General features: G+C 71.5%; 50 protein-coding genes (2 of these 50 only partly in view). 35 read left to right on the top strand and 15 right to left on the bottom strand.

The window, feature by feature from the left end; translation table 11 throughout:
- On the top strand, positions 1-564 hold the 3' end of the coding sequence (locus tag ACZ58V_RS01240) for a cysteine desulfurase family protein (RefSeq protein ID WP_189727800.1). The gene continues 606 nt to the left of window position 1, outside the view; 564 of the gene's 1,170 nt are visible here — the last part of the coding sequence; its start codon lies beyond the left edge, outside the window; it ends in the stop codon at positions 562-564.
- Positions 565-570: 6 nt separating this feature from the next.
- On the opposite strand, the gene ACZ58V_RS01235 is transcribed toward ACZ58V_RS01240, so the two are convergent.
- Complete coding sequence (locus ACZ58V_RS01235) at positions 571-948, bottom strand: helix-turn-helix transcriptional regulator (protein ID WP_471287797.1); 378 nt, start codon at positions 946-948, stop codon at positions 571-573.
- Positions 949-1,343: 395 nt separating this feature from the next.
- Here ACZ58V_RS01235 and ACZ58V_RS01230 point away from each other — a divergent pair, with 395 nt between their 5' ends.
- Positions 1,344-1,826 (top strand): hypothetical protein, encoded by a 483-nt coding sequence (locus ACZ58V_RS01230; protein ID WP_471287795.1) that lies wholly within the window; start codon positions 1,344-1,346, stop codon positions 1,824-1,826.
- 13 nt (positions 1,827-1,839) lie between these two features.
- Here ACZ58V_RS01230 and ACZ58V_RS01225 read toward each other — a convergent pair whose 3' ends face one another.
- On the bottom strand, positions 1,840-2,505 hold the full coding sequence (locus ACZ58V_RS01225) for an N-acetylmuramoyl-L-alanine amidase (protein ID WP_468194815.1): 666 nt from the start codon (positions 2,503-2,505) through the stop codon (positions 1,840-1,842).
- A gap of 60 nt (positions 2,506-2,565) precedes the next feature.
- On the opposite strand from ACZ58V_RS01225, the gene mnmA reads away from it, so the two are divergent.
- Positions 2,566-3,696, top strand: a complete 1,131-nt coding sequence (mnmA, locus tag ACZ58V_RS01220; protein ID WP_471287792.1) for a tRNA 2-thiouridine(34) synthase MnmA — start codon at positions 2,566-2,568, stop codon at positions 3,694-3,696.
- Positions 3,697-3,707: 11 nt separating this feature from the next.
- Here the strand turns inward: mnmA and ACZ58V_RS01215 are convergent, their stop codons facing one another.
- A complete protein-coding gene (locus ACZ58V_RS01215; RefSeq protein WP_471287791.1) occupies positions 3,708-4,490 on the bottom strand; it encodes an alpha/beta fold hydrolase in 783 nt (260 codons plus the stop codon).
- 61 nt (positions 4,491-4,551) lie between these two features.
- On the bottom strand, positions 4,552-4,875 hold the full coding sequence (locus tag ACZ58V_RS01210; protein WP_468194824.1) for a DUF427 domain-containing protein: 324 nt from the start codon (positions 4,873-4,875) through the stop codon (positions 4,552-4,554).
- A gap of 80 nt (positions 4,876-4,955) precedes the next feature.
- Here ACZ58V_RS01210 and ACZ58V_RS01205 point away from each other — a divergent pair, with 80 nt between their 5' ends.
- The 10 genes from ACZ58V_RS01205 (at position 4,956) to gatB (ending at position 16,557) form a co-directional block, all read left to right on the top strand.
- The gene (locus ACZ58V_RS01205; RefSeq protein WP_468194827.1) at positions 4,956-5,759 is read left to right on the top strand and encodes a class I SAM-dependent methyltransferase; all 804 of its coding nucleotides are present in this window, start codon (positions 4,956-4,958) and stop codon (positions 5,757-5,759) included.
- The gene (locus tag ACZ58V_RS01200) at positions 5,756-6,295 is read left to right on the top strand and encodes an LOG family protein (protein ID WP_468194830.1); all 540 of its coding nucleotides are present in this window, start codon (positions 5,756-5,758) and stop codon (positions 6,293-6,295) included. The genes ACZ58V_RS01205 and ACZ58V_RS01200 overlap by 4 nt, the downstream gene beginning before the upstream one ends.
- A 26-nt stretch (positions 6,296-6,321) precedes the next feature.
- The gene (locus ACZ58V_RS01195) at positions 6,322-7,020 is read left to right on the top strand and encodes an SDR family oxidoreductase (RefSeq protein ID WP_468194833.1); all 699 of its coding nucleotides are present in this window, start codon (positions 6,322-6,324) and stop codon (positions 7,018-7,020) included.
- A gap of 76 nt (positions 7,021-7,096) precedes the next feature.
- A complete protein-coding gene (locus ACZ58V_RS01190) occupies positions 7,097-8,101 on the top strand; it encodes a methionine synthase (protein ID WP_468194835.1) in 1,005 nt (334 codons plus the stop codon).
- 15 nt (positions 8,102-8,116) lie between these two features.
- The gene (ligA, locus tag ACZ58V_RS01185) at positions 8,117-10,312 is read left to right on the top strand and encodes an NAD-dependent DNA ligase LigA (RefSeq protein WP_468194838.1); all 2,196 of its coding nucleotides are present in this window, start codon (positions 8,117-8,119) and stop codon (positions 10,310-10,312) included.
- Between the two features lie 257 nt (positions 10,313-10,569).
- Positions 10,570-12,867 carry a putative bifunctional diguanylate cyclase/phosphodiesterase gene (locus ACZ58V_RS01180; protein WP_471287787.1) on the top strand — a complete coding sequence of 766 codons (2,298 nt, stop codon included), beginning with the start codon at positions 10,570-10,572 and terminating at the stop codon, positions 12,865-12,867.
- Positions 12,868-12,995: 128 nt separating this feature from the next.
- The gene (gatC, locus tag ACZ58V_RS01175) at positions 12,996-13,292 is read left to right on the top strand and encodes an Asp-tRNA(Asn)/Glu-tRNA(Gln) amidotransferase subunit GatC (protein WP_095936815.1); all 297 of its coding nucleotides are present in this window, start codon (positions 12,996-12,998) and stop codon (positions 13,290-13,292) included.
- Between the two features lie 5 nt (positions 13,293-13,297).
- Positions 13,298-14,791: an Asp-tRNA(Asn)/Glu-tRNA(Gln) amidotransferase subunit GatA gene (gene gatA / locus ACZ58V_RS01170; RefSeq protein WP_471287786.1), complete on the top strand. Its 1,494-nt coding sequence runs from the start codon at positions 13,298-13,300 to the stop codon at positions 14,789-14,791.
- Entirely contained in the window at positions 14,788-15,027 is a 240-nt protein-coding gene (locus ACZ58V_RS01165) for a hypothetical protein (protein WP_184598645.1), read from the top strand. The genes gatA and ACZ58V_RS01165 overlap by 4 nt, the downstream gene beginning before the upstream one ends.
- A 15-nt stretch (positions 15,028-15,042) precedes the next feature.
- Entirely contained in the window at positions 15,043-16,557 is a 1,515-nt protein-coding gene (gene gatB / locus ACZ58V_RS01160) for an Asp-tRNA(Asn)/Glu-tRNA(Gln) amidotransferase subunit GatB (RefSeq protein ID WP_471287784.1), read from the top strand.
- A gap of 61 nt (positions 16,558-16,618) precedes the next feature.
- On the opposite strand, the gene ACZ58V_RS01155 is transcribed toward gatB, so the two are convergent.
- Positions 16,619-17,422: an SAM-dependent methyltransferase gene (locus ACZ58V_RS01155; protein WP_471287782.1), complete on the bottom strand. Its 804-nt coding sequence runs from the start codon at positions 17,420-17,422 to the stop codon at positions 16,619-16,621.
- A gap of 227 nt (positions 17,423-17,649) precedes the next feature.
- Here ACZ58V_RS01155 and ACZ58V_RS01150 point away from each other — a divergent pair, with 227 nt between their 5' ends.
- The 7 genes from ACZ58V_RS01150 to ACZ58V_RS01120 all read left to right on the top strand — a co-directional run bounded on the left by ACZ58V_RS01150 (position 17,650) and on the right by ACZ58V_RS01120 (position 25,393).
- Positions 17,650-18,096, top strand: a complete 447-nt coding sequence (locus ACZ58V_RS01150) for a hypothetical protein (RefSeq protein WP_471288719.1) — start codon at positions 17,650-17,652, stop codon at positions 18,094-18,096.
- 158 nt (positions 18,097-18,254) lie between these two features.
- Complete coding sequence (locus ACZ58V_RS01145) at positions 18,255-20,501, top strand: MMPL family transporter (protein ID WP_471287779.1); 2,247 nt, start codon at positions 18,255-18,257, stop codon at positions 20,499-20,501.
- Positions 20,479-21,051 (top strand): GNAT family N-acetyltransferase, encoded by a 573-nt coding sequence (locus ACZ58V_RS01140; RefSeq protein ID WP_468194855.1) that lies wholly within the window; start codon positions 20,479-20,481, stop codon positions 21,049-21,051. The genes ACZ58V_RS01145 and ACZ58V_RS01140 overlap by 23 nt, the downstream gene beginning before the upstream one ends.
- A gap of 35 nt (positions 21,052-21,086) precedes the next feature.
- The gene (locus tag ACZ58V_RS01135; protein ID WP_468194858.1) at positions 21,087-21,650 is read left to right on the top strand and encodes a hypothetical protein; all 564 of its coding nucleotides are present in this window, start codon (positions 21,087-21,089) and stop codon (positions 21,648-21,650) included.
- A gap of 194 nt (positions 21,651-21,844) precedes the next feature.
- Positions 21,845-22,030: a hypothetical protein gene (locus ACZ58V_RS01130; RefSeq protein WP_468194861.1), complete on the top strand. Its 186-nt coding sequence runs from the start codon at positions 21,845-21,847 to the stop codon at positions 22,028-22,030.
- A gap of 89 nt (positions 22,031-22,119) precedes the next feature.
- Positions 22,120-25,161: a helix-turn-helix transcriptional regulator gene (locus ACZ58V_RS01125; protein WP_468194864.1), complete on the top strand. Its 3,042-nt coding sequence runs from the start codon at positions 22,120-22,122 to the stop codon at positions 25,159-25,161.
- A 49-nt stretch (positions 25,162-25,210) separates the two neighbouring features.
- A complete protein-coding gene (locus ACZ58V_RS01120) occupies positions 25,211-25,393 on the top strand; it encodes a DUF6191 domain-containing protein (RefSeq protein WP_471287777.1) in 183 nt (60 codons plus the stop codon).
- Positions 25,394-25,397: 4 nt separating this feature from the next.
- On the opposite strand, the gene ACZ58V_RS01115 is transcribed toward ACZ58V_RS01120, so the two are convergent.
- Entirely contained in the window at positions 25,398-26,603 is a 1,206-nt protein-coding gene (locus tag ACZ58V_RS01115; protein ID WP_468194868.1) for a PQQ-dependent sugar dehydrogenase, read from the bottom strand.
- 101 nt (positions 26,604-26,704) lie between these two features.
- Positions 26,705-27,703, bottom strand: a complete 999-nt coding sequence (locus tag ACZ58V_RS01110) for an aldo/keto reductase (RefSeq protein WP_468194871.1) — start codon at positions 27,701-27,703, stop codon at positions 26,705-26,707.
- 77 nt (positions 27,704-27,780) lie between these two features.
- Here ACZ58V_RS01110 and ACZ58V_RS01105 point away from each other — a divergent pair, with 77 nt between their 5' ends.
- The 6 genes from ACZ58V_RS01105 (at position 27,781) to serA (ending at position 37,640) form a co-directional block, all read left to right on the top strand.
- Positions 27,781-28,731 carry a 2-hydroxyacid dehydrogenase gene (locus ACZ58V_RS01105; protein WP_468194872.1) on the top strand — a complete coding sequence of 317 codons (951 nt, stop codon included), beginning with the start codon at positions 27,781-27,783 and terminating at the stop codon, positions 28,729-28,731.
- A gap of 342 nt (positions 28,732-29,073) precedes the next feature.
- The gene (locus tag ACZ58V_RS01100; RefSeq protein WP_471287774.1) at positions 29,074-32,088 is read left to right on the top strand and encodes a putative bifunctional diguanylate cyclase/phosphodiesterase; all 3,015 of its coding nucleotides are present in this window, start codon (positions 29,074-29,076) and stop codon (positions 32,086-32,088) included.
- 225 nt (positions 32,089-32,313) lie between these two features.
- Positions 32,314-34,164, top strand: coding sequence for an acetolactate synthase large subunit (locus ACZ58V_RS01095; protein WP_468194878.1), 1,851 nt, complete (start codon positions 32,314-32,316; stop codon positions 34,162-34,164).
- 21 nt (positions 34,165-34,185) lie between these two features.
- Entirely contained in the window at positions 34,186-34,710 is a 525-nt protein-coding gene (gene ilvN / locus ACZ58V_RS01090) for an acetolactate synthase small subunit (RefSeq protein WP_010048631.1), read from the top strand.
- A gap of 121 nt (positions 34,711-34,831) precedes the next feature.
- Positions 34,832-35,830: a ketol-acid reductoisomerase gene (gene ilvC / locus ACZ58V_RS01085; protein ID WP_468194882.1), complete on the top strand. Its 999-nt coding sequence runs from the start codon at positions 34,832-34,834 to the stop codon at positions 35,828-35,830.
- Positions 35,831-36,050: 220 nt separating this feature from the next.
- Complete coding sequence (gene serA, locus ACZ58V_RS01080) at positions 36,051-37,640, top strand: phosphoglycerate dehydrogenase (RefSeq protein ID WP_468194885.1); 1,590 nt, start codon at positions 36,051-36,053, stop codon at positions 37,638-37,640.
- Positions 37,641-37,647: 7 nt separating this feature from the next.
- Here serA and ACZ58V_RS01075 read toward each other — a convergent pair whose 3' ends face one another.
- Positions 37,648-39,189 carry an MFS transporter gene (locus tag ACZ58V_RS01075; protein WP_471287771.1) on the bottom strand — a complete coding sequence of 514 codons (1,542 nt, stop codon included), beginning with the start codon at positions 39,187-39,189 and terminating at the stop codon, positions 37,648-37,650.
- A gap of 99 nt (positions 39,190-39,288) precedes the next feature.
- On the opposite strand from ACZ58V_RS01075, the gene ACZ58V_RS01070 reads away from it, so the two are divergent.
- A complete protein-coding gene (locus ACZ58V_RS01070) occupies positions 39,289-39,873 on the top strand; it encodes a TetR/AcrR family transcriptional regulator (RefSeq protein ID WP_471287769.1) in 585 nt (194 codons plus the stop codon).
- On the opposite strand, the gene ACZ58V_RS01065 is transcribed toward ACZ58V_RS01070, so the two are convergent.
- The 6 genes from ACZ58V_RS01065 to ACZ58V_RS01040 all read right to left on the bottom strand — a co-directional run bounded on the left by ACZ58V_RS01065 (position 39,854) and on the right by ACZ58V_RS01040 (position 47,639).
- Complete coding sequence (locus ACZ58V_RS01065) at positions 39,854-40,540, bottom strand: ATP-binding cassette domain-containing protein (RefSeq protein ID WP_471287768.1); 687 nt, start codon at positions 40,538-40,540, stop codon at positions 39,854-39,856. The genes ACZ58V_RS01070 and ACZ58V_RS01065 overlap by 20 nt on opposite strands.
- Positions 40,537-41,505 (bottom strand): ABC transporter ATP-binding protein, encoded by a 969-nt coding sequence (locus ACZ58V_RS01060; protein WP_471287766.1) that lies wholly within the window; start codon positions 41,503-41,505, stop codon positions 40,537-40,539. The genes ACZ58V_RS01065 and ACZ58V_RS01060 overlap by 4 nt, the downstream gene beginning before the upstream one ends.
- The gene (locus tag ACZ58V_RS01055) at positions 41,495-43,264 is read right to left on the bottom strand and encodes an ABC transporter permease subunit (protein WP_468194897.1); all 1,770 of its coding nucleotides are present in this window, start codon (positions 43,262-43,264) and stop codon (positions 41,495-41,497) included. The genes ACZ58V_RS01060 and ACZ58V_RS01055 overlap by 11 nt, the downstream gene beginning before the upstream one ends.
- Entirely contained in the window at positions 43,261-44,754 is a 1,494-nt protein-coding gene (locus ACZ58V_RS01050) for an ABC transporter substrate-binding protein (RefSeq protein WP_468194899.1), read from the bottom strand. The genes ACZ58V_RS01055 and ACZ58V_RS01050 overlap by 4 nt, the downstream gene beginning before the upstream one ends.
- 86 nt (positions 44,755-44,840) lie before the next feature.
- Positions 44,841-46,151, bottom strand: a complete 1,311-nt coding sequence (locus tag ACZ58V_RS01045; RefSeq protein ID WP_468194902.1) for a vanadium-dependent haloperoxidase — start codon at positions 46,149-46,151, stop codon at positions 44,841-44,843.
- Positions 46,152-46,253: 102 nt separating this feature from the next.
- On the bottom strand, positions 46,254-47,639 hold the full coding sequence (locus ACZ58V_RS01040; protein WP_471287763.1) for a PucR family transcriptional regulator: 1,386 nt from the start codon (positions 47,637-47,639) through the stop codon (positions 46,254-46,256).
- A 190-nt stretch (positions 47,640-47,829) separates the two neighbouring features.
- Between ACZ58V_RS01040 and ACZ58V_RS01035 the strand changes: the two genes are divergently transcribed.
- The 4 genes from ACZ58V_RS01035 (at position 47,830) to ACZ58V_RS01020 (ending at position 51,448) form a co-directional block, all read left to right on the top strand.
- Positions 47,830-48,756, top strand: coding sequence for a proline dehydrogenase family protein (locus tag ACZ58V_RS01035; RefSeq protein WP_468194908.1), 927 nt, complete (start codon positions 47,830-47,832; stop codon positions 48,754-48,756).
- Positions 48,757-48,790: 34 nt separating this feature from the next.
- Positions 48,791-50,422, top strand: a complete 1,632-nt coding sequence (gene pruA / locus ACZ58V_RS01030; RefSeq protein WP_468194910.1) for an L-glutamate gamma-semialdehyde dehydrogenase — start codon at positions 48,791-48,793, stop codon at positions 50,420-50,422.
- Between the two features lie 107 nt (positions 50,423-50,529).
- On the top strand, positions 50,530-51,072 hold the full coding sequence (locus tag ACZ58V_RS01025; protein ID WP_471287760.1) for a GNAT family N-acetyltransferase: 543 nt from the start codon (positions 50,530-50,532) through the stop codon (positions 51,070-51,072).
- A 244-nt stretch (positions 51,073-51,316) separates the two neighbouring features.
- Positions 51,317-51,448, top strand: a complete 132-nt coding sequence (locus ACZ58V_RS01020) for a hypothetical protein (protein ID WP_005479955.1) — start codon at positions 51,317-51,319, stop codon at positions 51,446-51,448.
- A 46-nt stretch (positions 51,449-51,494) separates the two neighbouring features.
- Here the strand turns inward: ACZ58V_RS01020 and ACZ58V_RS01015 are convergent, their stop codons facing one another.
- Entirely contained in the window at positions 51,495-53,063 is a 1,569-nt protein-coding gene (locus tag ACZ58V_RS01015) for a purple acid phosphatase family protein (protein WP_471287758.1), read from the bottom strand.
- A gap of 118 nt (positions 53,064-53,181) precedes the next feature.
- Between ACZ58V_RS01015 and ACZ58V_RS01010 the strand changes: the two genes are divergently transcribed.
- The 4 genes from ACZ58V_RS01010 to cimA form a co-directional block, all read left to right on the top strand.
- Complete coding sequence (locus tag ACZ58V_RS01010) at positions 53,182-54,225, top strand: 3-isopropylmalate dehydrogenase (protein ID WP_468194918.1); 1,044 nt, start codon at positions 53,182-53,184, stop codon at positions 54,223-54,225.
- 244 nt (positions 54,226-54,469) lie between these two features.
- A complete protein-coding gene (locus ACZ58V_RS01005) occupies positions 54,470-55,558 on the top strand; it encodes a branched-chain amino acid aminotransferase (RefSeq protein WP_471287757.1) in 1,089 nt (362 codons plus the stop codon).
- A gap of 347 nt (positions 55,559-55,905) precedes the next feature.
- The gene (locus ACZ58V_RS01000) at positions 55,906-56,847 is read left to right on the top strand and encodes a TolB family protein (RefSeq protein WP_471287756.1); all 942 of its coding nucleotides are present in this window, start codon (positions 55,906-55,908) and stop codon (positions 56,845-56,847) included.
- 301 nt (positions 56,848-57,148) lie between these two features.
- Positions 57,149-57,671, top strand: partial view of a citramalate synthase gene (gene cimA / locus ACZ58V_RS00995; RefSeq protein ID WP_471287755.1) — the 5' portion only. Its footprint extends 1,082 nt past the window's final position; 523 of the gene's 1,605 nt are visible here — the first part of the coding sequence; it begins with the start codon at positions 57,149-57,151; the stop codon falls past the right edge of the window.

The raw sequence follows: 57,671 nt of genomic DNA, 5'->3' as shown, positions 1-57,671 counted from the left end.
TCCGGCCACAAGATCGGCGGTCCCTACGGCATCGGCGCGCTGATCCTCGGCCGCGAGCACGCTCCCGTACCGGTCCTGCACGGCGGCGGCCAGGAACGCCATGTGCGCTCCGGCACCCTCGACGTGCCCGCCATCGCCTCCTTCGCAGTCGCCGGGCGGCTGGCCGCCGAGCAGCGCGAGTGGTTCGCCCGCGAGGTCGGCGCCCTGCGCGACGCCCTGGTCACCGCGGTCCGCTCGGCCGTGCCGGACGCCATCCTCGGCGGCGACCCCGCGCCGGAGGGCCGCCTCCCCGCCAACGCGCACTTCACCTTCCCCGGCTGCGAGGGCGACTCCCTCCTCCTCCTGCTCGACGCCCAGGGCATCGAATGCTCCACCGGCTCCGCCTGCACCGCCGGCGTCGCCCAGCCCAGCCACGTCCTCCTCGCCACCGGCACCGACCCCGACCTCGCCCGCGGCACCCTCCGCTTCTCCCTCGGCCACACCTCCACCGAGTCCGACATCAAGGCCCTCGCGAAGGCCATCGGCCCGGCGGTGGAACGGGCGCGGGCGGCGGGGCTGACGTAGGGCGGGTCAGTCGGACGCGGTCCGCGGCGGCTTGTGCGCGCTCCCCGGCGCCGAGGGGGCGGTGGGGGCCGGAGCCGTGATGGCGCGGAGCACGGACTGCTGGGGCGCGATGCTCTGCGGCGGCGGAAACTTGGCCGCGAGGCCTTTCAACAGCCGGATGTACGCGGCCCGTTGAGGCGGACGGGGATCTGAGCGGCCCGCTTCCCACGCGCTCACGGCCTCCCTGCGGACCCCCAGCGCGTCGGCCACGCGCTCCTGACTGAGACTGCCGGCCTCACGCAGACGCTTGCGCTCGGCGGGCTCGGGCAGCCCGTCCGACGGCGAAGCCTCTGCCAGCAGGGCGTCGACCGCGTCGAACAACGCGTTCCCCTGATCCTTGGACACGCCGGTCACCTCCTGTTTCGTTCCTGGAGCGTATCGAAGCGCACTCTGGAACGCTTGGCGAAACGCTCAAATGAAACGCATGTGCTCCGCACGTGAAGCGCGCGCGGAACGCTCATCCCCGCTTCTCGGGGACGGGGTCTCGAATGAGGGGCCATGAACGTCGCTGACCTGTGCTTCTGCGCGTCGAGTCCGATCTGCGCCCCCTCACCGGCTCCTGCGCTCCCGCCGGATGGTTATGTGCAACAGGGATAGTTTTCCGGGTCGCACATTGTCGCCTTCTGCCGACGAGCTCTCGGGGCGCACAGCGTTAACGTGAGCGTTGCGCGCACGTTCCTCACAGGTCGCGCACGCTCCCCGTATGCGGGAATCGCCTGCCTTTGGGAACGGAACACGCCATGCCTTCGCACGCGCTGACCGAAGCCGCTGCCGCTGCCACGCCCGTGTACCTCACGGCCGCTGTCACGGCGGGCCTCGGGCTTCTCGCTCTGGCGGTCAAGCTCGTCCTGCGCAAGCTCAAGCAGCGCCGTCAGGACCTCGCCGGCCCGCTGGCGGCGCTGACCGCACTCTTCACCCGGCTCCGTCAGCTGGACACCAGGCCCACGACCGCCAAGGACCTGGAGTTCGTCCGGGAGAAGGTCGATGATTTTGAAGCCGCGGTACTCAGGCGGAAGAGGCTGGGCAAGGTTCTCGGCGACGTCATCCGACTCGCCGGCGAGTACCGGGCCATCGAGTTACCCGAGGTCGGCGACCGCCTCCCGGCCGGTTTGAGCGCCAGCGCCCTGTACGAGCGCTCGCGCAGGCAGGGGGCTGTGGCGCGGGAACTCCAGGCCGCCGTCGTCGCCGCCACGGAGCGGCTCGAACGGATGCACAGCCGCTGACGCCGCTCGCCCGTCAAGCCCGCCCCGTACGAGCCTCCCGCACCAGCCGCATGTACTTGTCCCAGTCCCAGTGCGGCCCCGGGTCCGTGTGGTCCGTGCCCGGGACCTCCACATGGCCGATGATGTGCTCGCGGTCGACGGGTATGTCGTAGCGCGCGCAGATGCGGGCCGTGAGGCGGGCCGAGGCTTCGTACATCTTGTCCGTGAGGTCCTGCGGGCGGTCCACGAAGCCCTCGTGCTCGATGCCGACACTGCGTTCGTTGTAGTCGCGGTTGCCCGCGTGGTAGGCCACGTCCAGCTCGCGGATCATCTGCGTGACGTGCCCGTCCTGGCGGACGATGTAGTGGGTGGCCGCCTTGTGCCCCGGGTCCTGGAAGGCCTTCACCGCGCTGTCGAAGCTGCCTTGGGTGACATGGACGATCACCGTGTCTATGCCGAAGTCGTCGGGGCGGTCCGCCCGGCGCCAGTTCGCCTCCGACGCCGCCACCCAGCGAGCACCCGCGTAGTCGACCTCGCCCGCCTTGCGCGGCTTCTCGACGCCGGGAGTCCGCCACCACAGGCGCGCGAGCTCGTCCCTGGCCAGCACGGCCGTGCCCGCCGCTGCCGCCGCCCCGCCGATCAGCAGCGCGCGACGCCCGACCTTCCGGTCGCCGTCCTTCGAAGCCTTCCGCTGTCCCATGTGATCGTCAACGGATACTCGTGAGCCCTGGTTCCCGCGCCCCCTTACCCTGGAGGGGCTATGACTGAAACCCCGCAGCGCTCCCGTCCCCTCCGCGTCCTGGCCGCCATGTCCGGCGGAGTCGACTCCGCCGTCGCCGCCGCCCGCGCGGCCGAGGCGGGCCACGACGTGACCGGCGTCCACCTCGCGCTCTCCGCCAACCCCCAATCCTTCCGGACGGGCGCGCGCGGCTGCTGCACCATCGAGGACTCGCGCGACGCCCGCCGCGCCGCGGACGTCATCGGGATCCCCTTCTACGTGTGGGACCTCGCCGACCGCTTCCGCGAGGACGTGGTCGAGGACTTCGTCGCCGAGTACGAGGCCGGCCGCACCCCCAACCCCTGCCTGCGCTGCAACGAGAAGATCAAGTTCGCCGCCCTCCTCGACAAGGCCCTCGCGCTGGGCTTCGACGCGGTGTGCACCGGCCACTACGCCAAGGTCGTCACGCTCGCCGACGGCACCCGTGAGCTGCACCGCGCCTCCGACATGGCCAAGGACCAGTCGTACGTCCTGGGCGTGCTGGACGACCGGCAGCTCGCCCACGCCCTCTTCCCGCTCGGCGACACGGTCACCACGAAGGACGAGATCCGCGCGGAGGCCGAGCGCCGGGACCTGGCGGTGGCCAAGAAGCCCGACTCCCACGACATCTGCTTCATCGCCGACGGCGACACCCAGGGCTTCCTGGCGGACCGGCTCGGCAGGTCCGAGGGCGACATCGTCGACGAGTCCGGCACACGGATCGGCACGCACGAGGGCGCGTACGGCTTCACCATCGGCCAGCGCAAGGGCCTGCGCATCGGCACCCCGGCCCCCGACGGCAAGCCGCGCTACGTCCTCGACATCTCCCCGGTGGACAACACCGTCACGGTCGGCCCGGCCGCCGCGCTGGACGTCAGCGCCCTGACCGCGATCAAGCCGCGCTGGTGCGGTGCCGCCCCCGCGGGCCCGGGCACCTACACGGCCCAGCTCCGCGCCCACGGCGGCGAGACCGAGGTCACCGCCGAACTCGTCGACGGCTCCCTGGAGGTCACCTTCACCGAGCCGGTCCGCGGCGTCGCCCCCGGCCAGGCGATCGTGCTGTACGACGGCACGCGCGTGGTGGGCTCGGCGACGATCGCCTCGACGACCCGGGCGACGGCGGGCGTGGCCTGACGCCGGGCCCGTCAGCCCTGCAGGAAGAAGTCCGTCAGCACCGGCGCCAGCACGTTCGGCTCGACCATGTGCGTCTGGCCCTGGAGCGTGCGGTACGTGCCCGTGGGGACCGAGTCCGCGATCGCCCGGGCCGCCTCACGCAGCCAGGCGGGGCTCGCGTCGCCCGCGACCGCCAGCACGGGGACGCCGACCGCGGCCAGCCGGTCGCGGGGCACCCGGCCGTCGCGCATGACGGCGTCGTCGTAGGCGAGGCTCGCGGCGATCGCCTCCATGCCGGCCCACATGGGGGACTGGCGGGCTCCCTGGATCATCCCCTCGGCCAGGCCGGCCAGCCGCAGGAACAGCTCGACCGCGTCCCCGCGCCGTCCCTCGGCGAGCGCCTCCGTCAGCCGCCCGGTGTACTCCGCGCGCTCCTTGGCGCCCTCCTCGGACATCGCGAACGGCGTCTCGTACACCGCGACGCGCCGCACCGGCAGTCCGCTCGCCGCCGCCTCCAAGGCCAGCGCCCCGCCCGAGGAGATGCCGTACAGGAACGCCTCGCCGCCCACCGCCTCGATCACCGCCGCCAGGTCCTCGAGCTCACGCTCCACGGCGTACGGCGCGGTGTCCCCGCTGGCACCGCGGCCCCGGCGGTCGTACACCACGGCCTGGAAACGCTCCGAGAGCGACACGGCCAGCGGCGCCAGGGTGCCGCCCGTCGACATCGCGCCGCTCACCAGAACGACCGCGGGGCCCTGTCCGGTGCTCTCGTAGGCGATGCGGGTGCCGTCGCGCGAAAGGATCTTCTTGTCCATGCTCATGCAGACTGCCGCACGGCAGGGTCTTCATCGGTGAGGCGGGCCGTGCGTCAGCCGATCACATCACTTCCACCTCGTAGAAGCACAGGTGGTCCTTGATCTCCGCGACGTCCGGCTTGGGATCCGGATACGCCCACACGAGGTCCGCCGCGTCCGGCAGCGACCAGTAGGAGGCGGTGCCCTTGAACGGGCAGTACGTCCGGGAGCCGGACGGTGTGAGCAGATCCAGGTGTACGTCCTCGGCCGGGATGTAGTACCGCTCGGGACAGCCCGTCTCCCGCAGGACCAGCGCCCGGTCGCTCTCCGCCAGGACCTGTTCGCCGCGCACCACGCGCACGTGCCGTCCGCTCCGCTCGATGGTGATGCGATGCCCTGTGGTCACGATCGCCCTCCTTGGGTAGCCGAGTCCTTCGTTACAGCGCACGCTGTAGCGGAGTTCTTCCCTCGCCGCAGGAGGCCCCCATGCGAGCAACGGAACCGGCCGGAAACCGCAGCACCCTCGCCCATCAGGTCAGGTACGCCCTGCGCCACCCGGGGCGCGTGCCCGCGCACGCCCGGCGCACGGTGCGGGACGCCTGGCTGCGGCTGCGGTACCGCGACCACATCTCGTACTACCGCGCCGTCATGGCCTCCGACGCGGCGCGCAGCGCGGAGGCGGCGGTGGGGCACAACCCCTCCCGCGAGGCGTGGACGCGGATCGGGCGCATGCAGTTCGACTACCTGGTGGGGCACGGCCTCCGGCCGGAGCACCGGATGCTGGAGATCGGCTGCGGCAATCTGCGTGCCGGACGCCTGTTCATCGACCACCTCGACGCCGGCCACTACTACGGCATCGACATCTCGCCGCACATCCTGCTCGCCGCCCAGGACACCCTCGTGTCCGAGGGCCTCCAGCCCAAACTGCCCTACCTGGCGCTCGCCGACGACCTCACCTTCGCCTTCCTGCCCGACGCGCACTTCGACGTCGTGCACGCGCACAGCGTCTTCTCTCACTCGCCGTTGCACGTCATAGAGGAGTGCTTCGCCCACGTCGGCCGGATCCTCGCACCCGGCGGCTTCTTCGACTTCACGTTCGACCGCACCGAGGGCGTGGAGCACCAGGTGCTCCACGAGGACTTCTACTACCGGACCCGGACGCTGACCGAACTCGCCGCGAAGCACGGCCTGGAGGCCCGGTTCATGGACGACTGGGAGGAACTCCCGCACCGGCAGTCCAAAATGCGGGTCACCGCGGCGCCCGACCGTGCCCGTACGGTGGGCTCATGAACATCTGTGTCTTCCTCTCCGCCGCCGACCTCGACGAGCGCTACACCCGCCCGGCGCGCGAATTCGCGACCCTGCTGGGCAAGGGCGGTCACACCCTGGTGTGGGGCGGCTCGGACGTCGGCCTCATGAAGGTGGTCGCCGACGGGGTGCAGGAGGCGGGCGGCCGGCTCACCGGCGTCTCCGTGAAATTCCTCTCGGCGAAGGCCCGCCCGGGCGTCGACGAGATGGTCGTCGCCAAGGACCTCGCCGAGCGCAAGAGGCTCCTCCTGGAGAAGGCCGACGCCGTGGTCGTCATGGTCGGCGGCACGGGCACGCTCGACGAGGCGACCGAGATCCTGGAGCTGAAGAAGCACGGCCACACGGACAAGCCCGTCGTCCTGCTCAACACCGCGGGCTTCTACGACGGCCTGAAGGAGCAGTTCCGCCGCATGGAGGCCGAGGGCTTCCTGCCCCGCCCGCTCACCGACCTGGTCTTCTTCGCGGAGGAGCCGGTGGGAGCCCTGGCGTACCTGGAGGAGAGCCGCGGCATCGAGTGACCTGGGGGCCTGGCGCTGATGCGAGCATGGCGGACATGGCTACTCATGTGATCACCGGAGCGGGCTCCGGCATCGGCGCGGCCGTGGCCCGCCGTCTGCACGCGCGCGGGGACGACCTCGTGCTGCACGCGCGCGACGCGGGCCGTGCGAAGGAGCTGGCGGCCGAGTTCCCGGGGGCGAAGACCCTCGTCGGCGACCTGGCCGACCCCGACAAGCTCTCCTGGGCCTTCTCCCACCAGTCGCTGCCCGACCGCGTGGACTCGCTGCTGCACATCGCCGGGGTCGTCGACCTCGGCCCGGTCGGCGACCTCACCCCGAAGACCTGGCGGCACCAGCTCAACGTCAACCTCGTCGCCCCCGCCGAGCTGACCCGGCACTTCCTGCCCCAGCTGCGCGCCGCCCGGGGCCACGTGGTCTTCGTCAACTCCGGCGCCGGCCTCAACGCCCACGCCGGCTGGTCCGCGTACGCCGCCTCCAAGCACGGCCTGAAGGCCCTTGCCGACTCCCTGCGCCACGAGGAGCACGCGGGCGGCGTCCGCGTCACCTCGGTCTACCCGGGCCGCACGGCCAGCCCCATGCAGGCCAAGGTCCACCAGCAGGAGGGCAAGGAGTACGACGCCGCCAAGTGGATCGACCCGGAGTCCGTGGCCACGACGATCCTGACGGCCCTGGACCTGCCGAGGGACGCCGAGGTCAACGACCTGACGGTGCGACCGGGGAACTGACCTGTCGCGGTCGGCGCCGGTGCGTGTCCATCAGCCCCCGGGGACGGGGCTGCCCCGGCTTACGTAGGCTTCGGGGGTGAGCAACAACACCCCGTTCAGCTTCGGCGCAGCCACCGGTGTGGGCTCCCTGCCCGGTGGCGACGCCCGAGAAGCCGCCAAGACCGCCACCGGAACCTTCGAGGACTTCCCCTTCCTGCCCGAACTGCCCGCCCGGGGACCGGGAGCGGACATGATCGGGCGGACCGCCGGACTGCTCGTCGAGCTGTACGCGCGCGTGGAGCCCAGCGGCTGGCGGCTCGGCGACCGGCCGGGGCGGGACACCAAACGGGCCCGCTCCTGGCTCGGCGAGGACCTCGACGCGCTGGAGGAGTTCACACAGGAGTACGAGGGGCCGCTGAAGGTCCAGGCCGTCGGGCCCTGGACCCTCGCCGCCAACCTGGAGCTGCGCAACGGCGAGGCCGCCCTCTCCGACCCCGGAGCCTGCCGCGACCTCGCCGCCTCCCTCGGCGAGGGACTCCGGCTGCACCTGGCCGAGGTCCGGCGGCGCATCCCCGGGGCGCAGCTCGTCCTGCAATTCGACGAGCCGTCCCTCACCGCAGTCCTGCGCGGCCAGGTGAAGTCCGCCAGCGGCTACCGCACCCACCGGGCCGTCGACCGGCAGATCGTCGAGGCCACGCTCCGCGACGCCATGGGGGTGCACGACGGCCCGGTCGTCGTCCACTCCTGCGCACCGGACGTCCCGTTCGCCCTGCTCCGCCGGGCGGGCGCGGCGGCCGTGTCCTTCGACTTCTCCCTGCTCACCGAGCGTGACGACGACACGATCGGCGAGGCGGTGGAGGCCGGGACCCGGCTCTTCGCCGGTGTCGTCCCGGGCACGGACGGCCCATTGTCAGACCCTGCCGGTAGCGTCATGGGTGTCAGGACGCTGTGGCGCAGGCTGGGGCTGTCACCGGGGCTTCTCGCGGAGGCGGTCACCGTCACCCCGGCGTGCGGACTCGCGGGGGCCTCCCCGGGGTACGCGCGCACGGCTCTCGCCCACTGCGTCCGGGCGGCGAGATCTCTCGCGGACAACCCAGAGTAACGGGAGGACGACACGGTGGCCGGGGACAAGCAAGCGGAGACGACGACGGTGCCCGCCGAGGCACGGGAGAAGCACGCGCGCCTCGCTGAGCAGATCGAGGAGCACCGCTTCCGGTACTACGTGAAGGACGCTCCCGTCGTCAGCGACGCGGAGTTCGATGAACTGCTGCGTTCCCTGGAGGCGCTGGAGGAGGAGCATCCGGAGCTGCGCACCCCGGACTCGCCGACCCAGAAGGTCTCCGGGTCGTACGAGACGGAGTTCACGGCGGTCGAGCACCGCCAGCGCATGCTCTCCCTCGACAACACCTTCAACGACGAGGAGATGGCCGCCTGGACGGAGCGCATCGCCCGCGAACTGGGCGAGCAGGACTACCACTTCCTGTGCGAGCTGAAGGTCGACGGCCTCGCCGTGAACCTCACCTACGAGCACGGCCGGCTCACCCGCGCGGCGACCCGCGGTGACGGCCGCACCGGCGAGGACATCACACCGAACGTCCGGACGATCGCCGAGATCCCGGAGCGCCTCAAAGGCGACTCCGTTCCCGACCTCGTGGAGATCCGCGGCGAGGTCTACTTCCCGATGGAGAAGTTCCAGGAGCTCAACGCCCGTCTGGTCGAGGCCGGCGACAAGCCCTTCGCCAACCCGCGCAACGCGGCGGCCGGTTCACTGCGCCAGAAGGACCCGCGCGTCACTGCCACCCGCCCCCTGCACATGGTGGTCCACGGCATCGGCGCGCTGGAGGGCTTCACCGGTCTGACCCGTCTCTCCCAGGCGTACGACCTGCTGAAGACCTGGGGCCTGCCCGTTTCCGGCCACAATCGGGTGGTCGACGGCCTCGACGGCATCCGGGAGTTCATCGCGTACTTCGGCGAGAACCGCCACTCCGTGGAGTGGGAGATCGACGGCGTCGTCGTCAAGCTCGACCAGATCCCGCTCCAGGGCCGCCTCGGCTCCACCTCGCGCGCGCCGCGCTGGGCCATCGCGTACAAGTACGCGCCGGAGGAGGTCAACACCAAGCTCGTCAACATCCGTGTGGGCGTGGGCCGCACGGGCCGGGTCACGCCGTACGCCCAGGTCGAGCCGGTCACGGTCGCGGGCTCCGAGGTCGAGTTCGCCACGCTGCACAACCAGGACGTGGTCAAGGCCAAGGGCGTCCTCATCGGCGACACCGTGGTGCTGCGCAAGGCCGGTGATGTCATCCCCGAGATCCTCGGGCCGGTCGCCGACCTGCGCGACGGCAGCGAGCGCGAGTTCGTGATGCCGAGCGAGTGCCCCGAGTGCGGTACGGCGCTGCGGCCGATGAAGGAGGGCGACGTCGACCTGCGTTGCCCGAACGCCCGCACCTGCCCGGCCCAGTTGCGCGAGCGCCTGTTCTACCTCGCGGGCCGCAAGGCGCTGGACATCGAGCACTTCGGCTATGTGGCGGCGGCGGCCCTCACCGCCCCGCTGGAGCCGAAGGACCCGCCGCTGGCCGACGAGAGCGACCTGTTCGACCTCACCATCGACCAGCTGCTGCCCATCAAGGCGTACGTCCTCGACTCGGACAGCGGCCTGCCCAAGCGCGACCCGAAGACCGGCGAGGAGAAGGTCGCCACGATCTTCGCCAACCAGGAGGGCAACCCCCGCAAGAACGCGCTCGCCATGCTGGAGAACATCGCGGCGGCCAAGCAGCGCCCGCTCGCCCGCATCCTGACCAGCCTGTCGATCCGTCACGTCGGACCTGTCGCGGCCGAGGCGCTGGCCCGCGAGTTCCGCTCGATCGAGCGCATCGACCAGGCCACGGAGGAGGAGCTGGCGGTCACCGAGGGCGTCGGTTCGACCATCGCCGCCTCCCTCAAGCAGTGGTTCGCCGAGGACTGGCACCGCGAAATCATCCGTAAGTGGAAGGCCGCCGGCGTCCGCATGGAGGAGGAGAGCACCGGCGAGGACGAGGGGCCGCGCCCGCTCGAAGGGCTCACCGTCGTCGTCACCGGCACCCTCGAACACTTCACGCGGGACGGCGCCAAGGAGGCGCTGCAGACCCGCGGAGCGAAGGTGACCGGATCGGTTTCGAAGAAGACGTCATTCGTCGTTGTGGGTGACAGTCCAGGATCGAAGTACGACAAGGCGATGCAGATGAAGGTGCCGGTCCTGAACGAGGAGGGTTTCGGAGTCCTGCTGGAGCAGGGACCCGAAGCGGCGGCCGAAGTCGCGCTTTCGGCCGAGGAGTAGCGGTTGAAGGCCACCCGTTCGGCGCATACCAGATGCATACGGGTGGCCGGGGCGCATTCGGGCAACCGTCCGCGACCGCTGCCCGTGGAAGCCTTCTGCGGCCTACTGTTGAGATGTGCGCCTGCCGTGCCCAGCTGCGGTCGGGGCATCTTCGTGCTCGCACAGAGCGCGGGGAAGGGTTTCCAACGCGGGCCGTCGAGGGTTGTCGGGCACCGGGCCGCGGGGCGTGGGCACCGCCGGCTGTGAGAGGGACGGGAATGGAACCGACCGAGAGCGCCGTGCCGGGCTCACGGCTGCGCCTCAGCCGCCTGGCGGTCGCATGGCGCGCAGTTCGTGGGGCCGGACGGCCGGCGGGGCGTCCGGGTGTGGAGGTGCGCGCCGTCGGACAGTACACCGCGGACGGGCGTGCCGTCGGGGGGCGCGCCGCGGCGGACGGCCGCGGCGCCGCACAACCGGTCACCGAGCACACCCCGGGACTGACCGGCGAGGACACGGACAGCGAACGGCACCAGTCCTGGCACGCGCTGCCCGCGGCGGTCGTCGCGGCGGCCGGGTTCGTTCTGGGCGCCGGCTTCTACCGCGCCTTCACCGGCGGCCACGCGCTGTTCCCGTCCGGCACGGCCGGCTGGGCGCTGGCCGTGCTGACCGGCATCATCGTCGGCCACCTCGTCATGCTCGGCCGCTCCCGCTGGTGGGGCGGCACCGGCTCGGGCGCCGCCCTCACCCTCGCCGTGCTGCTGCTCTACGGCTGGGTACCGGCCGGCATGGTCAGCCTCACGGTCGTCGTGCTGGTCGGCGTGGCCCGCCGCAACCGCTGGCGCCAGGGCGTGCTGCACGGGGCGGTCGACCTCCTCGGCATCGGCGCCGGCGCCCTGGTGCTCGCCGTGTTCGGGACCGTGCCGTCCGTCGAGTCGCCCGCGCGGCCCGATGCCTGGACGCTCGCCACCGCACCCCAGGTGGCCCTGGTCGCCGCCGCCTACCTGATGGTCTCCCGCGTCCTGCTCTGGTATCTGCACGCCCCGCGCCCCGGACTGCCCACGGTCGCCCGCACCGCCCTGGTCAGACAAGGCCTGGTCGCGGTCGCGCTGCTGGGGATCGCGCCGCTGGTCTGCGTGGTGGCCGTGGCCAAGCCGATCCTGCTGCCCCTGTTCTCCATCCCCCTCATCGCCCTGGACTCCACCCTGTGGATAGCCCGGGCCCGGGCCGAGGAGCAGCTGCGCGACCCGCTGACCGGGCTGCCCAACCGCCAGTGGCTGCTGGAGCGCATCTGGACCGCGCTGGACGACGCCGAGCGGATCGACGCCCGCGCCGCCCTGATGCTGATCGACCTCGACCGCTTCCGGTCGGTCAACGACACGCTGGGTCATCTCGCCGGTGACCGGCTGCTGCTGCAGATCGCCGACCGGCTGCGGGTGGCGCTGCCGCGCGGGGCCGAGGCCGCCCGGCTCGGCGGGGACGAATTCGCCGTCTTACTGCCCGTCGCCGACTCCACGACGTCCGCGACCCGGGTCGCCCGCGCTCTGGTCGCCGCGCTCAGCTCCCCCCTCGACCTCGACGGCCTCACCCTCGTCCTGGAGGCCAGCGCCGGAGTCGCCGTCTTCCCCGACCACGCCCTGGACGCCGAAGGGCTGCTGCGGCGGGCGGACGTGGCGATGTACCAGGCGAAGCGGGACCGTACGGGCGTGGAGGTCTACGAGTCCAAGCGCGACTCGAACACCCCCGACCGGCTCGGTCTGCTGGGCGATCTGCGCCGCGCCCTCGAAGCCAATGAAGTGCATCTGCACTACCAGCCGAAGGTCCGCTTCGACGGACAGGTCGTGGGCCTGGAGGCCCTGGTCCGCTGGGTGCACCCCGAGCGGGGCAAGGTGCCGCCGGACGAGTTCATAGCGATCGCCGAGTCCTCGGGCCTGATGCCCCACCTCACCGAGTACGTCCTGGAGGCCGCGCTGGGCCAGGTCGCGCGCTGGCGCTCCCAGGGCCTGTTCGTCCCGGTCGCGGTGAACGTCTCCCCGCGTGACGTGCACAGCGCCGGCTTCGCGGGCTCCGTCGCCGCCCGGCTGGCCCGGCACGGCGTGCCCGCGGGAGCGCTCCAACTGGAGATAACGGAACACGTCCTCCTGGAGGACCCACAGCGCGCCGCCGACACCCTCAACGCTCTGACCGGGCACGGCGTGAAGATGTCCCTGGACGACTTCGGCACCGGGTACTCCTCGCTCGTGCACCTGCGCAGGCTCCCGGTCAGCGAACTGAAGATCGACCGATCGTTCGTTGCGCGGCTCGCGGTCGACACCGAGGACGCGGAGATCGTGCGCTGCACCGTCGACCTCGCGCACTCCCTCGGCCTGCTCGTCGTCGCCGAGGGCGTCGAGGACGACGAGACCTGGGAGCGGCTGCGCGACCTCGGCTGCGACGCCGTCCAGGGCTGGCTGGTCGCCGCCGCGATGCCCCCCGACGAGACGACGGCCTGGCTCCGCGCCCGGGGCTCCCGCGGCTGGCAGCGGCCCCGCGCCGCCCTGCCGGCGGCGACGGCGGACGACTCGGGCCGGGTCGGCTAGGTTCCGTACCTGAAGCGCCCCGGCGGGGCCGGGGCGCGGCTGCCCGCGAAACCGTTTCACGGGCATGGCCCCCCGACCCATAGGATTGGGCCAAACCACACTCACTCACCACCCCAGAGGATCGCTGCATGCCTGGCATCACGCGCGAGGAGGTCGCCCACCTCGCCCGGCTGGCGCGTCTGGAGCTGAAGCCCGAAGAGCTCGACCACTTCGCGGGACAGCTGGACGACATCATCGGCGCGGTCGCCCGCGTCAGCGAGGTCGCCGACCAAGACGTACCGCCGACCTCGCACCCGCTCCCGCTGACGAACGTCATGCGCGTGGACGAGGTCCGTCCGTCGCTCACCCCCGAGCAGGCGCTCTCCGGCGCCCCGGCCCAGGAGCAGCAGCGTTTCAAGGTGCCGCAGATCCTGGGGGAGGACTAGAAGTCATGACGGACATCATCAAGCTCACGGCCGCCGAGACCGCCGCGAAGATCGCCTCCGGCGAGCTCACGGCCGTTCAGGTCACCGAGGCCCACCTCGCCCGGATCGAGGCCGTCGACGAGAAGGTGCACGCCTTCCTGCACGTCGACCGCGAGGGTGCCCTCGCGCAGGCCCGCGCCGTCGACGAGAAGCGCGCCAAGGGCGAGAAGCTCGGCCCGCTGGCCGGCGTCCCGCTCGCGCTGAAGGACATCTTCACCACCGAGGGCGTGCCGACCACGGTCGGCTCGAAGATCCTCGAGGGCTGGATCCCGCCGTACGACGCGACCGTCACCCAGCGCCTGAAGGCCGCCGACGTCGTCATCCTCGGCAAGACCAACATGGACGAGTTCGCCATGGGGTCCTCCACCGAGAACAGCGCCTACGGCCCGACCGGCAACCCCTGGGACCTGACCAAGATCCCCGGCGGCTCCGGTGGCGGTTCCTCCGCCGCGCTCGCCTCCTTCCAGGCCCCGCTCGCCATCGGCACCGACACCGGCGGCTCCATCCGCCAGCCGGCCTCCGTCACCGGCACGGTCGGTGTGAAGCCGACGTACGGCGCGGTGTCGCGCTACGGCATGGTCGCCTTCTCCTCCTCCCTCGACCAGGGCGGGCCCTGCGCCCGCACGGTCCTGGACGCGGCCCTGCTGCACGAGGTCATCGCCGGGCACGACCCGCTCGACTCGACCTCCATCGACGAGCCCGTCCCGGCGGTCGTCGAGGCCGCCCGCAACGGCAGCGTCGACGGCATGCGCGTCGGCGTCGTCAAGCAGTTCCGCGGCGAGGGCTACCAGGCCGGTGTCATCCAGCGGTTCGACGAGTCCGTCGCGCTGCTGAAGGAGCTGGGCGCCGAGATCGTCGAGCTGGACTGCCCGTCCTTCGACCTGGCGCTGTCGGCGTACTATCTGATCGCGCCGTCCGAGTGCTCCTCCAACCTCGCCCGCTTCGACGGCCTGCGCTACGGCCGGCGGACCGGCGACGACGGCACGCACTCCGCCGAGGAGGTCACCTCCCTCACCCGCGAGGCCGGCTTCGGCCCCGAGGTCAAGCGCCGCATCATGCTCGGCACGTACGCCCTGTCGAGCGGCTACTACGACGCGTACTACGGCAGCGCCCAGAAGGTCCGCACGCTCATCAAGCAGGACTTCGACAAGGCGTTCGAGCAGGTCGACGTCATCGTCTCGCCGACGACCCCGACCACCGCCTTCGCGATCGGCGAGCGCGCCGACGACCCGATGGCGATGTACCTCGCCGACCTGTGCACCATCCCGACCAACCTGGCGGGCAACGCGGCCATGTCGCTGCCGTGCGGTCTCGCCCCGGAGGACAACCTCCCGGTCGGCCTGCAGATCATCGCCCCGGTCATGAAGGACGACCGCCTGTACAAGGTGGGAGCCGCCGTAGAGGCCGCCTTCGTGGAAAAGTGGGGCCATCCGCTGATCGAGGAGGCTCCGTCACTGTGAGTGCACTGACCAAGGCCAAGGGCTTCAAGAAGTCCAAGTCCGGCACGTACCTGTCCATCGCCGGGACCGCGTTCGGCGCGATCGGCGTCGCCAAGCGGCTGAAGAAGGCCCGCGCCGAGCAGGACACGCTGGTCCTGATCGACGCCACCGTGTCCGCCGTCGCCATCGTCACCGGCCTCGCCATCCTCTACCGCGAGCTGAAGCGGCTGGGCGACGACGACGTCCTGCTGGGCTGAGAGGGAAGTTTCACCGTGACCACCACGACCGACCTGGCGTCGTACGAGGAAGCACTCGCGTCGTACGACCCCGTCATGGGCCTCGAGGTCCATGTCGAACTCGGCACCAAGACCAAGATGTTCTGCGGCTGTTCGACCGAGCTCGGCCAGGACGCCAACACGCAGACGTGCCCGGTCTGCCTCGGCCTGCCCGGCGCGCTCCCGGTCGTCAACGCGACCGGCGTCGAGTCCGCGATCAAGATCGGCCTCGCGCTGAACTGCGAGATCGCCGAGTGGTGCCGCTTCGCCCGGAAGAACTATTTCTATCCGGACATGCCGAAGAACTTCCAGACCTCCCAGTACGACGAGCCGATCGCCTTCAACGGCTACCTCGACGTACAGCTGGAGGACGGCGAGACCTTCCGCGTGGACATCGAGCGCGCCCACATGGAGGAGGACACCGGCAAGTCGACGCACGTCGGCGGCGCCACCGGCCGTATCCACGGCGCGTCCCACTCGCTGCTCGACTACAACCGCGCCGGCATCCCGCTCATCGAGATCGTCACCAAGCCGATCGAGGGCGCGGGCGAGCGCGCCCCCGAGGTCGCGCGGGCCTACGTCCGTGAGCTGCGCGAGCTCATCAAGGCGCTCGGCGTCTCCGAGGCCCGGATGGAAATGGGCCAGATGCGCTGCGACGTGAACCTGTCGCTGCGCCCGAACGGCACCGAGAAGTTCGGCACGCGCTCGGAGACGAAGAACGTCAACTCGCTGCGGTCTGTGGAGCGCGCGGCCCGCTTCGAGATCCAGCGGCACGCGGCTGTGCTCAGCAGCGGCGGCACGATCATCCAGGAGACCCGGCACTTCCACGAGGACACGGGGTCGACGACCTCGGGCCGCGTGAAGGAGGAGGCCGAGGACTACCGGTACTTCCCGGAGCCCGACCTCGTACCGGTGGCCCCGTCGCGCGCGTGGGTCGAGGAGCTGCGGGGCGCGCTGCCCGAGCTGCCCCTGGTCCGCCGCAGCCGGCTCCGTGAGGAGTGGGGCGTCTCGGCCGTCGACATGCAGGCGATCCTCAACGCCGGTGCGCTGGAGCCCATCGTCGCCACCATCGAGGCCGGGGCCGACTCCGCCTCCGCCCGCAAGTGGTGGATGGGCGAGCTGGCCCGCAGTGCCAACGAGTCGGGCAAGGCGCTCGACGAGCTGGCGATCACGCCGCAGCAGGTCGCCCGGGTCGCCGAGCTGGTCGCGAAGGGCGACCTGAACGACAAGCTGGCCCGGCAGGTCATCGAGGGCGTCCTCGCGGGCGAAGGCACCCCGGACGAGGTCGTCGACAAGCGCGGTCTGAAGGTCGTCTCCGACGAGGGCGCGCTGGGCACGGCCGTCGACGAGGCCATCGCCGGCAACCCGGGCGTCGCGGACAAGATCCGCGGCGGCAAGGTGGCCGCGGTCGGCGCCCTGGTCGGCGCGGTCATGAAGGCGACCCGGGGTCAGGCCGACGCGGCGCGCGTCAAGGAGCTGATCCTGGAGAAGCTGGGCGTCAGCGAGGGCTGACCTCCGCGGACCCGACAAGGGGGATGCACCGGACCCGGTGCATCCCCCCTGCGCGTGTGCTCTACAGCCGGCGCCCCACGACCCGGACGAAGCCCAGGGTGCCGCCCTGGTCGAGCCGCAGCATCTCGGCGCACTGACCGGCCATCCGGATGTGCCACTCGTCCGTGTGCTCGTCGGCGACGACCTCGCACCAGTGCAGCCAGTCGCGCCAGCCGTCGTCCAGCCAGTCGGCCGTCTCGACCGCCACCGCACCGCTGCGGGTCCAGTGGCGCCGCCACCACGCGGCGGTGTGGAAGCACCAGAAGTCGGGCTCCCAGAACGGCTTGAGGTGCTCCGGCGGCTCGACGCCGTCGATCTCCTCGCGCAGTGCCGGTACGACGACACCGATCCGCCCGCCGGGCTTCAGCAGCCGCGTCAGCTCGGGCAGGTACAGATCGTTCGTGCCGAAGTACTGGTAGGCGTCGACGGAGACGATCGCGTCGAAGCTGCCCTCGCCGAACGGCAGGTCGTGCGCCTCTGCATGCACGGGCAGGACACGGTCGGCCACGCCCGCCTCGGCGATGCGCGGGGCGTTCTCGCCCGGCTTGACCCACAGGTCGGCGGCGGTGACCTGAACGTCGTACTCCTTGGCGAGGAAGATCGACGTCATGGCGCGTCCGCAGCCCAGGTCGAGCACGCGGGAGCCGGGGCTCAGGGTGTCGAGCCCCAGGGCCGGGGCCAGCCACTCCAGCAGCCAGAGCGCGTGCGGGCCCATCTGGTTGTCGATGGTCCAGCGGGCGTCGTAGCGGTTGCTGCGCGGGTAGCGGGGGTGGTCGGTGCGGTCAGTGAGGGGGTCGTTCGGGGTCCGGGAAGTGATGTCCGACATCGGTGAACGGGCTCCTTGAGTCCTTGAAAAGGAAAGGGGATGCGTAGGAGCTCGGTCGGACCGTCAAACAACGCACCTGCTTCGGCCGGGCGGCGGGCTGCCGCGGGCGTTTCCTCGGACCGGCGGACGTTAACAGGGGGCCGCGCGACCCCGCATCCGGTTTTCGTTCACGACGCGCTACCGTCTCGCCCATGAATGGACGCGCTGATTCCGACACCGAACCAGAGATAGCGGACTCGGAGACGGCCGCCGTTCAGGAAGCCGACCAGGACGAGGAGCCCGACGACGACGCGGACGATCCGGCCGACGCTGCCGCCGATGAACCGGACGATGACGATCCGGCCGACGCTGCCGCCGATGATCCGCACGATGACGATGACGATGACGATGACGATGACGATGACGACGATGACGACGACGATGCCGAGGACGCGCGGCGGGCCCGCTGGACCGCGGCCGGGACCGGGGCCCTGCTGACCCTCGCCGGCCTGGCCGCGGCGCTGCTCCGCCTCACCCGCCCCGCCGCCCCGGCGCTCGTCCCGGCGGCGTACGCCTGCGGGGCCGTCGTGTGCGCCGGCGCCGCCGTGCTGGGCTCCCGGGGACGCACCCGGCGGGCGTTGTGGCTGCTGATCGCGGGGACGATGGTGATGGCGCTGGGGGACCAGTTCGACTGAGGCCGGCCGTTGTGAACAAGCCCACGAAAGCGACAAACGATCTCGTGCGCCTGTAAGAGTGGCTTCGCATTGCTCATGCGTTCTTTGCGGGCTGTTCAGGTCATCGACGACTACTCCCGGTCAAAGATCCACAAAAAGTCACCCTGGGAGCACGTTTCGTGGCAGCCCTAGCACGCTGGTGTGTCCAACGCCGTCTGGTCACCGTTCTGCTCTGGCTCCTCGCCTGCGCGGGGGTGGCCGCGGGCGCCGCCGTCGCCGGCTCCGCGTACTCGAACGACTACGAGGTCCCCGGCACCGAGTCGGGCCGCGCCACCGAGCTGCTGCACGAGGGCTTCCCGCAGCTCGGCGGCGACAGCGACACCGTCGTCTGGCACACCACGTCCGGCACCGTCCGCTCCGCCGACGTCGAGCAGACGATGACCCGCACCCTGGACCGGATCGAGAACCTGCCCGGCGTGGCCTCCGTGACCGGCCCCTACGACGGGCCGGGCACGGGCCGTGTCAGTGAGGACGCGCGTACGGCGTACGCCACGGTCACCTTCGACGACCGGGCCGAGGACATCGACCAGGGCGAGGCCAGGGCCGTCGTCGACACCGCGAAGAGCGCGGAGACCGACGGACTCCAGGTGGAGCTGGGCGGCAGCGCCGTCGCCCTCACCCAGTCCTCCGGCGGGCACGTCGCCGAGATCGTCGGTGTGGTCGTCGCCGCGGTCGTGCTGTTCCTCGCCTTCGGCTCGCTCGCCGCCTCCCTGCTGCCCATCGCCACCGCACTGGTCGGCGTCGGCACCGCCTACGCCGGGATCGTGCTGCTCGGGCACGCCATGACCGTCGCCGACTTCGCCCCCATGCTCGGCATGCTGATCGGGCTCGGCGTCGGCATCGACTACGCGCTGTTCATCGTGACGCGGCACCGGCGCGGGCTGAAACGCGGTCTCTCGGTCACCGAGGCGGCCACGAACGCCGTCGCCACCACGGGACGGGCGGTCGTCTTCGCGGGTGCCACCGTTTGCATCGCCCTGCTCGGCATGCTGATCCTGCGGCTGAGCTTCCTCAACGGCGTCGCCATCGCGGCCAGCCTGACCGTGGTCCTCACCGTGGCGGCCTCCGTGACGCTGCTGCCCGCCCTGCTGTCCTTCATCGGCACGCGCGCGCTGAGCCGCCGCGAACGCCGCCGCCTGGCGGAGCACGGGCCCGAACCGGAACTGCCCACCGGTTTCGCCGCCCGCTGGTCGGCGTTCGTGGAGCGTCACCCCAAGGTGCTCGGCGGGGTCGCCCTCGTCGTCATGGCCGTCCTCGCGCTGCCCACGTTCTCCCTCCACCTGGGCACCTCCGACCAGGGCAACGACCCCAAGGCGGCCACCACCCGCCAGGCCTACGACCTCCTCGCCGACGGGTTCGGACCAGGCGTGAACGGCCCGCTCACCCTCGTCACGAAGGTCGACGGAGCCGACGACAAGCTCGCCCTGGACAACCTCGACGGCACGCTCCGCGCCACCGACGGCGTCGCCTCGGTCACCCCGGTGACCTTCGACTCCGGCGGTCACACCGCGTACCTGACCGTCGTACCGGAGTCCTCGCCGCAGTCGAAGCAGACCAGCGACCTCGTCGACCGGCTCCGTGGCGAGGTGCTGCCGCGCGCCGAGGCGGGCACCTCGCTCGACGTACAGGTCGGCGGCATGACGGCCGGCTACGACGATTTCGCCGACGTCATCGTCTCCAAGCTGCCCGTCTTCGTCGGGGTCGTGATCGGCCTGGGCTGTCTGCTGCTCCTGCTCGCCTTCCGGTCCATCGGCATCCCGCTGAAGGCCGCGGCGATGAACGTCGCCGCCGTGGCCTCCGCCTTCGGGGTGGTGGTCGCGATGTTCCAGTGGGGCTGGGGCAGCGAACTGCTCGGTCTCGGCAGCGCGGGCCCCATCGAGCCCTTCCTGCCCGTGATCATGGTGTCGGTGCTCTTCGGCCTCTCCATGGACTACCAGGTGTTCCTGGTCAGCCGGATGTACGAGGAGTGGCTGGAGACCGGCGACAACCGGCGAGCCGTGCGTGTCGGCCTCGCCGAGACCAGCCGGGTGATCAACTCGGCGGCGGTCATCATGATCTCCGTCTTCCTGGCCTTCGTCCTCAGCGGCGACCGGGTGATCGCCATGTTCGGCATCGCCCTGGCCGCCGCCGTCGCCCTGGACGCCTTCGTCCTGCGGACGCTGCTCGTCCCCGCCCTCATGCACATGCTCGGCGGCGCCAACTGGTGGCTGCCCCGCTGGCTCGACAAGCGCCTGCCGCGGATCAGCATCGAACCGCCCGAGGCCCGGGCCGCCCATGAGAGGCTGGCCGCCGCGACGGACGCCGAGGTGGCGGACGTCCTGGCGGAGGAGGAGCGGCAGCGGGATGTACGCGATATCCCTGGGTGACGACGCCGAGCTGAGGCCCCTGGAGCCCTGGCATGCCGAGGAGTTCCTCGCGCACCTGGAGCGGGGCCGGGAGTTCATCGGGCAGTACATCAACTTCGGGTCGCAGGAGACGGACGTGGAGTCCGCGCGGGCCATGCTCCAGCGGTACGCCGACATGCGCGCGGCCGACACGCGCTCGCTGCACGGCCTGTGGCTGAACGGCAAGCTCGTGGGCGGCGTACTGTTCCTGAACTTCGACGCGGCGACCGGCAACTGCGAGGTCGGCTGCTGGCTGGAGCCCGCCGGGACGGGGCGCGGCCTGGTCACCCGCGCGATGCGGGTCCTCATCGACTGGGCGGTCGAAGAGCGCGGCATTCACCGGATCGAGTGGGTCGCCGCCTCGGGCAATCAGCCGAGTCTGAACGTGGCCCAGCGCCTCGGCATGACCCGCGACGGTGTGCGACGCGAGGCGCACCCCTATGGTGGCGTACGGCACGATCTCGAAGTCTGGTCGGTGCTGGCGCCCGAGTGGCGCGCCGCACGCGCGCGTGCCGCTCACAACGATCATTAAGAGACTTCTCAGACAGCGACTTTACGGTGCGAGACATGGCAACGAACGCAGTGGACGAGACCAAGGCCACCGAGGCCACGACCGAGAAGGCGGTGGACACCACCGAGTCCGACGAGGCGACCCGCACCGAGGCCCCGGCCGAGGCCGAGGTCGTCGAGACAGAGGTCACCGAGACCGAGGTCGCCGAGACCAAGGAGGAGGCCCCCTCCGGAGTCGGCCAGGGTGCCGCCGCCGTGGTCTCCGCCGCGCTGGGCGTCGTCTCGCTCACCGGCAGCTGGGTCGGCACGATCGCCGCGGCGCGCCAGAACCTGGTCGGTCAGCTGGAGACCGCCCAGAACGCGGGCGTGGCCCAGCAGATCCAGGCCGTGTACGGCGACGCATGGCAGGCCACCGCCCTGTGGGGCGGACTGTTCGCCGTGGTCGCGCTGGTCGTCGGCGTCGTGACGCTGGCCCGGCCCGCGTTCGGCACGCCCGGCAGGATCCAGGCCCCCTGGATCAAGGCCGTCGCCTGGGCGGGCGTCTCGCTCGGTGTCATCGGCCTGTTCCTGGCCGTCCTCAAGTACACCGGCATCCTGCTCGGACTGCCGTCCGCGAGCTGAGTCACCGCAGGTCCTGAGGGGTCTTAGGAGTTCCGTAAGCACCTTACGGAGCCCCTGGGGCCCCTCAGCCGTGTCCTAAGGCCCCGGCCGCCGCCGAAGATGCGGAACTCTCCCGATGTGGCCGACCCGCCTGGGAGACGAGAGTGAGGTCATCGGAGAAACCCTCCGCGACCGGCTCTCACGAAGGACACGCCATGTACGAGTACGAGCTCCAGCAGCTGCGCACCGCCGACCTCATCCGCAGGGCCGACCACGCACGCCTGGTCCGCGAGGCCGCCCGGGCCCGCCGCACCGCCCGCAGCGAAGCGGCCCAGAACTCCGCCGAGCACGAAAGCCATACTCGCGGCTTCCGCCGAACCCGGTCCGCCCGGGCCGCGTGAACGGCGGGGAGGGACCGGCCGGAGCGGCGGCGGTCGGTGTCCTGGCCGCTCCTCGGAAAACCGGTGCCGTTGTGTCAGAGGCGCATGCGATGCTCGGGGCCGTGGAGACCAGGTCCGTCAGCCCCGTGTTCGTCGGCCGTGCCGAGGAGTTGGGCACGCTGCACGACGCCCTCGCCCGCTCCCGTGAGGGCGAGCCGCAGGCCCTGCTCATCGCCGGGGAGGCCGGAGTCGGCAAGACCCGCCTGGTCGAGGAGTTCGCCGCCGCCGCCCGCCGCCGGGGGGCGGTGGTCGCACTCGGTGGCTGTGTGGAGATCGGCGCCGACGGACTGCCCTTCGCGCCGTTCTCCACCGCGCTGCGCGCCCTGCGCCGCGAACTTCCCGGCGAGCTGGCAGCCGCTGCCGCCGGACAGGAGGAGGAGCTGGCCCGGCTGCTGCCCGAGCTGGGCGAGTCGGGCAGCGGGAGGCACGACGAGGACGGCATGGCCCGCCTCTTCGAACTCACCGCACGTCTGCTGGAGCGCATCGCCGCCGACCACACGGTCGTCCTCGCCCTGGAGGACCTGCACTGGGCCGACGCCTCCACCCGCCACCTGCTCGCCTATCTCTTCCGCACCCTGCGCACCGGCCGCCTCGTCGTCCTCGCCACCTACCGCTCCGACGACATCCACCGCCGCCACCCGCTCAGGCCCCTGCTCGCCGAACTGGACCGGCTCCGTACGGTCCGCCGTCTCGAACTCGCCCGCTTCAACCGCGAGGAGGTGTGCCGCCAGGTCGCCGGCATCCTCGCCCACGCACCCGACCCGGACCGGATCGACGCGATCTTCGAACGCTCCGACGGCAACGCCTTCTTCGTCGAGGAACTCGCCGTCGCCGGCCACGAGGGCTGCCGCTCGGGCCTGACCGACTCCCTGCGCGACCTGCTGCTCGTCCGCGTGGAAGGGATGCCGGAGCCCGCCCAGCAGGTCGCCCGGATCGTCGCCGAGGGCGGCTCCACCGTCGAGTACCGGCTGCTGGCCGCCGTCGCCCGGCTCGCCGAGGACGACCTCATCGAGGCGCTGCGGGCCGCCGTGAACGCCAGCATCCTCGCCCCCGCACCCGGCGGCGACGGCTACCGCTTCCGCCACTCCCTGGTCCGCGAGGCCGTCAGCGACGACCTGCTCCCCGGCGAACGCTCCCGCCTCAACCGCCGTTACGCCGAAGCCCTGGAGTCCGACCCGACCCTCGTCCCCGCCGACCAGCGCGCGGCCCGCCTGGCCAGCTACTGGTACCACGCCCACGACCCCGCCAAGGCCCTGCCCGCCGTCCTCGACGCCTCCGTCGAGGCCCGCCACCGCCACGCCTACGCCGAGCAACTGCGGCTGCTGGAACGGGCCATGGAACTGTGGGACGCCGCCCCCGACGCCGTGCGCCGCACCCTGCGCCCCGTCGACTACGCCGAGGTCTACCCTCCCTGCGGCTGCGACCCGGCCACCACCGCGCTGCGCCACCTCGACCTGCTGGCCGAGGCGGCCGTGGCCGGACGGCTCTGCGGGGAACGCGAACGCGCCCTCAAGATCACCAAGCGGGCGCTGCGCCTGCTGGACGACGAGGACGACCCCCTGCGCTCCGCCTGGTTCTGGATCCAGCGCTCCCGGCTGGTGCAGAGCCTCGCCCGCGGCGACGGCTGGAAGGAGATCGCCACCGCGCAGGAGCTGGTCCGAGGCCTGCCGCCGTCCGAGGTGCACGCCGAGGTGCTCGCCACGGCCGCCCACTGGTCCATGCTCCACGAGCCCGGCCCGGAGACCCTGACGGCCGCCGAGCGGGCCGTCGAGTACGCGCGCATGGTGAGCGCCGACGACATCGAGTCCAACGCCCGGCTCACCCTCGGCGGTCTCATGGTCGACGCCGGGCAGATCGAGGCCGGGCTCACGCACATGTACGAGGTCAGGGACGAGGTGGTCGCCCGGAGCCTCGCGGCGGTCGTGGGCCGCAGCCATGTGAACCTGCCCTCCGTCCTCGAAGGCGTCGGCCGCTCCGAGGAGTCCGTAGACATCCTGCGCGAGGGCCTGCGGCTCACCGGGGCGATGGGCCTGCGGGTCGCCGAGGCCTGGATCTGGAGCAATCTCGCGGAGTCGCTCATCTCGCTGGGCCGCTGGGACGAGGCCGTCGAGGCCGCCGGAAACGCCCAGCGGCGCGGGCAGACGGCCGGGCCGCACGGCTCCGGCGCCAACAGCCTGGCGTTCCTCGCGCTCGCCCGCGGCCGTGTCCCCGAGGCCGCCCGCCACCTCGCCGAGGGCCGCGCCGCCTACGGCCCGCACGACCCCATGCCGCAGCACGACCTCCCGGTCTCCTGCCTCACCATCGCCGTCGCCGTCGCCGAGGGCCGCCTCCCCGACGCCCGCGCCGAACTGGCCCGCACCCTGGAGTCCGGCTTCCCGCCCGGCACCCAGCGCTACGTCTGGCCGCTGTTGCGCGAAGCGGCCACCGCGGAGGCCGACGCCCGCGCCCTGCCCGTCGCGCGGGACGGCCGCGCGGAGGCCCTGGACGGCATCTTCAAGGCCGCCAAGCGCCTCACCACCAACGCCCCCGTCTGGCTCGCCCACGAGCAGTGGGTCCGCGCCGAACTCCAGCGCGCCGAGGGCCGCGGCACCCCGGACATCTGGTCGGAGGTGGTCACCGCCTTCGAACCCCTGGAGCGGCCCTACGACCTCGCCCGCGTCCGGTACCGCCTCGCCGAGTCCCTGCTGACGGGCGGCGAGGACGAGCGGGACCGCGCCACGGAGCTGCTGCGCCTCGTCCACGCCGCGGCCCGCCATCTCGCCGCCCGGCCCCTCGCCGAGTCCGCCACCGCGCTCGCCCAGCGCGCCCGCCTCCCGCTCACGCCCGCCTCGGCACCGGCCCTCGCGCCCGCCGACCCCGCCGAGGCCCTCGGCCTCACCAGCCGGGAACGGGACGTGCTGCGCCTGGTCGCCGTCGGCCACACCAATCGCCGGATAGCCGAGGAACTGTTCATCTCCCCGAAGACCGCGAGCGTCCACGTCTCCAACATCCTGGCGAAGCTCGGCGTCTCCGGGCGCGGCGAGGCGGCGGCGGTGGCGCACCGGCTGGGGCTGTTTCCGGCCGAATCGCTCATACCCCGCCCGGCGGGCTGAGGCATACGCTGTAAGGGAGGCCGCTGTCGCCGCGGCCGAGGGAGGCACCGTGTTCAACGTGTTCGAGGAGCTGTTCTCGCCCGGCCGCAAGCACACCCGCGACGAGCAGAGCCGCCTGGAACTGACCCGGGAGGACACCGGTGACGGTGATCCCGGACGCGGGCCGATAGACCTGGCGTCCGGGAAGGTCGTCGTACGCCCGCAGCAGGAGCCGGAGGACCGCGAGGACTAGGCGGCTACGACACCCGCACCTCGAGGATCCGGTCGTCCCCGTCCTTCGGGCTGCCCCGGCCGTCCGTGTTGCTGGTCACGAGCCACAACCGGTCGCCGCCCGCAGGGACCACCGTGCGCAGCCGGCCGTACTCGCCGTCCAGGAAGGCCTGCGGGTCCGCCGTGGCCTCCGTGCCGTTCAGCGGGACGCGCCACAGCCGCTTGCCGCGCAGGCCCGCCATCCAGATCGACCCCTCGGCGTAGGCGATGCCGCTGGGGGACGCCTCGGCCGTGGTCCACTGGTCGATCGGGTTGTGGAAGTCCCCGTCGCCCGACTTGCCCTCGGCCTCCGGCCAGCCGTAGTTGTCGCCCGGCTTGATCGCGTTGAGCTCGTCCCAGGTGTCCTGGCCGAACTCCGAGGCGAAGAGCCGCTGCTTGGTGTCCCACGCGAGGCCCTGCACATTGCGGTGGCCGTACGAGTACACCGGCGAGCCGGGGAACGGGTTGCCCGGCGCGGGCTCGCCCTCCGGGGTCAGGCGCAGGATCTTGCCGCCCAAGGAGTCCTTGTCCTGGGACAGGCCCGTGTCGCCGCTCTCGCCGGTGCCGGCGTAGAGCATCTTGTCCGGGCCGAACTCGATCCGGCCGCCGTTGTGGATGAAGCCCTTGGGGATGCCCCTGAAGACCGTGTCGGGAGCGCCGAGCTGTTCACCGGCGGGCTTCTTCTCGTCGTAGAGCATGCGGACGATGCGGTTGTCGCCGGCGGAGGTGAAGTACGCGTAGACCATGTGGTCCGAGGCGTAGTCGGGTGACAGGGCGATGCCCAGCAGGCCACCCTCGCCGGCGGCCGAGACGCCCGGCACCTCGCCCAGCTCGGTCTTCTTCCCGGTCTTCTCGTCGACCCGGACGATCGTCCCGTCGTCCCGGGAGGAGACGAGCAGCCCGCCGCCCGGCAGGGGAGCGAGGCCCCAGGGGGAGTCCAGGCCCTCGGCGACGGTGCGCACCACCGTCACCGAGCCCTTGGCGGGAGGTGTCTCTTCGGCGGCCTCCCGCGGCGGCGCGGAGGACTCCGGTGCCGTACGGCCGGGAGAGGCGCCCTCGTCCGAGCCGGACGATCCTCCGCCGTCGGAGGAGCAGCCGGCCGTCAGCAGGAGCGCGACGGCGGCCAACACGGCCGGCACGGCTCGACGTTGCACGATCATGGTCCCTTCGACGCGGCGGGTTCTCCTTGTCATACACCGCTCGCGGCTCACAAGTTCCCGATCGCCGAACCCCGAACCGCGAACAGGGGGCCCTGGGCGGGTTTGTGCCGAAAGCCCCGGGGAGCGGATCCGGCTCAGTCCCACGACCCCTGGGCCCGGGGCAGCACCGCCACTTCCCGCAGATGGTCCGGCGTCAGGCGCAGGGTCGCCGCGGCCGCGTTCTCGGTGACCCAGCGCTCCTGCTTCGCGCCCGGGACCGGGACCACGTGCGGGCCCTGGGCGAGGACCCAGGCGAGGGCGACCTGGGCGGGGGTGACGTGCTCGCCGTGGCGGCGGGCCACGCGGCGCAGGCCCGCGACGATCGGCTGGTTCGCGGCCATCATCTCGCCCGTGAAGCGCGGGTGCCGGGCGCGCAGGTCGTCCGCCTCGAAGCCCGCGCCGGTCCGCAGCCTCCCGGTCAGATAGCCGTTGCCGAGCGGCATCGCGGCGAGGAAGCCGACGCCCCGCGTCTCGCACCACGGCAGCAGCGTCTCCAGCGCCTCGGGCGACCACACCGACAGCTCCGCCTCCACCGCGCTCACCGGGAAGACCTGCTGCACCCGCTCCAGCTGCCGTATCGTCGCGTCGTGCAGCCGGGCCCCGCCGCGGCGGCCGGCCCGCGCCCCGACCGCGCACAGGCCCAACGCCCGCACCTTCCCGGCCTGGACGAGCTCCGCCATCGCGCCCCACGTCTCCTCGACGGGCACCTCCGGGTCGGCCCGGTGCAGCTGGTAGAGGTCTATGACGTCCGTCTGGAGGCGCCGCAGCGAGGCGTCGCAGGCACGTTTCACATACCCCGGGCGGCCGTTGGCGACGATGTGCTGGTCGCCCACGAGCAGACCGACCTTGGTCGACACGAACGCGTCGGACCGGCGTTCCCTCAACGCCCGCCCCACCAGCAGTTCGTTGGTGAAGGGGCCGTACATGTCGGCCGTGTCCAGCAGGGAAGCGCCGAGGTCGAGCGCCCGGTGCACCGCCCTGAGCGACTCGTCGCCACGCTGTCGCGAGGTGCTGTAGGCCCAGCTCATCGGCATGCACCCGAGTCCGACGGCCCCCACCGCGAGCGCCGCCGCGCCGATCGTCCTGCGCTCCACCTGGTCGTGACCCTCCCTGTTCCGGCCACCCCAACCTAACCTCTGCCGTCGCACGCTCCTGACATAGCCTCCAGAGCATGACTGCTGACGTGTGGCTGCCCATCCCGCCGGAAGAGATCGAGGGACTCCCCGAGGGTCCCGGCTACCGCTACTGGAACGGCGGGGACGACTTCCCCGCGGACCCGGCGGACTGCGCCTTCTACGTCGTCCCCTACATGAAGCCCAGCCCGCTGTGCGTGCGCCCCATGCCGGAGATGAGCCACGTAGAGGTCGTGCAGACCCTCTCGGCCGGGATCGACCACGTGCAGCCGGGGCTGCGGCACCTGCGTCCTGGCGTGCGGCTGTGCAACGCGCGCGGGGTCCACGAGGCCAGCACCGGAGAGCTCACCCTCGCGCTGATCCTGGCCTCGCTGCGCGGGATCCCCGACTTCGTCCGCGCGCAGGACCGGGGGGAGTGGCTCGGCGGGTTCCGGCCCGCGCTCGCCGACAAGAACGTCCTCATCGTGGGATACGGATCGATCGGCGCGGCCATCGAGGACCGGCTTGTGCCGTTCGAGGTGGCGCGTGTGGCGCGCGTCGCGCGCTCCGAGCGCACCACGGCGCGCGGTCCGGTGCATCCGCTCACCGAACTCGCCTCCCTGCTCCCGGAAGCGGACATCGTCATCCTGTCCACGCCGCTCACCGAGACCACCCGCGGCCTGGCCGGGGCCGACTTCCTGTCCCGGATGAAGGACGGCGCGCTCCTGGTCAACGTGGCCCGCGGCCCTGTCGTCGACACCAAGGCCCTGCTCGCCGAGGTGGAGACCGGCCGCATCACCGCGGCCCTCGACGTCACCGACCCCGAGCCCCTGCCGCGCGAACACCGGCTGTGGCGTGCGCCGGGGGTACTCATCAGCCCTCACGTCGGCGGACCCACCTCCGCGTTCCTTCCGCGCGCCAAGCGGCTCCTGGTGGACCAGTTGAACCGTTATGTGAACCGGGAGCCGCTCCGCAACGTGATCCTTACGACGGGTGCATCAACAGGCTGAACCGACCTCGGGTACCGTCCGCAATCCTTCGGGTGCGGTGGGTACTCATATATCTATTGATCGTCACGGAGAGTAGAGAACCTATGTCCCTGAGTGACGAGACTGGTGTATCGTCCCGACAGGGGCAGCGCCGGGGGTATTCGGCGCCGGGGACGGACACTTCGGACTGTGAGGGGGGCGACAGGCGATGCACGGCCTATGGACGAGCGATCCGACGGGGCGGGGCGGCCGGCGGCGACCCTGGCGGACGGCCGCGTTCAGACGCGGTCACCACGCCGATCACGGCGGCCACCACACCCACCACAGTGATCACCATCAAGGGGTACGGACCGGGAGGGTCCGGTGAGTGCGCCGCCGACCCCCATGCTGGACGGAGCGCTGCGGGCACAGCCTTCGTCGCCAGGGGTGCTGCTGCCCCGTACGCCGGCCCGCGGCCATCGGCCGGGCCTGGCCCTCCAACTCGTCCTGGCCCTGGTCTGCGCGGGATACGCCGTCGGGTCCGCGCTCGGCTGGGGCTCGGACGAAGTGGCCCTCATCATGGGCGACTTCGGGCTGAGCGCCGCGGCGGCCACCGCCTCCGTGTCGTGCTTCCTGTACGCCCGCAACCGCCGTACCCGCTTTCGACCCGCCTGGCTGCTGTTCGGCCTCTCCTCGGCCATGGCGTCCCTCGGCAACCTGGTCTGGGGCTGGTACGAGGTGGTCCTCGGACTGCCCGTGCCCAGTCCCAGCTACGCCGACCTGTTCTTCCTGTGCTTCGCGCCGCCCGCGATCGTCGGGCTGCTCGTGCTCGCCAAGCGGCCGGTGAGCAAGGCCGGGTGGGTCTGTCTCGGGCTGGACGCCTGGCTGATCGGCGGCTCGCTGCTCACCCTGGCCTGGAGTCTAGCCCTCGCCCAGGCCGCGAAGTCGGAAGGGCCCGGCGTGGCGCACACCGCACTGTCGCTCGCCTATCCGCTGCTCGACATCGCACTGGTCAGCATGGTGCTCGCGCTGCACTTCAGGCGGTCCGCGGGGAACCGCTCCGCGGTCAACACCGCCATCGGCGCGCTCGCGCTGACCGTGATGTGCGACGCCCTGTTCACCTCGCCGCTGATGCACCACCACTACCGCTCCGGCCAGTTGCTCGACGCGGGATGGTTCGCCGGCTCGCTGCTCCTGGCGTACGCCCCGTGGGCCGCGCCCCGCACGCCGGACACCGACCGGCACGGCCTCGACCGGCAGAGCACGGCCGGGCACACACGCGTGGTGCACGAGCACGTGCCGGGGCAGCGCAGCGGCCCGCACCACCAGCCGCCCGCGCCCGGAGGCGAGCTCGGCCGGTATCCGGCCGCCCGGCCCATCTCCGGCTCCCTCGCCGCCCTCACGCCGTATCTCGCGGCCGCCGTGTGCACGCTGGGGATCCTCTACAACGTCCTCAACGGCCGCAGCGTCGACCGTGTGGTCCTGCTGACCGGTGGCACGGTCGTGCTCGCGCTCGTCGTGCGCCAGGGCATCATGCTGCTCGACAACATCACCCTCACCCAGGAACTGGCGCAGAAGGAGAACCACTTCCGCTCCCTGGTGCAGGGCTCCAGCGACGTGATCATGATCGCCGCGCCCAGCGGTGTCCTCCGGTACGTCTCCCCGGCCGCCGCCGGTGTGTACGGCCGCTCGGCGGAGGATCTGGTGGGTACGGAACTGGCCAATCTCATCCACCCGGAGGACCTGGGCTGCGTCGTGCACGAGGCGCGCAGGTTCCTCGCCGCCAACCCGGTCGAGGAACCAACTACGCGCATCGAGTGCCGTTTCCGGTCGGGTGACGAAGGCTGGCTGAACGTCGAGTCGACCGTCAACCGCCATCACGGCGGCCTGATCTTCAACAGCAGGGACGTGACCGAAAGGGTCCGGCTCCAGGCCCAGTTGCAGCACAACGCCGAGCACGACCCGCTCACGGACCTGCCCAACCGCGCCCTGTTCACCAGGCGCGTCCAGCACGCCCTCTCGGGCCGCCGGGCCTCCGACCGGGGTGTGGCCCTGCGGAACACGGCCGTGCTGTTCATCGATCTCGACGGCTTCAAGGCCGTCAACGACACGATCGGGCACCAGGCGGGGGACGAGCTGCTCGTCCAGGCCGCCCGCAGACTCCAGGACTCGGTCCGGCAGGGCGACACGGCCTCCCGGCTGGGCGGCGACGAGTTCGCGGCCCTGATCGTCGGCGACAACACCCGCGACCGGGCCGCCCGGGAACGGCACATAGTGGAACTCGCCGACCGCCTCAGGACGACGCTGTCCCAGCCGTACCTCATCGACGGCAACGATGTCCGTGTCAACGCCTCCATCGGCGTGGCCTTCGCGGAAGCGGGCCTCGGCGCGGGCGAGCTGCTGCGCAACGCCGACCTGGCCATGTACCGCGCCAAGGCCGGCGGCAAGGGCCGCGTCGAGCTGTACAAGCCGCAGATGCAGCAGGACGTCGTACGCAAGGCGGAGCTGGCCACGCGCCTGCGGGCCGCTCTGCACGACGGCGAGTTCGCCCTGCTGCACCAGCCGGTGGTCTGCCTGGAGGACGGCCGGATCACATCGGTGTCCGCGCAGGCGCGCTGGCGCTCCTCCCAGGGGGTGCTCTTCACTCCGGCGGAGTTCCTGCGCGTGGCCGAGGACAGCGACAAGACCGCCGAGCTGGGCCGGTGGATGATCGAGGAGGCCGTCGAGCAGGCCGCCGAGCGGCAGGCGACCGGGCGGTCCGTGCCGGTCGTCGTCCGGATGAGTGCCCGCCGGCTGCTGGACCGGTCGATGCCGCTCGGCTCGATCGAGGCGCTGCTCACGCGGCACGGACTGCCGTCCGGGTCGCTGATCATCGAGCTGTCCGACACCGACCCGAGAGTCTCGCAGGACGAGCTGGAGCGGCGTCTCGGCGCCCTGCGGCGGGTCGGCGTCCGGATCGCCCTCGACGGGTTCGGCAGCGACTGCGCGGCGATCACGGCCCTCAGGCGGCTCCCCGTCGACATCCTGAAACTCGACCGCGCTCTGGTCGAGGGTGTCGTCGAGTCCGCCCGGCTGTACAAGATCACCAGTGGGCTGCTGCGCATCGCCACCGATCTCGGGCTGAAGTCCGTGGCCGAGGGGGTGGACCTGCCCGAGCAGGTCGTCGCCCTGCGGGCGATGGGCTGCACACACGGGCAGGGCATGGCGTTCTCCGGACCGCTCGACGAGTACCGGCTGCGCCGGGCACTGGCCGGCGGTCACTATCCGGTGCCGAACGGACCGGCCGAGCCGGCGTTCGCGGGCGGTGCCCCGCGGGTGTACAGCTCGGGAGTGTCCGCCGTCATCGGAGGCGGTACGGCCCTACGCTCACATAATGAGACTCCCGTCCCACCCACTTGACAGTGGGTGTGTGCCGGGGGGAGGGTCTGTGCCATGCGCACCCGAATTCTCGTACTTGGAAAGCGCGTCGGCTGACGCTGAGCCTCGACCGCTCAGCGACTCCACCCGGCGCGCTCCCCTCGCTTGCCTTATGGCACGAGGGGTTTTTTGTTGCACAGGCGCCCTCTGTGCAGCAGACGAAAACCGCACGAACCTCGCAAAAAACCCTCAGCATCTGAGAAGAGAATGCCGATGACCGAGCAGGCCACCGGGGCCCATCACCCGCAGCCCCGGCCCCGATCCGGAGGACACTCCGCCCCCGAGCAGGTGACGGGCGCGCAGTCCCTCATCCGCTCTCTCGAGGAGGTCGGCGCCGACACGGTATTCGGCATTCCCGGCGGTGCGATCCTCCCGGCCTACGACCCGCTGATGGACTCCACCAGGGTGCGCCACGTCCTGGTCCGGCACGAGCAGGGCGCCGGTCACGCCGCCACCGGCTACGCGCAGGCCACCGGCAAGGTCGGCGTCTGCATGGCCACCTCGGGCCCCGGCGCGACCAACCTGGTCACCCCGATCGCCGACGCGCACATGGACTCCGTGCCGCTGGTCGCGATCACCGGCCAGGTGGCGTCCAAGGCGATCGGCACGGACGCCTTCCAGGAGGCGGACATCGTCGGCATCACCATGCCGATCACCAAGCACAACTTCCTCGTCACCAAGGCCGAGGACATCCCGCAGATCATCGCGCAGGCCTTCCACATCGCCTCCACCGGCCGCCCCGGCCCGGTCCTGGTCGACATCGCCAAGGACGCCCTCCAGGCGAAGACCACCTTCTCCTGGCCGCCCGCCATGGACCTGCCCGGCTACCGCCCGGTGACCAAGCCGCACGCCAAGCAGATCCGCGAGGCCGCCAAGCTGATCACCCAGGCCAGGCGGCCCGTGCTGTACGTCGGCGGCGGCGTGCTCAAGGCCAAGGCCACCGCCGAGCTGAAGGTCCTCGCCGAGCTCACCGGCGCGCCCGTCACCACCACCCTGATGGCGCTCGGCGCGTTCCCCGACGACCACCCGCAGCACCTGGGCATGCCCGGCATGCACGGCTCCGTGGCCGCCGTCACCGGCCTGCAGAAGGCCGACCTGATCGTCGCCCTCGGCGCCCGCTTCGACGACCGTGTCACCGGCAAGCTGGACAGCTTCGCGCCCTTCGCCAAGATCGTCCACGCGGACATCGACCCGGCCGAGATCGGCAAGAACCGCGCCGCCGACGTGCCGATCGTCGGGGACGCCCGCGAGGTCATCGCCGACCTGATCCAGGCCGTCCAGAAGGAGCACAGCGAGGGCCACCAGGGCGATTACAGCGCCTGGTGGAAGGACCTGAGCCGCTGGCGCGACACCTACCCGCTCGGCTACGACCAGCCCGACGACGGCTCGCTCTCCCCGCAGCAGGTCATCCAGCGCATCGGACAGCTCGCGCCCGAGGGCACGATCTTCGCGGCGGGCGTCGGCCAGCACCAGATGTGGGCCGCCCACTTCATCGAGTACGACAAGCCGGGCACCTGGCTGAACTCCGGCGGCGCCGGAACCATGGGCTACGCCGTCCCGGCCGCCATGGGCGCCAAGGCCGGCGCACCCGAGCGGGCCGTCTGGGCCATCGACGGCGACGGCTGCTTCCAGATGACCAACCAGGAGCTCACCACCTGCGCCCTGAACAACATCCCGATCAAGGTCGCCGTCATCAACAACGGCGCCCTCGGGATGGTCCGCCAGTGGCAGACCCTCTTCTACAACCAGCGGTACTCCAACACCGTCCTGCACTCCGGCCCGGACGACGTCAACCCGCAGGCCCGCGGCACCCGCGTCCCCGACTTCGTGAAGCTGTCGGAGGCCATGGGCTGCTACGCCATCCGCTGCGAGTCCCCGGACGACCTCGACAAGGTCATCGAGGAGGCGAACTCGATCAACGACCGCCCGGTCGTCGTCGACTTCATCGTCCACGAGGACGCGATGGTCTGGCCGATGGTCGCCGCCGGCACCTCCAACGACGAGATCATGGCCGCCCGGGACGTCCGCCCCGACTTCGGCGACAACGAAGACGACTGAGCGAGAGAGACGTAAAAGATCATGTCCAAGCACACGCTCTCCGTCCTGGTGGAGAACACGCCCGGCATCCTCGCCCGGATCGCCGCCCTGTTCTCCCGCCGCGGCTTCAACATCGACTCGCTCGCCGTCGGTGTCACCGAGCACCCCGACATCTCCCGCATCACCATCGTCGTGGGGGTGGAGGACCTGCCGCTGGAGCAGGTGACCAAGCAGCTCAACAAGCTCGTCAACGTGCTCAAGATCGTCGAGCTGGAGCCGTCGCAGGCGGTGCAGCGCGAACTCGTTCTGGTGAAGGTGCGCGCCGACAACGAGACGCGCTCCCAGATCGTCGAGATCGTCCAGCTGTTCCGCGCCAAGACCGTCGACGTCTCCCCGGAGGCCGTCACCATCGAGGCCACCGGATCCGGCGAGAAGCTGTCCGCCATGCTCAAGATGCTGGAGCCGTACGGCATCAAGGAGCTGGTCCAGTCCGGCACGATCGCGATCGGCCGCGGTGCCCGATCCATCACGGACCGGTCGCTGCGCGCCCTGGACCGGTCGGCGTAAGACCCGAACCGGGCGGTCGGCGCGCCGTCGGCCGCCCGTATTCCGAGACCCTCAGACTTCCCTTCCGCCCCCCGTCATACGGTGGGACGCAACACCTGCACTCCCGAGGAGAGAACCCAAAGTGGCCGAGCTGTTCTACGACGCCGACGCCGACCTGTCCATCATCCAGGGCCGCAAGGTCGCGGTCATCGGGTACGGCAGCCAGGGCCACGCCCACGCGCTGTCGCTCCGTGACTCGGGTGTCGACGTCCGCGTCGGTCTGCACGAGGGCTCCAAGTCCAAGGCCAAGGCCGAGGAGCAGGGCCTGCGCGTGGTGAGCCCGTCCGAGGCCGCCGCCGAGGCCGACGTCATCATGATCCTCGTCCCGGACCCGATCCAGGCCCAGGTCTACGAGGACCACATCAAGGACAACCTGAAGGACGGCGACGCGCTGTTCTTCGGCCATGGCCTGAACATCCGCTTCGACTTCATCAAGCCCCCGGCCGGCGTGGACGTCTGCATGGTCGCCCCGAAGGGCCCGGGCCACCTGGTCCGCCGCCAGTACGAGGAGGGCCGCGGCGTTCCGTGCATCGCCGCCGTCGAGCAGGACGCCACGGGCAACGGCTTCGCGCTGGCCCTGTCGTACGCCAAGGGCATCGGCGGCACCCGCGCCGGCGTCATCAAGACGACCTTCACCGAGGAGACCGAGACCGACCTCTTCGGCGAGCAGGCCGTTCTCTGCGGTGGCACGGCCGCGCTGGTCAAGGCGGGCTTCGAGACCCTGACCGAGGCCGGCTACCAGCCGGAGATCGCCTACTTCGAGTGCCTGCACGAGCTGAAGCTGATCGTGGACCTCATGTACGAGGGCGGCCTGGAGAAGATGCGCTGGTCGATCTCCGAGACCGCCGAGTGGGGCGACTACGTCACCGGCCCGCGCATCATCACGGACGCCACCAAGGCCGAGATGAAGAAGGTCCTCGCCGAGATCCAGGACGGCACCTTCGCCCAGCAGTGGATGGACGAGTACCACGGCGGTCTGAAGAAGTACAACGAGTACAAGACCCAGGACTCCGAGCACCTGCTGGAGACCACCGGCAAGGAGCTGCGCAAGCTCATGAGCTGGGTCGACGAGGAGGCGTGAGCCCCTGGGTCCGGCTGCGGCACCGGTGCCGCAGCCGGACCCTTTCTCGTCCGGGTGATCCTTCCGCACAGGCGTGAGGCGCCCTCCGCAGCACCACTACACTGCTGCATATATACGCGTCAGGCCCACAGCGTCGTGCGTCTTCCACGCGGCATGCACCCCTCCACCGCCTGCGGCCGTCGGGACGGCCGTCCGCAGCACTGGACTTGTGAGGACTCACGTGAGCTCGAAACCCGTCGTACTCATCGCTGAAGAGCTGTCGCCCGCCACCGTCGACGCGCTTGGCCCGGATTTCGAGATCCGGCAGTGCAACGGCGGGGACCGAGCCGAGCTGCTCCCGGCCATCGCCGATGTCGACGCGATCCTGATCCGCTCGGCCACCAAGGTCGACGCCGAGGCGATCGCCGCAGCGAACAAGCTCAAGGTCGTCGCGCGAGCCGGCGTCGGCCTGGACAACGTGGACGTCTCCGCCGCCACCAAGGCCGGCGTGATGGTCGTCAACGCCCCCACCTCGAACATCGTGACCGCCGCCGAACTCGCCTGCGGTCTGCTGCTCGCCACCGCCCGCAACATCCCGCAGGCCAACGCCGCGCTGAAGAACAGCGAGTGGAAGCGCAGCAAGTACACGGGCGTCGAGCTGGCCGAGAAGACCCTCGGTGTCGTCGGCCTCGGCCGTATCGGTGCCCTCGTCGCCCAGCGCATGTCCGCCTTCGGCATGAAGGTCGTCGCCTACGACCCCTATGTGCAGCCGGCCCGCGCCGCGCAGATGGGCGTCAAGGTGCTGTCGCTGGACGAGCTGCTCGAGGTCTCCGACTTCATCACCGTCCACCTCCCCAAGACGCCCGAGACCCTCGGCCTGATCGGCGACGAGGCGCTGCGCAAGGTCAAGCCGAGCGTGCGCATCGTCAACGCCGCGCGCGGCGGGATCGTCGACGAGGAGGCGCTGTACTCCGCCCTCAAGGAGGGCCGGGTCGCCGGTGCCGGTCTCGACGTGTACGCGAAGGAGCCCTGCACGGACTCCCCGCTCTTCGAGTTCGACCAGGTCGTCGCCACCCCGCACCTCGGTGCCTCCACGGACGAGGCGCAGGAGAAGGCCGGTATCGCCGTCGCCCGCTCGGTGCGTCTCGCCCTCGCCGGTGAGCTCGTGCCGGACGCGGTGAACGTGCAGGGCGGTGTCATCGCCGAGGACGTCAAGCCGGGTCTGCCGCTCGCCGAGCGTCTCGGCCGGATCTTCACCGCGCTCGCGGGTGAGGTCGCGGTCCGCCTCGACGTCGAGGTGTACGGCGAGATCACCCAGCACGATGTGAAGGTGCTGGAGCTGTCCGCCCTCAAGGGTGTCTTCGAGGACGTCGTCGACGAGACGGTGTCCTATGTGAACGCGCCGCTGTTCGCGCAGGAGCGCGGGGTCGAGGTGCGCCTGACCACCAGCTCCGAGGCGTCCGAGCACCGCAACGTCGTCACCGTGCGCGGCACCCTCGCCGACGGCGAGGAGGTGTCGGTCTCCGGCACGCTGGCCGGCCCGAAGCACCTCCAGAAGATCGTCGCGGTCGGGGAGTACGACGTCGACCTCGCGCTCGCCGAGCACATGGTCGTGCTGCGGTACGAGGACCGTCCGGGTGTCGTCGGCACCGTGGGCCGCATCCTCGGTGAGGCGGGCATCAACATCGCCGGCATGCAGGTGTCGCGGGCCGCGGTCGGCGGCGAGGCGCTGGCGGTGCTGACCGTCGACGACACGGTGACCGCCGGGGTGCTGGCCGAGGTGGCGGCGGAGATCGGTACGACCTCCGCTCGTTCCGTGAACCTCGTCTGACCTTCCCTCAAACGCCGGACGGGCTGAGTTGATCAGCCCGTCCGGCGTTGTGCTGTCCGGGGATCCGCCGCAGGGTCACCGTGGCGGCCACCGCCGCTCCGGCCAGCAGCACCGCGCTCGTGATCGCCGCCGCGTGCATACCGCTGGTGTAGGCCTCGCGAGCCGCCGTCGCCAGGGCGTCTCCCGCGCGCCCCGGCAGCCGGTCGGCGACGGCCAGGGCGCCGCCCAGGGTCTCGTGGGCCGGGGCGGGGGCCGAGGCCGGGATCTCGTGGCGGTAGACGGCCGTACCGATGGAGCCCAGGAACGCCATGCTCAGCGCGCCGCCGAACTCCGTGCCCGTCTCCAGCAGGGACGACGCCGTACCCGCCTTCTCCACCGGGGCCGCGCTCAGGGCAAGGTCGGCCACCTGGGACATGACGGCGACGACGCCGCAGGCCAGGACGGCGCACGCGGCCAGCAGCAGCCAGAGCGAGTCCGTGCCGGCCAGGGCCAGCAGCACATAGCCGCACGCGGTGACCGCGAAGCCTCCGCCGACGACGTACGCGCGGGGAACGCCCCGCTGCACCAGCTGTGCGCCGGCCACGGCCGCCAGCCCGATCGGCACCGACGGCAGCAGGCTCCACAGCGCCGCCTCCAAGGGGCCCATGTCCAGGACCGACTGGATGTACTGGGTCGTGAAGTACGCCGAGCCCATCATGCCGAAGGCGGCGACGAGGTTGAGGACGACGGCCGGGCCGAAGCCGCGGGCCCGGAACAGCTCCGGTGAGATCAGCGGGGACACCGCCGTGCGCTGGCGGTGGACGAAGAGCGCGGCGAAGAGCAGGCCGACGGTCACCGACATCGCGTACCGCACGTCCCAGCCCTGCGACGCGAGTTCCTTCAGGCCGTAGATCACGGGGAGCACCGCCGCCATCGACAGGGGAACGCTCAGCCGGTCGAAGCGGCCGGGGCGCGGGTTCCTCGACTCGGGCAGCAGGAAGGGCCCCAGGACCAGGAGCAGCGCCATCGCGGGCAGATTGACCAGGAAGACCGAGCCCCACCAGAAGTGCTCGACGAGCACGCCGCTCATCACCGAGCCGAGCGCGATGCCGGCCGTCATCACACCCGACCACACGCCGATCGCCTTGGTGCGCTGCGCGGGGTCGGTGAACATCGTGCGCACCAGCGCCATCGTCGACGGCATCAGCGTCGCGCCGCCGATGCCGAGGATCGCGCGGGCCGCGATCAGGGTCTCGGCGCTGTTCGCGTAGGCCGCCACCAGGGAGGCCGTGCCGAAGGCGGCGGCGCCGAACAGCAGGAGCCTGCGGCGGCCGATGCGGTCGCCCAGGGAGCCCATCGTCATCAGCAGGCCGGCCAGGACGAAGCCGTAGATGTCGAAGATCCACAGCTGTTGGGTGGCGCTCGGCTCCAGGTCGGCGCTGATCGCGGGGATCGCGAAGTAGAGGACGGAGACGTCCATCGAGACCAGCAGCAACGGCAGCATCAGCACGCCGAGCGCCGTCCATTCGCGGCGGCCGGCGCGGGCCGCAGGGGTGGGGTTCGTCGTCATGGGCTGGACTGTACGGGCGTCATAAACGCTTGTCTAGTACGCTTGTTTAATACGCGCGTATGGGACGCGTGTATGGACTCCGGGGTAGGGTGACGTGCCATGGGACACCGTGAGGATCTGCTCGAAGGCGCCCAGCGCTGCCTGCTGGCCAAGGGCTTCCTGCGCACGACCGCGCGCGACATCGTCAAGGAGTCGGGGACCAACCTGGCGTCGATCGGCTACCACTACGGCTCGAAGGACGCGTTGCTGGCGCAGGCGTACATCGGGATGGTGGAGGGGATGTCCGACGCCTTCGAGGGCGGGGGCGAACTGGGCGGGGAGCCCGGGTCGCTGGAGCGGTTCGCGGAGGTGTGGGCGAACATCATCGGCACCATGCGGGAGCCCGGTTCGATGTGGCGGCTCAGCATGGAGATCGTGGCCATGGGGGACCAGCTGCCGGAGGTGCGGGAGCATCTCGCGCGGGCTCAGCGGGAGGGCGCGCGCGGCATCGTCACGCTCTTCCACGGCGGCCGTGAGGAGGACGTCCCGGAGGAGCGGGTGGACACCCTCGGCTACTTCTATCTGACCCTGATGATGGGCCTCATGGCGCAGTGGACCTTCGATCCGAAGAGCGCGCCCGAGGCCGGGCAGCTCGCCGAGGGGCTCCGCCAGGTGATCGAGGGCGTTACCCCGGAGCGACCTTGAGGCGTCCCTCGCGCATCTCGATCACCCGGTCGGCGACGTGCCGTACGACCGCCCGGTCGTGGCAGATGAACAGGTAGCCGAGGCCCAGGTCGTCCTGGAGGTCGGAGAGCAGGTTCAGCACGCCCGCGCGTACCGACGGGTCGAGTGATGACACGGGCTCGTCGAGCACCAGCAGTCGCGGTTCGGATGCCAGGGCTCGGGCGATGCCGGCGCGCTGGCACTGGCCGCCGGAGAGTTCGTGCGGCCGGCGGTCGCCGTACGCGGGGTCGAGGCCGACCCGGTCGAGGAGTTCGGCGACGCGGGCGGGCCCGTCTGTGGGGTGCCAGCGGCCCTGGACCTTCAGCGGTTCGGCGATGGCGTCCCGGAGGCGGTGGCGGGGGCTCAGCGAGCCGTACGGGTCCTGGAAGACGGGCTGCATGCGGGGGCGCAGCGGACGCAGCTCCCGTTCCGGGAGGGACGTCAACTCCCGTCCCTCGAAATGGACTTCACCGCCGGCCGGGCGGCGCAGCTGGAGCACCGCCAGGGCCGTGGAGGACTTGCCGCAGCCGGACGGGCCGTTCAGGGCGAGGGTCTCGCCGGCGGCCAGGGAGAAGGAGACGCCGTCCACGGCGGTGACCTGGCCGTAGCGGACGACGAGGTCGCGGACGTTTAGCAGGGGGTCGGTCATGCCTGCTGCCCCTCCTTCAGGAACAACTCGGTCGCGGGGTGGGGGAGTTCCTCCCAGCGGTCACAGGCGACCAGACGTCCGGCCACCCGCCGGGGCTCCGGTTCCGCCGTGTGGCAGGGGTCCGCCGCGAGCGGGCAGCGCGGGGCGAACGCGCAGCCCGGCGGGAGCGTGCCCGGGGCGGGCGGGGTGCCGGGCAGGGCGGGGAGGCGGCGGCCCGGGGGAGCGTGCTGCGGGAGGGACGCCAGCAGGCCCGCCGTATAGGGGGCGCGGGGGCGGGCCAGCACCTCGTCCGCGGGGCCGAGTTCGGTGAGGCGTCCGGCGTACATGACCAGCATCCGGTCCGCGTGGGCCGCTACGGCGTCCATGTCGTGGGTGACCAGGACCAGCGCGGCGCCGACCGCCTCCCGCTGTTCGGCGAGCAGCCGCAGCACCTGGTCGCGGCGCTCCTCGTCGAGGGCGGTGGTGGGCTCGTCGGCGACCACGAGATCGGGCTCGTTGACCGTGGCCATGGCGATCACGGCGCGCTGCCGCATGCCGCCGGAGTACTCGTGCGGATACGCCCGCGCCCTGCGTGCCGCGTCGGGGATGCCGACGCGGTCCAGGGCCGCGACCGCCCGGGCCCGGGCCTCCTTGCGGGAGACCCCGGCCACCGACCGTACGGCGGAGGCGAGTTGGTCGCCGACCGGGTGCACGGGGGAGAGGGCGGACAGGGCGTCCTGCGGGACGAGGGAGATACGGCGGCCGCGGTGGGCCGAGAGGTCCGGGGCGATCGTCCCGCTGGTGGTCGCGCCGCGCGGCGGCATGCCGAGGAGCGCGCGGGCCGTGAGGGACTTGCCCGCCCCCGACTCGCCGACGATCGCCAGCACTTCACGCGGCAGCACGTCGAAGGACAGGCCGCGCACGGCCTCGACCCCGTCGAAGGCGATCCGCAGCTCGCGCACCGACAGCAGTGGCTCAGACTCCAACGGGGGCCTCCTTCTCGGCCTTGACCGGAGCCGGGGTGGCTCGCCGTACATTCCGGCCCTGGGTGAGCGCCGCGCCCGACACCGCGAGACCTGCCAGCAGGGCCAGGGCCACCGCCGGGGCGAGGGCCGCCCACGGGGCGCGTTCCACATAGGCCCGGGACTCCTCCAGCAGCAGGCCCCACTCGGGGGCGGGCGGCTGGGCGCCCAGGCCCAGGAAGCCGAGGGAGGCCAGGGCCAGGGCGATGCCCGGCAGCCGGAGCAGGGCATGGCGGGCGACCGGGCCGGCCACGGACGGCAGGACATGCCGGGTGAGGATCCAGAACGGGCTTGCGCCGATGGCCCGTTGGGTGGTGAGGAACGCCGACGCCCGCACCTCCTGCACCAGGGCCGCCGCGTGCGCGGACAGGGCCGGCCAGGAGATCAGCGCGACCGCCAGGGCCGCCCCGCCGGTGCCCGGCCCGACGGCCGCCGCGATCAGAATGCCGACGATCACCGGGGGCAGGGCGTTGGCGATGTCCGCCGCGCCCTCCGCGATCCGGGGCAGGAAGCCCAGGGCGAGCGCGACCAGCAGGCTCAGCAGGCAGACGGCCGCCGCCGTGCCGACCGTGGAGGCGGCGCCGTGGCCCAGCCGGGCGAGCACGTCACGGCCGAGACCGTCGGTGCCGAGCGGGTGGGGCCAGGAGGGCGCGGCCAGCCGGGCCGTGGTGTTCACGGCGTACGGGTCGCGCAGCAGGCCCCAGCCGATGGTCACGGCGAGGACGGTGAACAGCGACAACGGGATCGCGGGGTGTGCGCGCACCGGCCGTGCCGGAGGCAGTGCCAGCGAGGCGTCACGCAGGGCCGGGCCCAGCAGCCGCCGTCGGGCGAGCGCCGCAAGCGCGCCCGTGACCAGGCCGAGCGAGAGCAGCGCGAGTACCGAGCCCTGGAGCAGCGGTAGATCCTGTGACTTGGCCGCGCCGAGCGCGGTACGGCCGATGCCCGGCACGGCGAAGACCGTCTCCACGGCGACCGCGCCACCGGTGAGCCCCACGGCGACCATCCCGAACTGCGGGACCAGCGGCGGCAGGACGCGGCGCAGCGCCGCCCCCGCGATCCGCGCCCGGCTCACCCCTGCGCCTCGCCACAGCTCCACCCACCGCTCGTCGAGCACGGCGGGCAGCGCGTCCGCGACCAGACGGCCGAGCAGCCCGCCGCCGGGGACGCCGAGGGCCACGGCGGGCAGAACCATGTTCTGCGGCCCCACCCAGCCGGACGTCGGCAGCCATCCCAGCCACACCCCGAACACCAGCAGCGCGACCGTGGCCAGCAGGAACTCGGGTACGGCGGCCAGCATCGCGGCCCATGCCCCGGCCGAGGCCCGGCCCCGCACCAGCACCGGCGTGACCAGCGCGCACGCCAGCAGCAGCGCCACGCCGAGCGAGGCGCCCATCAGCGCCAGCGACACCTGGAGCCCGGAGATCACGGAGGGCAGGACCTCGGTGCCCGACACCCAGGACGTGCCGAGGTCGCCGCGCAGGAGGTCCGAGGCCCAGCCGCCCAGCAGGGACAGAGGACCGGCGTCCAGGCCGAGGTCCCGTCGTACCGAGTCCAGGGCTTCCTCGGTCGGGTCCTGCTCGGCGGAGCGGGCCCGCAGCACGGCCAGCGCCGGGTCCCTGCCGGAGAGCCAGGGCAGCAGGCCGACGGCGGCCAGGACGGCGGCCAGGCAGAGCAGGCGGGTCAGCGCGGCGGCACCTGCCAACCGCCCTATACGGGCTTTCACTTGACGTAGGTGTCCGCCGTGACCAGCTCCCGCTCGCGCGGGTCGTGGGCGGCGCCGGTCACGCCGGCGGCGTCGCCCTGGATCACGCGTTCGTGCAGCATGGGCACGGCCGCGTCCGTGCCGACCACGGCGGCCTCGGCGGCGATGACCGCCTCGCGCCGGGCGTCGCCGGTCGGCGTCTCGCCGGCCTTCTTCAGGGCCTTGTCCACGGCCGGGTCCGCGAGCTGGGGGATGTTGAAGGAGCCGTCGGAGGCGAAGTCGCTGTAGAGATAGGCGGCCGGGTCGCCGGAGTCGAGGACGGTGGCGCGGGAGAGGATGAACGCGTCGAACTCGCCCGCCAGCGCGTCGGACTCGATGTTGGCGTACTCGCGGACGTCGAGCTTCACCTTGAACCCGGCCTTCTGCAGCTGCTGTTGCAGGGCGGCGGCGACCTCGGGCAGCTCGGCGCGGTCGGTGAAGGTGCCGATGGTGATCGTCTTGCCGGCCGGGGCACCGGCCTTGGCCCGCTGTACCGGCTTCCGCAGCTCGGCCGCCCACGGCAGCGCGGGCCCGAGCAGCCCGTCGGCGACGTCGGCTCGCCCCTCGTACACGCCCTTCACGATCGACTCGGCGTCGATCGCCTCGCGGGCCGCCGCCCGCAGCGCGGCGTTCTTGAAGGCACCCTTCTCGGTGTTGAGGTAGAGGGTGTTGGTGCGCGGCATCGGGACCTCGGTGATCAGGTCCTGGTCGAGGACGGCGGCCTGCGACACCGGCACCGCCTCGACGATGTCGGCCTCGCCGCTGCGCAGGGCCGCGGCGCGGGCGGTGCCGTCCGGCACGAACCGCACGTCGATGCCGGGGGCCTTGGCCTTCTTGCCCCAGTAGCCGTCGTAGCGGTCGAGGGCGGCGGAGGATGTGCCGTTGACCTTCGTCAGCTCGAAGGGGCCGGTGCCCGCGCCGACGGGGTCGACGGTCCTGCCCTTGTAGGCCTTGGCGGCCAGGACCGACAGCTGGGGGGAGCTGAGCCGCTGCGGGACCAGGGGGTCCTCGGTGGCGGTGGTGACGGTGACCTTGTCGCCGTCGGCCTTCGCGGTCAAGTCGACGCCGTCGAGGATGCGGGGCTTGGGGGAGGCGGCGGCGGCCTTGGTGAGGGAGTTGACGACGGCTTCGGCGGTGAGCTTCGTCCCGTCGTGGAAGGTGACGCCGTCGCGCAGGGTGAAGGTCCAACTCCGTCCGGACTGGGCCCACTCGGTGGCCAGCGCCGACTCGGCGTCACCGTCCGCGTCCAGTTTCACCAAGGTCTCCGCCGTCGACCAGCGCGACAGCTTGAAGGCGTCGTCCGACAGCGGGGACAGCCCCGAGCGGGGTGGCTGCATCATCGCGAGGCGTATGCGCTTGCCCCCTGCCCCGGAGTCGTCCGTGGCCGACTGTCCACCGGAGAAACAACCGGTGAGCAGGGCGGAGGCCGCGGTGACGGCGGCAAGGGGGATGAGTCGGGCGGGGACGCGCACGGGGACACCTCGGTCAAGGCCTGGTAAATGGTTGAACGCGCCACGACCGTAGCATGATGACAATCGTTTTCAGAAGCGGCCGATTATCAAGGGGTGCTGCGGAAGTACTTCCGCAGCGCCCAGGCCGCGAGTTGCCGGCCGGTGGCGTTGCCCACCTCGTCGGCCGTCCGGGTGTGGATCCCGCCCCAGACCCGGGCGTCGACGACGTCCCGCTCGTACTCGTGGGCGTAGCGGTAGTGGCGTGACGTACCGGTGGTGACCGACCGGATGTGCAGGTCGACGCGCGAGGTGCCGAGGACCCCGGTCAGCGCGCGCATCAGCGCACCGCCCATGGTGGCGTGGCCGCTGAGGTAGTCGGGATGCGCCGGGGTGACGAGCAGCGGCTCCCAGTGCCGGTCCGGCCGGGTCGCCGGGTTGCCGTCGGTGTCCGCCTCGCGGATGGCGGTGACGGGGCGCCAGGTGCCGTAGTGGAGTTTGGCGTCCCAGGCGGTGATGACGGCGTCCACCTGGGCCGTGTTGGCCGCCGCGTACAGACGTGCCGTCTCGGCAATGCCGAAACCGTGCCGGGTGGCGTGGTCACCCAGAGCCCCCAGCAGGTCCAGGTTGGTGAAGTACCGCGCGGTGTCCGTCTGTTCGGGGGTCCGCTGCGAGCCGGTCCGGCCTCCGTAGGCCGCCACTTCGTTCAGGTCCTTCGCGTACCGGGCGGAGCTGAGCGCCGGCGGCGGGCCGGGGCGGAACTGGTGCGGGGAGTCCAGCAGCAGCGGCCGGAGCCTGCCGATCCAGGCATTGGCGAAGGGCTCGTGACCGGGCGGGGTGGGACGCCAGACGCCGGGGTGCGGGCGGGCGGGAAAGGGCACCGAGGCGCCGCGGCCGTCATCGCGGCGGAGGTCGATGATGTGGTCGGCGGCGAGCTTCCCGAACGCGACGCCCGCGTCCTCGGCCGCGCCGTCGGGAATCTTCGCGAGGGAGCCGGTCAGGGCGGCGTCCAGCCGGGGCGCGGCCCCGGGGAAGTGGTGGCGCAGTACCTTGTGCGCCGCCGAGGCGGCAGCCGCCGCGGACGAGGCCGTACGAGGCGCCCGCTGGTCCCACTTGTACGGGGTGAAGCGCCCCTCGATACCGACGACGGCGTTGTAGACGGCGGTGGAGACGTACGCCTCCCAGATGAACGACTCGGGCGGCACCGGGCGGGCCTCGGCCTCGATGGTGGCATCGGCCGTGCGCATCCACTCGATGACCGTCGATGCGCTCCGTTCGCCCTGCTCGGCCCCGTACGCCGTTCCCGCGCCGCGGCCGGAACCGGCACTCGCGTGGGCGCCCGGCAGCGCGAGCGCGAGCACTCCGCAAGCCAGCCCCGCGACCGCCGTTCGCTTCGCAGACCGGGCGTGTCGGTTCCGCACGTGAACTCCTCCCAGCCGATGGCACACCGGGAGATCCGTGACCGCGCGCGGCGCCCGAGGGCACGGCGCCGTCCTGAAGATCGCCCCTTCGGGCGATGGGTCTCACCCGGAAGGCCCGATGGCCCGACCGTGCGCGAGCCGGGCCCCCTTCAACGCCATGTGCAGGAGCAGACGGTCCTCGCCGTCGTCCAGGTCCAGGCCGGTGAGCTTCTCGATCCGGGACAGCCGGTAGTACAGGGTCTGGCGGTGGATGCCCAGCTCGGCGGCGGCCCGGGCGGCCTGGCCGGCGCAGTCGAGGTAGATCTCGGCGGTACGGGCGAGTTCCCGGTGCACCGGGGAGAGCAGGGCGTGGACGGCGGGGTCGCGGGCCACGTCCGGCGGCAGCGCGGTGAGCATCCGGAACGGCCCGATCGCCGCCCACTGCGCGACCGGCCCCAGCCGGGCCTCGGCCAGCGCCGCCCGGGCCGCGGCGGACGCTTCCCACCAGGCAGTGCCGAGCTCTGCGAGGCCGGAGCGGGGGGTGGCGAGGCCGGCGGCGCTGCCGGCGGGCCCATGGGTGCGGATACCGGCCTGCCCGGACCCGGGCCCGGCGGAGGCACCGCGCGTGGTGCCGGCCGGTTCGTGAGAGGTCCGGCCGGAAGATCCGCCCGATGCCCCGGCGGAGGCTCCGCCCGTGCCGCGAGGAGCCGTTCCGCCCGACGCGCCGGCGGCCGCACCCCCTGAAGCGCTGCCGCCCGCCCGCTCCAGCAGCCGCGCCGCCGCCGTGGTCGCAGGAGTCAGTACGTCCGTCGAGCGCAGGCGCACCAGCAGGGCCACGCACTGGGCCGACGCCCCCCACGGCAGCGTGCACAGGGCTGTCGCGCCCGGCATCGTGCGGACCGACGGGGCGTCGTCGGGGTCGACCGAGGGCCAGGGGGCCACGCAGACCACCGTGTGCAGACCGTCGGCGCGGGAGCCGAGGGCGGTGCGGAGTTCCGCGATGGCCATGTCCCGCTGCCAGTCGCGTTCCGCGGTGAGGACGGCGCGCAGTTCACGGCTGAGGTCGGCACCGTGCTGGGCCTCGTCCGCGAGCAGCGCGCCGATCCGGGTCGTGACCCGCATGGCGGCGGAGAGCTGGCGTTCGCTCGGGCCGGGATCGTCGTCCAGGAGCCAGACATAGCCGTGGACCACGCCCCGGTGGCGGACGGGGAGACAGATCCGCCCCCGGTTCACCCCCGCCTCCGGCGTCGGCGGGATACGCACCGGGCCGGTCGCACGTGTGATGCCGAAGCCCTCGAACCACGCCCGGACGGCCGCGGTCGAACGGCGGGTGAGGATCGAACGGGTGCGCACCGGATCCAGGGCCGACGGATCGAGGTCACCCTCACTGTCGTACGCCCCGAAGGTGATCAGCTCGAAGTCCCGGTTCTCCAGCGTCGCGGGCGCGCCGAGCAGCTCCGAGATCTCGTCGACCAGCTCCTCGTAGTCGCCCCGGTGTTCCGACGTCATGCGGGCATTGTCCCCCACCGGCCAAGACCCTTCATACATCTGTCTGAGATCTGCGGCACGGATGCGTGACAGCTGTCGATGGCCGACGATCGAAGGGATCCCTAGGTTTCACGGTGGTTCTCCGTGCCGTACCCGAAGCGTCATCCGCCCGGGGTCGGCCATCCGTTTGGTTGTGCTCTGGAGGTGCCCCGTGCTGGGTCCCGTGATTCTCGCCGCGTCTCGCAGCGACCGGATGCGACGCCTGATCTCGGCGGCCCCGGTGACCAAGCAGGTCGTCGACCGCTTCATCCCGGGCGAAGGCGTCGACGACATCGTCCCGGTGGTCCGGGGCCTCGCCGACCGTGGGCTGGAGCTGACGATGGACGTCGTCGGCGAGGACATCACCAACCCCGCGCAGGCCGCCGCCGCCCGGGACGCCTACCTGGAGCTCGTCGACCGCCTCAAGCCGCTGGAGCTCGGCACCCGCGCCGAGATGTCGGTGAAGCTGTCGATGTTCGGGCAGGCGCTGGAAGACGGCCACGAGCTGGCCCTGAAGAACGTGCGCCCGGTTGTGGAGGCCGCCGCAGAGATCGGCACCACGGTCACCCTCGACGCCGAGGACCACACCACCCTGGACTCGATGTTCGCCATCCACGAGGAGCTGCGGAAGGACTTCCCGCAGACCGGCTGCGTCATCCAGGCCTACCTCTTCCGCACCGAGGCCGACGCCCGCCGCCTCGCCGGTAACGGCAGCCGGGTGCGCCTGGTCAAGGGCGCGTACAAGGAGCCCGCCTCGGTCGCGTACCAGGACAAGCATGAGATCGATCGGGCGTACGTGCGGATTCTCGGTACGTTGATGGAGGGGACGGGGTACCCGATGATCGGGTCCCACGACCCGCGCCTGATCGCCATCGGCCAGGAGCTCGCGCACCGCGCCGGGCGCAAGCTGGACGAGTACGAGTTCCAGATGCTCTACGGCATCCGCGGCGACGAGCAGTCGCGCCTCGCCGCCGAGGGCCACCGTATGCGCGTGTACACGGCCTATGGCACCGACTGGTACGGCTACTTCATGCGCCGACTCGCCGAGAAACCGGCCAACCTGCGGTTCTTCGCACGATCGATGCTCACCAACGGCTGACCGACACACCGCTCAGTAAGGAGTTAGGGAAAACATGGACGCTGTGACCCAGGTCCCCACCCCCGTCAACGAGCCGGTGCACGGCTACGCCCCCGGCTCGCCCGAGCGTGCCCGGCTGGAGGCCAGGCTGAAGGAGCTGGCCGACAACCCCGTCGACCTGCCCTGCACCATCGGCGGTGAGAAGCGGATGGGCGGCGGCGAGGCCTTCCAGGTCGTGCAGCCGCACAACCACCAGGCCGTGCTGGGCACGTACCGCAACGCCACGCAGCAGGACGCCCAGGACGCCATCGACGCGGCCCTGGCCGCCGCGCCCGCCTGGCGTGCCCTGTCCTTCGACGACCGCGCGGCGATCATCCTGCGCGCCGCCGAGCTGCTGTCCGGCCCCTGGCGGGAGACGCTCGCCGCCTCCACCATGCTCGGCCAGTCCAAGACCGCGCAGCAGGCCGAGATCGACACGCCCTGTGAGCTGATCGACTTCTGGCGCTTCAACGTCGCCTACGCCCGCGACCTGCTCGCCGAGCAGCCCCCGGCGAACTCCCAGGGCGTGTGGAACCGTCTGGACCACCGCCCGCTGGAGGGCTTCGTCTACGCGGTCACGCCCTTCAACTTCACCGCCATCGCGGGCAACCTCCCGACGGCCCCCGCCCTGATGGGCAACGTCGTCGTCTGGAAGCCGTCCCCGACGCAGACCCACGCCGCCGTGCTGCTCATGCAGCTCCTGGAGGAGGCCGGTCTGCCCAAGGGCGTCATCAACCTCGTCACCGGTGACGGCATCGAGGTCTCGAAGGTCGCCCTGGAACACCGCGACCTCGCGGGCATCCACTTCACCGGCTCGACCCCCACCTTCCAGTACCTGTGGAAGACGGTCGGCAACAACATCGAGAAGTACCGCACCTACCCGCGGCTGGTCGGCGAGACCGGCGGCAAGGACTTCCTCGTCGCCCACCCCTCGGCCGACCCGGCGATCCTGAAGACGGCGTTCACCCGGGGTGCCTTCGAGTTCCAGGGCCAGAAGTGCAGCGCCACCTCCCGCGCGTACATCCCGGCCTCGATCTGGAACTCCGGCTTCAAGGAGGAGCTGGCCGCCGAGGTCGACGGCATCAAGATGGGCGATGTCACCGACCTGTCGAACTTCATCGGCGCCGTCATCGACGAGCGTGCCTTCGCCAAGAACAAGGCCGCCATCGACCGCGCCAAGGAGGACGCCTCCTGCACGATCGTCGCGGGCGGCACCTACGACGACTCCGAGGGCTACTTCGTCCGCCCGACCGTCATCGAGTGCACCGACCCGGAGAACGAGGTCTTCCGCACCGAGTACTTCGGCCCGATCATCGCCGTGCACGTCTACGAGGACGACAAGTACGACGAGATGCTGACCCAGATGGAGTCCGTCTCCGACTACGCCCTGACCGGCTCGGTCATCGCGAACGACCGGGCGGCGGCGGCCTACACGGCGGACAAGCTCCGCTACGCGGCCGGCAACTTCTACATCAACGACAAGTCGACCGGTGCCGTGGTCGGCCAGCAGCCCTTCGGCGGCGGCCGTGCCTCCGGCACCAACGACAAGGCCGGCGCCCCGCAGAACCTGATGCGCTGGACCCTGACCCGCGCCATCAAGGAGACGCTGGTCCCGCCGACGGACTACACGTACCCGCACATGGGCTGAGACCCCGCGGAACCGACGGGCCGGGTCCCCAGGACCCGGCCCGTCGGCGTCTTCCGGACGGCGCAAAAACGGTCGAGAGCCGCCCGTCCCCTTCACATACTGGGCGGATGACCATCCGCGTACGCACCGCCCACACCGCCGACCTCGCCCCCTCCGAACTGGACGCCGTACGGGCCCTGCTGGACGCCGCCTTCGACGGCGACTTCGGCGACGAGGAATGGGACCACGGCCTCGGCGGCATGCACGCCCTGGTGCACGACGAATCGGGCCTCGCCGCGCACGGGGCGGTCGTGATGCGCCGGGTGCGGCACCGCGGGCGGTGGCTGCGCGCCGGGTACGTCGAGAACGTCGCCGTCCGCGCCGACGCCCGCCGCGGCGGCCTCGGCGGGTGGGTCATGGGCGAGCTGGAACGCGTCGTCGAGCGGGCCTACGACCTCGGCGCCCTGTCCGCCAGTGCGGACGGCGCCCGGCTCTACACCTCCCGCGGCTGGCGGCTGTGGAGCGGTGAGGTGCACGCCCTCAGCCCGCAGGAGGGCGACATCCGTCTGCCGGACGAAGAGGACAGCACGTATGTCCGGCCGGCCCTCGCCGGTGCGCTCGACCCCGCGCACGCTCTGCTCTTCGACTGGCGCGACGGAGACGTGCTCTAGGAATCACCGCAGCTCAGCGCGGTGTGACGTAGTCCACCGTCTCAGATAGTAGGAAGTCCGAGTAATTGTGGAGACAGACGCTCCGGCCTCCCTTAGTTTTGTAGGAGCCGAACGTCTCGCTCGACCAAGCGAAGGGCGGTCGTGAGCCGGGCCCCGTGCAGGCAACCCCTGCGGCACCGCTCCCCGTCCCCTCCGGCGTCTCCCATCTCTCCGCGCTCCATGCTGTCGAAGGAGTCGATCTCCCATGGCCGAGACGACCGTCCGCCGCCGAGTCCGTCACGTCTCCCGGACGACCGAGTCCGACCGCAAGAACGCCGCCGCCGCGCTCCAGCGCGCCCTCGACCGCAGGGACAACGGCGGATCCACCGGCCACTGAGCCGCCCCTGGACCGGGAGCCGCCCGACGAGGCGCGGTGCGGGGCCTCACGCCCCGCGCCGCACCTCGAAATGGTCGATCCGCTCACCGCTCGACGCCAGCGCCGACACCTTCAGCTTCGGCGCGGTGCCGCTCTCCGCCTCCACGGAGAGGAACGAGAACCCGCGGTAGCGCACCCGCGACCACTGCACCGACTCGGCCTTCGTGTCCTGGGACTTGGTCCACCGGAACGTGGCGACCGACTCGTGGTCGGCGGCGTTCCCCTCGTAGCTCTCCTTCACGCCGTCAGGGAAGCCGTACAGCTCCTTGCCGCCGCCGCCCGCGGTGACGTAGACGATCCCGTCCCGCCTGGGGTCCGTCGTCCCGCCGACCGGCACCGGCCTGCCCACCTCGCCGTTCTTGACGGCGTCGGTCCGCTCGTACACGTGGTTGTGCCCGTTGATCACCAGGTCCACCTCGTGCTGGGCGAACAGCGGCAGCCACTCGGCGCGCACCCCGCCGTCGGAGGCGTGCGTGGACGTCGAGTACGCGCAGTGGTGGAAGTAGACGACGATGAAGTCGACGTCCTTCGCGGCCCTCAGCTCGCCGAGCTTCTTGTCCAGCCACTTCGTCTGCCGCCCCTCCGTGTAGCCGAAGTTGGCGGGGATCTCGTACGACACGTCGTTCGCGTCCAGCGCGACCACGCCGACGTTGCCGTAGGTGAAGGCGTACACGCCCGGTGCCGTACGCGCGTCGAAACCGCTGTCCGGCAGGGAGAAGCGGGCGAGCTGGCCGCCGTAGCCGTCCGGCGAGTACCAGGCCTCCATGTCGTGGTTGCCGGTCGTCACCATCCACGGCACCGACCTGGCGACCGGCTCGGTCTGCTTGAGGAACCGGTCCCACTGCCCGGCGTCGAAGACGTCCGACTCCTTGCCCTTGCCGGTCGGGTCGGCGTAGCAGATGTCACCGGCGTGGAGGTGGAAGGCGGGGCTCTGGCGCAGCAGCAGACGGTCGTTGAGGGCCGCCTCCTCGCCGACGCCCTGGTCGCCGAACGCGGTGAACACGAACCGCTCCGGCGGACTCGCGGGTGCCGTGCGGAAGGACGTGATGGTCGACCGGTGCCCGGGGGACGCGGGGTCGAAGCCCTCGTGGCCGACGCCGTAGTAGTACGTCGTGTCCGGGCGCAGGCCGTCCAGCGCCGCGTGCAGGTAGTACTGGTCGACCGCCGCCCGTACGTCCTTCAGCTCCGGGGTGTGCAGATCGCGCAGCTCCGCCTCCACCCTGCGGCCGAGGTCGTCGGGGCGCGTGCCGACCCGGAGGTACGGCTTCTTCACCGCGAGCGGCACCTGCCAGGAGATCCGCATCTGCGTCTTCGGGTCGGAGCCGAAGGCGAGATGGCGGCCGAAGGGAGTGATGAAGGATCCGGGCGCCTTCGACGTGCTCGGCGACGGGTCTCTCGTCGCCGTGGCGCCCCCGGCGCCGGAGCCCGAGCAGCCGGTCAGCAGCCCGCTCGCCACCGCGCCGGCCGTCACCAGCGTGCGCCGCCGCGACAGCCGTGTCCGCAGATACTCGTGCTGTTCCGCCATGCTCATCCGGTCCGCGAGCCGCCGGGGAATGCCGAAGTCGGGAGTCTCCATGCCAGTCAACTTCCCAGCAAGGCCCAACGCCGGTCTGACATACGGGTGAACGAGGGGCGTCGTGTCCGTATCGCGGACACTGCGTGTCATCCCATGGGACGAGGAGTAGGGTGCCCGCATGTCTCGCAGCATCAATCTCGCAGTGATCCCCGGTGACGGAATCGGCCAGGAGGTCGTGACCGAAGGGCTGAAGGTCCTCTCCGCCGTCCTTCCGCAGGATGTGAAGCTGGAGACCAAGGAGTACGACTTCGGCGCCCGGCGCTACCACGCCACCGGTGAGACCCTCACCGACGCCGACCTCGACGCCCTGAAGAAGCACGACGCCATCCTGCTCGGCGCGATCGGCGACCCGAGCGTGCCGTCCGGCGTCCTGGAGCGCGGCTTCCTGCTCAAGCTCCGCTTCGCCTTCGACCACCACGTCAACCTGCGCCCGTCGAAGCTGCTCCCGGGTGTCGCCACCCCGCTGGCCGGCGAGCCGGAGATCGACTTCGTCGTGGTCCGTGAGGGCACCGAGGGCCCGTACACCGGCAACGGCGGCACGATCCGCAAGGGCACCGAGCACGAGGTCGCCACCGAGGTCTCCGTGAACACGGCCTTCGGTGTCGAGCGCGTGGTCCGGGACGCCTTCGCGCGCGCCCAGGCCCGCCCGCGCAAGAAGCTGGCGCTGATCCACAAGAACAACGTGCTGACCTTCGCGGGTCACCTGTGGACCGACATCTTCAACAAGGTGGCCGAGGAGTTCCCCGAGGTCACCACCGAGTACATGCACGTGGACGCGGCGACGATCTACCTCGTCACGCAGCCCGAGCGCTTCGACGTCATCGTCACGGACAACCTCTTCGGCGACATCGTCACCGACCTCGCCGCGGCCGTCTCCGGCGGCATCGGCGTGGCGGCCTCCGGCAACATCAACCCGTCCGGAGACTTCCCGTCCATGTTCGAGCCCGTGCACGGCTCGGCCCCGGACATCGCCGGCCAGGGCAAGGCCGACCCGACCGCCACGGTGCTGTCCGTCGCCCTGCTCCTGCGCCACCTCGGCCACGAGGCCGAGGCCGACCGTATCGACGAGGCGGTCGCCGCCGACCTGTCGGAGCGCACGGGCAAGCCCGCCCGCTCCACCACGGAGATCGGCGACGCGCTCGCCGTACGAGTAGCAGGCTGACCCGCCGCTGCTTTTCGCGAAGCCGCCGGGTCGCATCCGCACCCGGCGGCTTTCGCATGTTCCCCGCCGGGTGCCACCATCGACCACCGGGTCGCATTCACCCCGTTCCTTCCGCCGCCGCCCCCGGGCGATAATCGAACGCGAGGCCGCGGAATGAGGGAATGCTCGGACGTCCTAGCACTGGTCATCATCAGAGCAGTACCGAGCGCGGCCCGTCACTACAACCGGTGAAGGACATCAACCCATGACGACGCCCACGATCGAGCTCAAGCCCTCCGCCAATCCGCTCTCCGCCGCAGAACGCGAGGCGATCCTGGCCAACCCCGGGTTCGGCCGCCACTTCACCGACCACATGGTGACGATCAAGTGGACGGAAGGCCGCGGCTGGCACGACGGACAGCTCGTGCCGTACGCGCCGATCTCCCTCGACCCCGCCACCACGGTCCTGCACTACGCGCAGGAGATCTTCGAGGGGCTGAAGGCCTACCGCCGCCCCGACGGGTCGGTCGCCACGTTCCGTCCGGAGAAGAACGCCGAGCGCTTCCAGCGTTCCGCGCGCCGGCTCGCGATGCCCGAGCTGCCGGTCGAGACGTTCATCGAGGCGTGCGACGCGCTGGTGAGGCAGGACAAGGGGTGGGTCCCGGCGCACGGCGGTGAGGAGTCCCTCTACCTGCGCCCGTTCATGATCGCGACCGAGGTCGGCCTGGGCGTGAAGCCGGCCAACGAGTACCTGTTCCTGGTCATCGCCTCCCCGGCCGGCGCCTACTTCCCGGGCGGCGTCAAGCCGGTCTCCATCTGGGTCTCCGAGGACCGGGTGCGTGCCGTCCCCGGCGGCATGGGCGACGCCAAGACGGGCGGCAACTACGCGGCGTCCCTGCTCGCGCAGGCCGAGGCCGCGACGAAGGGGTGCGACCAGGTCTGCTACCTCGACGCCGTCGAGCACACGTGGGTCGAGGAGCTGGGCGGCATGAACCTGTACTTCGTGTACGGAGACAGGATCGTCACGCCGTCCCTCACCGGGTCGATCCTGGAGGGCGTCACGCGGGACTCCCTGCTCGCCGTCGCCCGTGACCTCGGGTACGAGGCCGAGGAAGGCCGGGTCTCGGTCGACCAGTGGCAGCGGGACTCGGAGAACGGGTCGCTGACCGAGGTGTTCGCCTGCGGTACGGCGGCTGTGATCACGCCGGTCGGTACGGTCAAGAGGGCCGGGGTGGATTGGAAGCAGAGTGGTGGGGAGCCGGGGGAGGTCACCCTGAAGCTCCGCCAGGCTCTGCTGGACATCCAGCGCGGCACGGCCGAGGACAAGCACGGCTGGATGCACCAGCTGGGCTGAGTGCCCCTGCTCTCCGGGGGCTCCGCCCTCGGGCCCCCCGGCCTATGCCCACCCGCCACCCGAAGCGGTTGGGCTGGAAGCCCGACTTGCCTCATCGGCCCCGCGCTCCACTGAAACCGAGCCCGGGGCCGAGAGCACATGAGCCACCCCGCCCACCAGCCCCGACAGCAGAAGCCGCAGTCCACCCCACCGGTCAGTGACGGCAGGGACACCGCCAGGACGCCGACGGCCGCCATCTGGCCTTCGTCTCCCGCGCCGGCAACCTCGTCGCCGGTGACACCGACGGCCTGGCCGACGCCTTCGTACGCGACCTCGACACCGGCACGACCCGGTTGGCGAGCGGTGGCGTGGACGGCTCCGTCGACGATGTCGCCCTGAGCGGCAACGGCCGCTACCTGGCCTTCGCCGCCACGGCCGCGAGCGACGGCCGCAGCCACATCTGGGTCAAGGACCTGAAGGCCGGCACCCTCCAGCCCATCGCGGACACCGTCGTCACCGGCTACGACACCGGCAGGCAGCCCGCCATCAGCGCCGACGGCCGCTACGTCGCCTTCGTCGCCGAGCGTTCCGGATTCGGCGAGGGCGAGGACCGCTGGGGACGCGTCTACCGCGTCGACCGCACCAGCGGCGAGGCCGTCCGCATCAGCCAGGTGCCCGCCGCGACCGACCGGAAGACCGCCGCTACCAACCCGTCCATCAGCGCCGACGGCGGCCGTGTCGGGTACCAGTTCTTCGTCCCGCACCCCTCCTCGGGCGACTGGAGCGACGCCTGGGTCCGTGACGTGCCGAGCGGGAAGCTGTTCCACGCCGACCTGGCGCCGGACGGCCTGACGTCCGACGGGCAGACCGAGTTCCCGCAGATCAGCGCCGACGGCCGGTACGCGGTGTTCAACTCGCTCGACTCGCGGCTGACCCCGGGCGACACCAACCAGGGCCACAACGTCTTCGTCCGTGACCTCAAGACGGGGGAGCTGCGCCGGATCGACGCCGCCGACCCGGCCGCCTTCACCGCGTTTCCGCGACTCAGCGCCGACAGCCGGTACCTCGCCTTCGTCTCGGCCGACCCGGGCGACCCGGACCGTACGACGCGCGCCTACGTCCGTGACCTGCGCACCGGGCGCACGGTCCTGGCCAGCCCGGACGCCGAGGGCGGACCGAACGACCAGGGCGTGTCCGCCCCGGTGATCGACCGGCACGGCCGCGAGGTCGCCTTCAGCAGCTCCTCACCCGACCTCGTGCCCGGCGACACGTACGACACCTCCCACGTCTACGTGCGCCACATCCGGTGACCGACCGCATCCTGAGACAACCGTGAGCGGGGAGCGGGGGCTGTGCCAGACTGCCCCCGTGCTCTCGTTCGCCATGATTATTGGCAGCAGGCGCGCCGGTCCGCAGTGACCGCCACGTACGACCAGGTACGGGCGGACACCGTCGTCCTCGACCCGCGCGCAGACCTCTCGCACCCGCGAGAGGTTTTTCGCTTTTCTGGCCCACCCGAAGCCAGGAGCGAGAGCGCGAGGGAGTATGTGGGGGCGGTGGAGCCGGTCATTCCGGTACGACCGAGATCCAATCCTCAGGAGCCTTGAGACCATGACCGCAACCAGCGAACTCGACGATTCGTTCCACGTCTTCGACACCACCCTGCGCGACGGCGCCCAGCGTGAGGGCATCAACCTCACCGTCGCCGACAAGCTGGCCATCGCACGGCACCTGGACGACTTCGGCGTGGGCTTCATCGAGGGCGGCTGGCCGGGCGCGAACCCCCGGGACACCGAATTCTTCGCCCGCGCCCAGCAGGAGATCGACTTCCGGCACGCCCAGCTGGTCGCGTTCGGCGCGACCCGTCGCGCGGGAGCGAAGGCGGCTCAGGACCCGCAGGTCAAGGCGCTGCTGGAGTCGGGCGCCGAGGTGATCACGCTGGTCGCGAAGTCCCACGACCGCCATGTCGAACTCGCCCTGCGCACCACCCTGGACGAGAACCTGGAGATGATCCGCGACACGGTGTCGTTCCTGACGGAGCAGAGCCGCCGGGTCTTCGTCGACTGCGAGCACTTCTTCGACGGCTACCGGGCGAACCCGGAGTACGCGAAGGCGGTCGTCCGTACGGCGTCGG

It is taken from the genome of Streptomyces sp. NPDC040589, assembly GCF_055594445.1.
This window is presented reverse-complemented; position numbering and strand designations above follow the sequence as displayed.

Coding starts and splice junctions, on each gene's coding strand:
- ACZ58V_RS01025 (WP_471287760.1), top strand. CDS start 50,530: ATGACCATCCGCGTACGCACCGCCCACACCGCCGACCTCGCCCCCTCC.
- ACZ58V_RS01225 (WP_468194815.1), bottom strand. CDS start 2,505: ATGGGACAGCGGAAGGCTTCGAAGGACGGCGACCGGAAGGTCGGGCGT.
- ACZ58V_RS01075 (WP_471287771.1), bottom strand. CDS start 39,189: ATGACGACGAACCCCACCCCTGCGGCCCGCGCCGGCCGCCGCGAATGG.
- ACZ58V_RS01070 (WP_471287769.1), top strand. CDS start 39,289: ATGGGACACCGTGAGGATCTGCTCGAAGGCGCCCAGCGCTGCCTGCTG.
- ACZ58V_RS01005 (WP_471287757.1), top strand. CDS start 54,470: ATGACGACGCCCACGATCGAGCTCAAGCCCTCCGCCAATCCGCTCTCC.
- ACZ58V_RS01140 (WP_468194855.1), top strand. CDS start 20,479: ATGTACGCGATATCCCTGGGTGACGACGCCGAGCTGAGGCCCCTGGAG.
- pruA (WP_468194910.1), top strand. CDS start 48,791: ATGGACGCTGTGACCCAGGTCCCCACCCCCGTCAACGAGCCGGTGCAC.
- ACZ58V_RS01135 (WP_468194858.1), top strand. CDS start 21,087: ATGGCAACGAACGCAGTGGACGAGACCAAGGCCACCGAGGCCACGACC.
- ACZ58V_RS01205 (WP_468194827.1), top strand. CDS start 4,956: ATGCGAGCAACGGAACCGGCCGGAAACCGCAGCACCCTCGCCCATCAG.
- ACZ58V_RS01015 (WP_471287758.1), bottom strand. CDS start 53,063: ATGGAGACTCCCGACTTCGGCATTCCCCGGCGGCTCGCGGACCGGATG.
- ACZ58V_RS01215 (WP_471287791.1), bottom strand. CDS start 4,490: ATGGACAAGAAGATCCTTTCGCGCGACGGCACCCGCATCGCCTACGAG.
- ACZ58V_RS01180 (WP_471287787.1), top strand. CDS start 10,570: ATGGAACCGACCGAGAGCGCCGTGCCGGGCTCACGGCTGCGCCTCAGC.
- ACZ58V_RS01095 (WP_468194878.1), top strand. CDS start 32,314: ATGCCGATGACCGAGCAGGCCACCGGGGCCCATCACCCGCAGCCCCGG.
- ACZ58V_RS01115 (WP_468194868.1), bottom strand. CDS start 26,603: ATGACAAGGAGAACCCGCCGCGTCGAAGGGACCATGATCGTGCAACGT.
- ACZ58V_RS01230 (WP_471287795.1), top strand. CDS start 1,344: ATGCCTTCGCACGCGCTGACCGAAGCCGCTGCCGCTGCCACGCCCGTG.
- ACZ58V_RS01040 (WP_471287763.1), bottom strand. CDS start 47,639: ATGACGTCGGAACACCGGGGCGACTACGAGGAGCTGGTCGACGAGATC.
- mnmA (WP_471287792.1), top strand. CDS start 2,566: ATGACTGAAACCCCGCAGCGCTCCCGTCCCCTCCGCGTCCTGGCCGCC.
- ACZ58V_RS01195 (WP_468194833.1), top strand. CDS start 6,322: ATGGCGGACATGGCTACTCATGTGATCACCGGAGCGGGCTCCGGCATC.
- ACZ58V_RS01130 (WP_468194861.1), top strand. CDS start 21,845: ATGTACGAGTACGAGCTCCAGCAGCTGCGCACCGCCGACCTCATCCGC.
- ACZ58V_RS01105 (WP_468194872.1), top strand. CDS start 27,781: ATGACTGCTGACGTGTGGCTGCCCATCCCGCCGGAAGAGATCGAGGGA.
- ACZ58V_RS01155 (WP_471287782.1), bottom strand. CDS start 17,422: ATGTCGGACATCACTTCCCGGACCCCGAACGACCCCCTCACTGACCGC.
- ACZ58V_RS01125 (WP_468194864.1), top strand. CDS start 22,120: ATGCTCGGGGCCGTGGAGACCAGGTCCGTCAGCCCCGTGTTCGTCGGC.
- gatA (WP_471287786.1), top strand. CDS start 13,298: ATGACGGACATCATCAAGCTCACGGCCGCCGAGACCGCCGCGAAGATC.
- ilvN (WP_010048631.1), top strand. CDS start 34,186: ATGTCCAAGCACACGCTCTCCGTCCTGGTGGAGAACACGCCCGGCATC.
- gatC (WP_095936815.1), top strand. CDS start 12,996: ATGCCTGGCATCACGCGCGAGGAGGTCGCCCACCTCGCCCGGCTGGCG.
- ACZ58V_RS01200 (WP_468194830.1), top strand. CDS start 5,756: ATGAACATCTGTGTCTTCCTCTCCGCCGCCGACCTCGACGAGCGCTAC.
- ACZ58V_RS01065 (WP_471287768.1), bottom strand. CDS start 40,540: ATGACCGACCCCCTGCTAAACGTCCGCGACCTCGTCGTCCGCTACGGC.
- ACZ58V_RS01020 (WP_005479955.1), top strand. CDS start 51,317: ATGGCCGAGACGACCGTCCGCCGCCGAGTCCGTCACGTCTCCCGGACG.
- ACZ58V_RS01010 (WP_468194918.1), top strand. CDS start 53,182: ATGTCTCGCAGCATCAATCTCGCAGTGATCCCCGGTGACGGAATCGGC.